At 72.2% G+C, this 56,573-nt stretch carries 51 protein-coding genes (2 of these 51 running past the window's edge); 29 read left to right on the plus strand and 22 right to left on the minus strand.

Features of this window, described 5'->3' with window-relative positions; all coding sequences use genetic code 11:
- The 3 genes in view from ACIBVL_RS27335 to ACIBVL_RS27345 are tightly spaced (at most 60 nt apart) and all read left to right on the plus strand, a layout consistent with a single transcriptional unit that may run on beyond the window.
- A protein-coding gene (locus ACIBVL_RS27335) for a DUF742 domain-containing protein (protein ID WP_399100811.1) crosses the window boundary here: on the plus strand, positions 1–135 show its 3' end. It extends 276 nt beyond the left edge of the window; the window shows 135 of its 411 coding nt (coding positions 277–411); its start codon lies off the left edge, out of view; its stop codon occupies positions 133–135.
- Positions 116–736, plus strand: coding sequence for a GTP-binding protein (locus ACIBVL_RS27340; RefSeq protein ID WP_399100813.1), 621 nt, complete (start codon positions 116–118; stop codon positions 734–736). Before ACIBVL_RS27335 ends, ACIBVL_RS27340 begins: the two co-directional genes overlap by 20 nt.
- Positions 737–796: 60 nt before the next feature.
- A complete protein-coding gene (locus tag ACIBVL_RS27345) occupies positions 797–2,269 on the plus strand; it encodes a cytochrome P450 (RefSeq protein WP_399100815.1) in 1,473 nt (490 codons plus the stop codon).
- 34 nt (positions 2,270–2,303) lie between these two features.
- Here ACIBVL_RS27345 and ACIBVL_RS27350 read toward each other — a convergent pair whose 3' ends face one another.
- Positions 2,304–3,251 carry an RluA family pseudouridine synthase gene (locus ACIBVL_RS27350; protein ID WP_399100818.1) on the minus strand — a complete coding sequence of 316 codons (948 nt, stop codon included), beginning with the start codon at positions 3,249–3,251 and terminating at the stop codon, positions 2,304–2,306.
- Positions 3,252–3,318: 67 nt separating this feature from the next.
- Here ACIBVL_RS27350 and ACIBVL_RS27355 point away from each other — a divergent pair, with 67 nt between their 5' ends.
- A complete protein-coding gene (locus ACIBVL_RS27355) occupies positions 3,319–3,900 on the plus strand; it encodes a GNAT family N-acetyltransferase (protein WP_399100820.1) in 582 nt (193 codons plus the stop codon).
- A 102-nt stretch (positions 3,901–4,002) separates the two neighbouring features.
- Here ACIBVL_RS27355 and ACIBVL_RS27360 read toward each other — a convergent pair whose 3' ends face one another.
- Together ACIBVL_RS27360 and ACIBVL_RS27365 are read right to left on the minus strand one after the other, a co-directional pair.
- Positions 4,003–5,562 (minus strand): amino acid permease, encoded by a 1,560-nt coding sequence (locus ACIBVL_RS27360; protein ID WP_399100822.1) that lies wholly within the window; start codon positions 5,560–5,562, stop codon positions 4,003–4,005.
- Positions 5,563–5,761: 199 nt separating this feature from the next.
- Positions 5,762–6,037: a helix-turn-helix domain-containing protein gene (locus tag ACIBVL_RS27365; RefSeq protein ID WP_399100824.1), complete on the minus strand. Its 276-nt coding sequence runs from the start codon at positions 6,035–6,037 to the stop codon at positions 5,762–5,764.
- 60 nt (positions 6,038–6,097) lie between these two features.
- Here ACIBVL_RS27365 and map point away from each other — a divergent pair, with 60 nt between their 5' ends.
- On the plus strand, positions 6,098–6,865 hold the full coding sequence (gene map / locus ACIBVL_RS27370; RefSeq protein ID WP_399100827.1) for a type I methionyl aminopeptidase: 768 nt from the start codon (positions 6,098–6,100) through the stop codon (positions 6,863–6,865).
- Positions 6,866–6,935: 70 nt separating this feature from the next.
- Here map and ACIBVL_RS27375 read toward each other — a convergent pair whose 3' ends face one another.
- Positions 6,936–7,781 carry a siderophore-interacting protein gene (locus ACIBVL_RS27375; RefSeq protein WP_399100829.1) on the minus strand — a complete coding sequence of 282 codons (846 nt, stop codon included), beginning with the start codon at positions 7,779–7,781 and terminating at the stop codon, positions 6,936–6,938.
- 90 nt (positions 7,782–7,871) lie between these two features.
- Complete coding sequence (locus tag ACIBVL_RS27380) at positions 7,872–8,822, minus strand: 5'-3' exonuclease H3TH domain-containing protein (protein WP_399101243.1); 951 nt, start codon at positions 8,820–8,822, stop codon at positions 7,872–7,874.
- A 606-nt stretch (positions 8,823–9,428) separates the two neighbouring features.
- Here ACIBVL_RS27380 and ACIBVL_RS27385 point away from each other — a divergent pair.
- Genes ACIBVL_RS27385 through ACIBVL_RS27395 form a run of 3 tightly spaced genes read left to right on the plus strand, consistent with a single transcriptional unit; the run spans position 9,429 to position 11,689 of the window.
- Entirely contained in the window at positions 9,429–9,998 is a 570-nt protein-coding gene (locus ACIBVL_RS27385) for a helix-turn-helix domain-containing protein (RefSeq protein ID WP_399100831.1), read from the plus strand.
- Positions 9,999–10,011: 13 nt separating this feature from the next.
- Positions 10,012–10,743, plus strand: a complete 732-nt coding sequence (locus ACIBVL_RS27390; protein ID WP_399100833.1) for a helical backbone metal receptor — start codon at positions 10,012–10,014, stop codon at positions 10,741–10,743.
- 4 nt (positions 10,744–10,747) lie between these two features.
- Entirely contained in the window at positions 10,748–11,689 is a 942-nt protein-coding gene (locus ACIBVL_RS27395; protein ID WP_399100835.1) for a LysR family transcriptional regulator, read from the plus strand.
- Positions 11,690–11,825: 136 nt separating this feature from the next.
- Here ACIBVL_RS27395 and ACIBVL_RS27400 read toward each other — a convergent pair whose 3' ends face one another.
- Positions 11,826–12,533 carry a gamma-glutamyl-gamma-aminobutyrate hydrolase family protein gene (locus tag ACIBVL_RS27400; RefSeq protein ID WP_399100837.1) on the minus strand — a complete coding sequence of 236 codons (708 nt, stop codon included), beginning with the start codon at positions 12,531–12,533 and terminating at the stop codon, positions 11,826–11,828.
- Between the two features lie 46 nt (positions 12,534–12,579).
- The gene (locus tag ACIBVL_RS27405) at positions 12,580–13,314 is read right to left on the minus strand and encodes a FadR/GntR family transcriptional regulator (protein WP_399100839.1); all 735 of its coding nucleotides are present in this window, start codon (positions 13,312–13,314) and stop codon (positions 12,580–12,582) included.
- 96 nt (positions 13,315–13,410) lie between these two features.
- Between ACIBVL_RS27405 and ACIBVL_RS27410 the strand changes: the two genes are divergently transcribed.
- From ACIBVL_RS27410 to ACIBVL_RS27420, 3 genes are read left to right on the plus strand one after another with little or no spacing between them, the layout of a single operon-like run.
- The gene (locus tag ACIBVL_RS27410; RefSeq protein ID WP_399100841.1) at positions 13,411–14,775 is read left to right on the plus strand and encodes a glutamine synthetase family protein; all 1,365 of its coding nucleotides are present in this window, start codon (positions 13,411–13,413) and stop codon (positions 14,773–14,775) included.
- Positions 14,776–14,786: 11 nt separating this feature from the next.
- Complete coding sequence (locus ACIBVL_RS27415; RefSeq protein WP_399100843.1) at positions 14,787–16,175, plus strand: aldehyde dehydrogenase family protein; 1,389 nt, start codon at positions 14,787–14,789, stop codon at positions 16,173–16,175.
- 17 nt (positions 16,176–16,192) lie between these two features.
- Entirely contained in the window at positions 16,193–16,963 is a 771-nt protein-coding gene (locus tag ACIBVL_RS27420) for a 3-oxoacyl-ACP reductase (protein ID WP_399101245.1), read from the plus strand.
- Between the two features lie 57 nt (positions 16,964–17,020).
- Here the strand turns inward: ACIBVL_RS27420 and ACIBVL_RS27425 are convergent, their stop codons facing one another.
- On the minus strand, positions 17,021–18,223 hold the full coding sequence (locus ACIBVL_RS27425; RefSeq protein WP_399100845.1) for an amino acid deaminase/aldolase: 1,203 nt from the start codon (positions 18,221–18,223) through the stop codon (positions 17,021–17,023).
- Between the two features lie 1,838 nt (positions 18,224–20,061).
- On the opposite strand from ACIBVL_RS27425, the gene ACIBVL_RS27430 reads away from it, so the two are divergent.
- A complete protein-coding gene (locus ACIBVL_RS27430) occupies positions 20,062–20,778 on the plus strand; it encodes a hypothetical protein (RefSeq protein WP_399100847.1) in 717 nt (238 codons plus the stop codon).
- Entirely contained in the window at positions 20,775–21,980 is a 1,206-nt protein-coding gene (mycP, locus tag ACIBVL_RS27435) for a type VII secretion-associated serine protease mycosin (RefSeq protein WP_399100849.1), read from the plus strand. The genes ACIBVL_RS27430 and mycP overlap by 4 nt, the downstream gene beginning before the upstream one ends.
- Here the strand turns inward: mycP and ACIBVL_RS27440 are convergent.
- Positions 21,974–22,984, minus strand: coding sequence for a serine hydrolase (locus ACIBVL_RS27440; protein ID WP_399100851.1), 1,011 nt, complete (start codon positions 22,982–22,984; stop codon positions 21,974–21,976). The genes mycP and ACIBVL_RS27440 overlap by 7 nt on opposite strands.
- 150 nt (positions 22,985–23,134) lie before the next feature.
- Here ACIBVL_RS27440 and ACIBVL_RS27445 point away from each other — a divergent pair, with 150 nt between their 5' ends.
- Complete coding sequence (locus ACIBVL_RS27445; RefSeq protein ID WP_399100853.1) at positions 23,135–23,866, plus strand: SseB family protein; 732 nt, start codon at positions 23,135–23,137, stop codon at positions 23,864–23,866.
- A gap of 158 nt (positions 23,867–24,024) precedes the next feature.
- Here ACIBVL_RS27445 and ACIBVL_RS27450 read toward each other — a convergent pair whose 3' ends face one another.
- Positions 24,025–24,402, minus strand: coding sequence for a DUF1844 domain-containing protein (locus ACIBVL_RS27450; RefSeq protein ID WP_399100855.1), 378 nt, complete (start codon positions 24,400–24,402; stop codon positions 24,025–24,027).
- A gap of 394 nt (positions 24,403–24,796) precedes the next feature.
- Here ACIBVL_RS27450 and infC point away from each other — a divergent pair, with 394 nt between their 5' ends.
- From infC to ACIBVL_RS27495, 9 genes are all read left to right on the plus strand, one after another.
- On the plus strand, positions 24,797–25,471 hold the full coding sequence (gene infC / locus ACIBVL_RS27455; protein WP_399101247.1) for a translation initiation factor IF-3: 675 nt from the start codon (positions 24,797–24,799) through the stop codon (positions 25,469–25,471).
- A 109-nt stretch (positions 25,472–25,580) separates the two neighbouring features.
- Positions 25,581–25,775, plus strand: coding sequence for a 50S ribosomal protein L35 (rpmI, locus tag ACIBVL_RS27460; RefSeq protein ID WP_004933563.1), 195 nt, complete (start codon positions 25,581–25,583; stop codon positions 25,773–25,775).
- Positions 25,776–25,873: 98 nt separating this feature from the next.
- Complete coding sequence (rplT, locus tag ACIBVL_RS27465) at positions 25,874–26,257, plus strand: 50S ribosomal protein L20 (RefSeq protein WP_004002577.1); 384 nt, start codon at positions 25,874–25,876, stop codon at positions 26,255–26,257.
- A gap of 225 nt (positions 26,258–26,482) precedes the next feature.
- Positions 26,483–27,334: a TrmH family RNA methyltransferase gene (locus ACIBVL_RS27470; RefSeq protein ID WP_399100857.1), complete on the plus strand. Its 852-nt coding sequence runs from the start codon at positions 26,483–26,485 to the stop codon at positions 27,332–27,334.
- Between the two features lie 54 nt (positions 27,335–27,388).
- Positions 27,389–28,504, plus strand: coding sequence for an ATP-binding protein (locus ACIBVL_RS27475; RefSeq protein WP_399100859.1), 1,116 nt, complete (start codon positions 27,389–27,391; stop codon positions 28,502–28,504).
- Positions 28,505–28,653: 149 nt separating this feature from the next.
- Complete coding sequence (pheS, locus tag ACIBVL_RS27480; protein ID WP_399100861.1) at positions 28,654–29,775, plus strand: phenylalanine--tRNA ligase subunit alpha; 1,122 nt, start codon at positions 28,654–28,656, stop codon at positions 29,773–29,775.
- A complete protein-coding gene (locus ACIBVL_RS27485) occupies positions 29,775–32,333 on the plus strand; it encodes a phenylalanine--tRNA ligase subunit beta (protein WP_399100863.1) in 2,559 nt (852 codons plus the stop codon). The genes pheS and ACIBVL_RS27485 overlap by 1 nt, the downstream gene beginning before the upstream one ends.
- A gap of 280 nt (positions 32,334–32,613) precedes the next feature.
- Positions 32,614–33,954 carry a transcriptional regulator gene (locus ACIBVL_RS27490; protein WP_399100866.1) on the plus strand — a complete coding sequence of 447 codons (1,341 nt, stop codon included), beginning with the start codon at positions 32,614–32,616 and terminating at the stop codon, positions 33,952–33,954.
- Between the two features lie 88 nt (positions 33,955–34,042).
- Positions 34,043–34,579 carry an NUDIX hydrolase gene (locus ACIBVL_RS27495; protein ID WP_399100868.1) on the plus strand — a complete coding sequence of 179 codons (537 nt, stop codon included), beginning with the start codon at positions 34,043–34,045 and terminating at the stop codon, positions 34,577–34,579.
- Between the two features lie 8 nt (positions 34,580–34,587).
- Here ACIBVL_RS27495 and ACIBVL_RS27500 read toward each other — a convergent pair whose 3' ends face one another.
- Entirely contained in the window at positions 34,588–34,845 is a 258-nt protein-coding gene (locus ACIBVL_RS27500; RefSeq protein ID WP_399100870.1) for a hypothetical protein, read from the minus strand.
- 192 nt (positions 34,846–35,037) lie between these two features.
- Positions 35,038–35,895 (minus strand): 3-hydroxybutyryl-CoA dehydrogenase, encoded by an 858-nt coding sequence (locus tag ACIBVL_RS27505; RefSeq protein ID WP_399100872.1) that lies wholly within the window; start codon positions 35,893–35,895, stop codon positions 35,038–35,040.
- 187 nt (positions 35,896–36,082) lie between these two features.
- On the opposite strand from ACIBVL_RS27505, the gene ACIBVL_RS27510 reads away from it, so the two are divergent.
- The gene (locus ACIBVL_RS27510; protein WP_399100875.1) at positions 36,083–37,306 is read left to right on the plus strand and encodes a glycoside hydrolase family 10 protein; all 1,224 of its coding nucleotides are present in this window, start codon (positions 36,083–36,085) and stop codon (positions 37,304–37,306) included.
- Between the two features lies 1 nt (position 37,307).
- On the opposite strand, the gene ACIBVL_RS27515 is transcribed toward ACIBVL_RS27510, so the two are convergent.
- Together ACIBVL_RS27515 and ACIBVL_RS27520 are read right to left on the minus strand one after the other, a co-directional pair.
- Positions 37,308–37,511 (minus strand): DUF1918 domain-containing protein, encoded by a 204-nt coding sequence (locus ACIBVL_RS27515; protein ID WP_399100877.1) that lies wholly within the window; start codon positions 37,509–37,511, stop codon positions 37,308–37,310.
- Between the two features lie 59 nt (positions 37,512–37,570).
- The gene (locus ACIBVL_RS27520) at positions 37,571–38,512 is read right to left on the minus strand and encodes a DMT family transporter (RefSeq protein WP_399100879.1); all 942 of its coding nucleotides are present in this window, start codon (positions 38,510–38,512) and stop codon (positions 37,571–37,573) included.
- On the opposite strand from ACIBVL_RS27520, the gene ACIBVL_RS27525 reads away from it, so the two are divergent.
- From ACIBVL_RS27525 to ACIBVL_RS27545, 5 genes are all read left to right on the plus strand, one after another.
- Positions 38,511–39,965, plus strand: a complete 1,455-nt coding sequence (locus ACIBVL_RS27525; RefSeq protein ID WP_399100881.1) for a PLP-dependent aminotransferase family protein — start codon at positions 38,511–38,513, stop codon at positions 39,963–39,965. The two genes, ACIBVL_RS27520 and ACIBVL_RS27525, sit on opposite strands and share 2 nt — an antisense overlap.
- 24 nt (positions 39,966–39,989) lie before the next feature.
- The gene (locus ACIBVL_RS27530; RefSeq protein ID WP_399100883.1) at positions 39,990–40,427 is read left to right on the plus strand and encodes a GNAT family N-acetyltransferase; all 438 of its coding nucleotides are present in this window, start codon (positions 39,990–39,992) and stop codon (positions 40,425–40,427) included.
- A gap of 94 nt (positions 40,428–40,521) precedes the next feature.
- The gene (locus tag ACIBVL_RS27535) at positions 40,522–41,115 is read left to right on the plus strand and encodes a histidine phosphatase family protein (protein WP_399100885.1); all 594 of its coding nucleotides are present in this window, start codon (positions 40,522–40,524) and stop codon (positions 41,113–41,115) included.
- A gap of 147 nt (positions 41,116–41,262) precedes the next feature.
- A complete protein-coding gene (locus tag ACIBVL_RS27540; RefSeq protein WP_399100887.1) occupies positions 41,263–43,746 on the plus strand; it encodes an alpha-L-arabinofuranosidase C-terminal domain-containing protein in 2,484 nt (827 codons plus the stop codon).
- 152 nt (positions 43,747–43,898) lie between these two features.
- On the plus strand, positions 43,899–46,586 hold the full coding sequence (locus ACIBVL_RS27545) for a YfhO family protein (RefSeq protein WP_399100889.1): 2,688 nt from the start codon (positions 43,899–43,901) through the stop codon (positions 46,584–46,586).
- Positions 46,587–46,945: 359 nt separating this feature from the next.
- On the opposite strand, the gene ACIBVL_RS27550 is transcribed toward ACIBVL_RS27545, so the two are convergent.
- The 8 genes from ACIBVL_RS27550 to ACIBVL_RS27585 form a co-directional block, all read right to left on the minus strand.
- A complete protein-coding gene (locus tag ACIBVL_RS27550) occupies positions 46,946–48,574 on the minus strand; it encodes an FAD-dependent monooxygenase (protein ID WP_399100890.1) in 1,629 nt (542 codons plus the stop codon).
- Between the two features lie 44 nt (positions 48,575–48,618).
- Positions 48,619–49,446, minus strand: coding sequence for an ABC transporter permease (locus tag ACIBVL_RS27555; protein WP_399100892.1), 828 nt, complete (start codon positions 49,444–49,446; stop codon positions 48,619–48,621).
- Entirely contained in the window at positions 49,415–50,446 is a 1,032-nt protein-coding gene (locus ACIBVL_RS27560) for an ABC transporter substrate-binding protein (RefSeq protein WP_399100894.1), read from the minus strand. The genes ACIBVL_RS27555 and ACIBVL_RS27560 overlap by 32 nt, the downstream gene beginning before the upstream one ends.
- Before the next feature lie 18 nt (positions 50,447–50,464).
- A complete protein-coding gene (locus ACIBVL_RS27565) occupies positions 50,465–51,226 on the minus strand; it encodes an ABC transporter ATP-binding protein (RefSeq protein ID WP_399100896.1) in 762 nt (253 codons plus the stop codon).
- A 165-nt stretch (positions 51,227–51,391) separates the two neighbouring features.
- Positions 51,392–52,624, minus strand: coding sequence for a beta-ketoacyl-[acyl-carrier-protein] synthase family protein (locus ACIBVL_RS27570; protein WP_399100898.1), 1,233 nt, complete (start codon positions 52,622–52,624; stop codon positions 51,392–51,394).
- Positions 52,621–52,881 carry an acyl carrier protein gene (gene acpP / locus ACIBVL_RS27575; RefSeq protein ID WP_399100900.1) on the minus strand — a complete coding sequence of 87 codons (261 nt, stop codon included), beginning with the start codon at positions 52,879–52,881 and terminating at the stop codon, positions 52,621–52,623. Before acpP ends, ACIBVL_RS27570 begins: the two co-directional genes overlap by 4 nt.
- Before the next feature lie 107 nt (positions 52,882–52,988).
- Positions 52,989–55,586, minus strand: a complete 2,598-nt coding sequence (locus ACIBVL_RS27580; RefSeq protein ID WP_399100902.1) for an aminotransferase class III-fold pyridoxal phosphate-dependent enzyme — start codon at positions 55,584–55,586, stop codon at positions 52,989–52,991.
- 74 nt (positions 55,587–55,660) lie between these two features.
- On the minus strand, positions 55,661–56,573 hold the final stretch of the coding sequence (locus ACIBVL_RS27585) for a hypothetical protein (protein WP_399100903.1). 1,502 nt of this gene lie beyond the right edge of the window; the window shows 913 of its 2,415 coding nt (coding positions 1,503–2,415); the start codon falls outside the window, past its right edge — the gene reads right to left on this strand; its stop codon occupies positions 55,661–55,663.

The raw sequence follows: 56,573 nt of genomic DNA on the forward strand, positions 1-56,573 counted from the left end.
TTCAGCGTCGTCACCGTGCTGCTCACGGAGATGCTGGCGGCCGAGCTCGTCCAGGCGCGCGCCCCGATCGTGCGTCAGGCGCTCCCCGACCGTTCCCTCCTCGAAACGGTGATGCATGGACTTCAAAGGCTCTGACACGCTCCCCGGCCCACGCGCCGAGGACCAGCTCCCGCAGACCACCACGGCCGCGGCGAAGATCGTCATCGTGGGCGGCTTCGGCGTCGGCAAGACGACCATGGTCGGCTCCGTCAGCGAGATCAAACCGCTGACCACCGAGGAGACCATGACCCAGGCCGGCATCGGGATCGACGACGACTACGGCTCCGAGACCAAGACCGCCACCACCGTGGCCATGGACTTCGGCCGCATCCGCATCACCGACCAGGTGGTGCTCTACCTCTTCGGCACGCCCGGCCAGGAGCGCTTCTGGTTCCTGTGGAACGGACTCTTCGAAGGCGCCCTGGGCGCGGTCGTCCTGGTCGACACCCGCCGCATCGAGGTCAGCTTCGAGGTCATGGGCCGGCTGGAGGAGTGCGGTGTGCCCTTCGTGGTCGCCGTCAACACCTTCCCCGGCGGTCCCCGTTATCCCCTGGAGGACCTGCGTTCCGCCCTCGATCTGCCCCCCGAGGTGCCGATCATGGAGTGCGACGCCCGCCGCCGGGCCTCCAGCCGCGACGTCCTGATGACCCTGATGCGCTTCCTGCACGCCCTGTCGCTGAGCGGCGCCCTCACCTGATCCACCCCCGTCACCCGCACCCCCCTGCACCCGATACCCCCGTTTTCCGGAGCGACCCCTGTGACGCCTGAACACCCCACCACGACCGGACCGCACGATCTCGCACTGGATCCGCCGCCCGGCTGCCCCGCCCACAGCCGCGGCCCCGGCGGAGTGCGACGGCTCTACGGCCCCGGCTCGGACGACCTGGGCGCGCTGTACGAGCAACTCCGCGACCAGTACGGACCCGTGGCGCCGGTGCTGCTCCAGGACGACCTGCCGATGTGGATGGTCCTCGGACACGCCGAGAACCTGCACATGCTGCGCACGCCCTCGCAGTTCACCAAGGACAGCCGCAACTGGTCGCCACTGCGGGACGGCAGGGTCAGGCCCGACCACCCCCTCATGCCGCACTTCGCCTGGCAGCCCATGTGCGCCCACGCCGAGGGCGACGAGCACAAGCGACTGCGGGGCGCGGTCACCTCGGCCATGGCGACCCTCGACGCGCGCAGCGTGCGCCGGTACATCTACCGATCCACACAGGTCCTGGTCAACCGCTTCTGCGAGGAGGGCCGGGCCGAACTGGTGAGCCAGTTCGCCGAGCACCTCCCGATGGCGGTGATGTGCCAGCTTCTCGGCATGCCCGAGGAGTACGACGACCGGATGGTCACCTCCGCCCGGGACGCCCTCAAGGGCAGTGACACCGCCCTCGAGAGCCACGAGTACGTCGTGGCAGCGCTGGTCCGGCTCACCGCCCGCCGCCGCGCCGAGCCCGCCGACGACTTCGCCAGCCACCTCATCGCCCACCCGGCGGGACTGACCGACGACGAGGTCCGCGAGCACCTGCGCCTGGTGCTCTTCGCCGCCTACGAGGCCACGGTCAACCTGCTGTCCAACGCGCTGCGCATGGTCCTCACCGACCCCCGCTTCCACGCCCGGCTCAACGGCGGCGAGATGACGGTGGCGGAGGCGGTGGAGCAGACCCTGTGGGACGAACCGCCGTTCAGCACGATCTTCGGCTACTTCGCCAAGCAGGACACCGAGCTGGGCGGCCAGCGCATCCGCAAGGGCGACGGCCTCTTCTTCGCACCCGCCCCCGGCAACGTCGACCCCCGGCTGCGCCCCGACCTCTCCGCCCACATGCGGGGCAACCGCTCCCACCTCGCCTTCGGCAGCGGCCCGCACGAGTGCCCCGGCCAGGACATCGGCCGCGCCATCGCCGACGTCGGCATCGACGCGCTGCTGTCGCGGCTGCCGGACCTCCAGCTCGACTGCGACGAGGACGACCTGCGCTGGACGACGTCGATCGCCTCCCGGCACCTGGTGGCGCTGCCGGTCCACTTCGAGCCGAAGCCCCAGCAGGACGTCAAGATCAGGCCCAGCCACGCCCCCGTCCCACCGCAGCGCGCCCTCCCCCTCCCGACCATCGACGAGAAGCCCGCCCCGCCCACCCCCGAGCCGACGACCACCCCCCGGCCCGAGCCCGCCGCCCCGCGACCGACCCGCCGGCCGAATGCCTGGCGGCGCTTCCTGGCGTGGTGCCGCGGATACTGACCGGGCGGGCGCGTCTTCGTCGGGCGTGCGCCGTTCACCCGGTCCAGCGGGCGTACGACGCCCAGGCCTGCAGCGCCCTGCCGCTGCGCAGGCGGTGCGCCGTCCCCGTGATCGGGTCGGTGAACTCCAGCTCATTCGCCAGGAGTTGCAGCGGACGACGGAAGTCGTCGGCCGGTACGGGGGCGGTCACCTCCGGGTAGAGGGGATCACCGAGGATCGGCAGGCCCAACGCCGTCATATGGACCCGGAGTTGGTGGGTCTGTCCGGTCCGGGGGACCAGCCGGTAACGGGCCAGGCCGTCCGCCCGGTGCTCCATCGGCTCGATGTCACTGACCGCGTTCGCCTCGCCCGGCACCTCACGGGCGGTGAGCGTGCCGCGCTCCTTCACGATCCGGCTGCGCACGGTCACCGGCCACGCGCGCGCCGGATCGTACGGGGCGACGGCCTCGTACACCTTGCGTACGCGCCGGTCGCGGAACAGCGTCTGGTAGGCGCCACGCTCCTCCGGCCGGACCGTGAACAGCACCAGCCCGGCGGTGAGCCGGTCCAGGCGGTGCGCGGCGCCGAGCGTGGGGATGCCCAGCTCCCGCCGCAGCCGGGCCAGCGCGGTCTCCCTGACATGGCCGCCGCGCGGGGTGGTGGCCAGGAAGTGCGGCTTGTCCACGACGACGATGTGCTCGTCGCGGTACACGACCTCCAGCGGGAACGGCACCGGCACCTCGGCGGGCAGATCCCGGTGGAACCACACGAACATCCCCGGCACGTACGGAGCGTCCGGCGCCACCGCCGTCCCGTCGGCGCCGACCACGAGCCCGGCCCGCAGCATCCCGTCGACGACCCCGTCGCCCGCCCCGCTGAGCCGCTCCACCAGATGGTCCCGAACGGTGGCCCAGTCCCCCTCGCCCGGCAGCCGCACCCGCACCGGGTCGATCCCGTCGCGCTGCGGCAGGGGGGAGGGCGGGGGAGGGGTACGGCGTCTCATCGGGGTCAAGGGTACGAGGCCGGAAAACCGGTTGGCCGGGCCGTGCCCCGTCGGCATGATGCGGATCATGCCTTTCACCGCCGACTTCGTGCTGCCCGCCGGAACACTCGCCGATGCCGCGCAGCCGGTGCTCACCACTGGCGACGGGCTCCTCCTGCGCCCCTGGCGGGCCGAGGACGCCCCCGCCGTCTACACGGCCTTCCAGGACCCGCTCATGCACCAGTGGCACATCAGATCGGCCGATTCCGAGGAGGAGGTCGCCGGCTGGATCGCGGAGTGGCAGCAGAGCTGGGGCACCGAACGCAGCGCCCAGTGGGCCGTCGTCGACGAGGACACCCACCTCCTGGTGGGGCGGGTGGCCCTGCGCACCATCCTGCTCAGTGAAGGCACCGCCGAGGTCGCCTACTGGACGACCAGGGCGGCCCGTGGCCGGGGCGTCGCCGTCCGGGCCACGGCCGCGCTGACCCGCTGGGCCCTGGACGAGATCGGCTTCCACCGTCTGGAGCTGTCGCACGCCACCGCCAACGAGGCCTCCTGCCGGGTCGCCGTCAAGGCCGGCTTCACCCTGGAGGGCACCCTGCGCAGCGCCGTCCTCCACCAGGACGGCTGGCACGACATGCACCTGCACGCGCGCGTACAGGGCGACTGACCCCCGGCGACCGAGGGCAAGCCGCCCCGCGCGGCATGCCTCCAGGGCGTGTTGTGAAAGTCCCGCCCGCCCGGCGGTGCCTGGCACGCAAAACAACACGCCCTAGGCGGCGGCCGTCTCCGGTACGGCGGCGGCCGGAACCGTCGCCCGCCTGCGGTACGCCCGGTAGGCCACCCCCGCCACGAGCGTCGCGGCGAGGAACAGCACGGTGAACCACTGGAAGTACCAGTGCCCGCCCGCCGGGTCGTACACCGCTGCCCGGGGCCAGGCCAGGTTGACCGTCATCAGCAGGCCGTAGAGCAGGGCGAGGGCGTTGACGGGGACGCCCCAGCGGCCCAGCGAGAACAGCGGGGCGCCGGTCTCGTCCGCGCCGGCCGAGGAGAACTCGCCGCGCAGGCGGCGGACCAGCAGGGGGCCGGTGACCATCGCGTAGGCCAGGTACAGCATCACGATGCAGGTGGTGCCGATGGCCAGGAAGGCGTCCGGCGAGGCGAAGTTGAGCAGGAGGAGGGCCGCCGCGAGGACGCCGACGACCAGGGCGGGGGCGCTCGGCATGCCGGTGCGCGGGTTCACGCGCGCGAGGCGGGCGGAGAACGGGAGTTGTCCGTCGCGGGCCATGGAGAAGAGCATCCGGCAGGCCGCCGTCTGGATGGCGAGGGTGGCCACCGCGATCGCGACCACCACGTCCGCGAGCAGCACCTTGCCGACGCCGTCGCCGAGGCTGCTGGTGAGGACGTAGCTGAGCCCGTCGACGCCGAGGTGCCCGTCGGTGAGGCTGGGGGCGGCGAGCAGTCCGCCGAGCACGATCAGCCCGCCGAGCAGACCGGCCGCGCCGAGCGCGGTGAGGATCGTGCGGGGCGCGGTGCGGCGGGGGTTGTGGGTCTCCTCGCTCATCTCGCCCGCGCTGTCGAAGCCGATCATCACGTAGGCGGCGGTGAACGAGCCCACCGCCAGCGCCCCGAACAGACCCGACTGGGCCGCGCCCGTGGTGTGGAAGGTGATGCCGGGCGTGCGCTCGGAGTGGGTGAGCAGCAGGACGACGATGAGGACGGCGCCGATGATCTCGGCGGTCACGCCGACCCGGTTGATGACGGACATCACGCGGTTGTCCACGACGTTCACGAGGGTCGTGAGCACCAGAAGGACCACGCCGAGCAGGGCCGCGTTGGCCGCGCCGTCGGGGGAGACGGGCGAAGGGTCGGTGCCGATCAGCTGGAAGCCGGACCAGATCGCCGGCAGCACCATCTGCAGCGCCAGCGCGGCCGCCGCGACCACCACGATCTGCCCGATCACCATGATCCAGCCGGCGAACCAGCCGAACGACGGCGTCGACAGCCGTGACGACCACTGGTAGATCGCTCCCGAGATCGGATAGCGCGCCGCCAGTTCCGCGAAGCACGCGGCCACCAGCAGTTGCCCGACCAGCACCGCCGGCCAGGCCCAGAAGAAGACCGGGCCGCCGAAGGCGTACCCGAAGGCGAAGAACTGGAAGACGGTCGTCAGGACGGAGATGAAGGAGAACCCGGCGGCGAACGAGGCGTACCGGCCCAGGCTGCGGTGGAGTTCCTGGCGGTAGCCGAACTCGGCGAGGGCACCGTCGTCGGACGTGGGGGAATGCGGCGGGTCGGGTCGTACATCGGACGGAGGAGAGGTGGTCGTCACGGCGGCACCTGCCTTGGGGCGCGAATTCCTGTCGGGCGACAGAAATTAGGCACGGCCTGTTTCGGCGGCGTCACGCTGTCGTGTCCGGTGCGGGCCCAAGTTCTCACGGCTTGCCGCCCTCGGCTCGATCGCGTTATGTCGCATCCGATGGCGGCCGGCGGTGCCTGCTTTGCCGGACCGGCTCGGCGCCGCCACGTTCTCAGGCCGTCAGGGCCGGTTCCTGCCGATCCGGGTCGTGCGCGCACGCGGTCGCCAGCTCGTCCAGGGACATGTGCAGCGCCGAGGTCAGGGCCGCGATGGTGAAGAAGGCCGGGGTCGGGGCCCGGCCGGTTTCGATCTTGCGCAGGGTCTCGGCGGAGACCCCTGCCGCGGCGGCGACCGCCGCCATGCTCCGGCTGCCGCGTGCCTGACGCAGCAGCGAGCCCAGCCGCTCGCCGCGTTCCCGTTCCCGTGGAGTCAAGGGAGTTCTCACCATGACCGTGATACTAATACCGGTATAAGTATTGGATCCGATGGGAGCGGGGAGCCGCAGCACATGGTGGAGATCAAGACCGATGCCGCGATGGACGCGATGCGGGAAGCCGGGCGCGTGGTGGCTCGCGCCCTGGCCGCGGTGCGGGAAGCGGCCGGCGTAGGGGTGTCCTTGCGGGAACTCGACGAGGTGGCCCGAGCGGTACTGGCCGAGGCGGGGGCCGGTTCCCCGTTCCTCGGGTACCAGCCGTCCTTCGCCCCGGTCCCCTTCCCCGCCGTGATCTGCACCTCGGTCAACGACGCCGTGTCGCACGGCATCCCCACCGGATACCGGCTGCGCGACGGCGACCTGCTGAGCGTCGACTGTGGCGCCCAGCTCGACGGCTGGGCCGGTGACGCGGCCATCACGTTCGCCGTCGGAACTCCGCGCCCCACGGACCTCGACCTGATCGACGCCACTCAACAGGCCCTCGACGCCGGCATCGCCGCCGCTCAGGTCGGCAACCGCCTCGGCGACATCTCCCACGCCATCGACACCGTCGCCCGCAAGGCGGGCTGCGGCATGCCCGCGGACTTCGGCGGGCACGGCATCGGCCGCCGTATGCATGAAGACCCTCATGTCCCCAACCGCGGCCGCCCGGGCCGTGGTTTCCCCCTCCGCCACGGCCTGGTCCTCGCCCTCGAGCCCATGCTCATGGCCGGCGGGCGGAACACCTACCGCACCGGTGCCGACGGCTGGACCCTGCGCACCACCGACGGCAGTCGGGCCGCCCACATCGAGCACACCGTCGCCATCACCGACCAGGGCCCGCGCATTCTGACCCTGCCTTGACCTTCGGCAGGAGCGGCTCGGGGGAGGCCGGGGTGGCCCACGCCACGAGTGCGGGCCGCTCACCCCCGCCTCACGCCGCCGGCGTCGTGCCCTCCTGTTCCGCCTCCACACGTGCGTTCCACTCCCGCTTCGAGGCCTGCCAGCCGTCCTCGTCGTGGCCGAGCCGCCAGTAGCCGGAGATCGACAGGTCCTCGCGGGGCACCCGCAGTTCGACGCGGAACAGCCGGCGCAGCTCCTTCACGGCCGCGGCCTCGCCGTGCACGAAGGCGTGCACGCGCCCCTCCGGGAACTCCAGCGTGCGGACGGCCTCGACGAGCTTCTCGCCGACGGGCCGGTCGCCGCGGTGCAGCCAGGTGACCTCCACGTCGGAGTCGATCTTCTGCTCCTCCTCGGGGCCGCGGACCTCGATGAAGGCGTGCGCCACGGCACCGGAGGGCAGGGATTCCAGGGCGGCCGCGATCGCGGGCAGGGCGCTCTCGTCGCCGGCGAGCAGATGCCAGTCGGCGTCGGTGTCGGGGGCGTAGGCGCCGCCGGGGCCCATGAAGCGGACGGTCCCGCCCGGCTGGACGCGCGCCGCCCACGGCCCGGCCAGGCCCTCGTCGCCGTGGATCACGAAGTCCAGGGTCAGCTCACCGTGTTCGGCGTCCCAGTTGCGCACGGTGTACGTCCGGGTCACGGGCCACTGCTCGCGCGGGAACTCGGCGCGAATGCGCTCCAGGTCGAAGGGTTCCGGGTAGCTCACGCCCTCGGGCCCGAAGAGCAGTTTCACGTAGTGGTCCGTGCAGCTGCCCGCGGAGAACTCGGCCAGCCCCTCGCCGCCGAGCACCACGCGCTGCATGTGCGGGGTGAGCCGTTCGGTGCGGACGACCTGCGCGGAGTGGGGTGTCCGCGGCTTCCGTGCCGGACGTTCTGCCATGACGGCCTCCCATGGTTCAATGGTTAGGTTTACCTAAGTTAGCACCCCTCCCCCGGGTGATGCCCAGCGTCCGCGGTCGCATCGCCCCCGCTAGGACGCGCCGCCCACTGCGGAGGTGCTCAAGGTGAGCAGCAGCCGGTGGAGCGACCCGCCGAGCCCCCAGCGTTCCGCCAGCGCCTCCAGTGTCGCCCCGTCACGCGGCGCCTGGGGCAAAGTCGTGTCCATGTCGGGCAGGGGCACGTCGTCGGCGACCTTGACGACCTTCGGCGCGACGGCGAGGTACGGCCGGGCCTCGTCCAGCCGCTTGCGCTGCGACGGGGTGAGCTTCGCCCTCGGGTCGTCGACCGCCGCCATGATCCCGGCCAGGTCGCCGAACTCGGCCAGCAGCTTGGCCGCCGTCTTCTCCCCGATGCCCGGCACCCCGGGCAGGCCGTCGCTCGGGTCACCGCGCAGCAGCGCCAGATCGGCGTACCCGCGTCCGTCGACTCCGTACTTCTCGCGCAGCCACGCCTCGTCGGTCGTCTGCAGGGTGGCCACGCCTTTAAGCGGGTACAGCACCCGCACCCCGCGCGCGTCGTCCACGAGCTGGTAGAGGTCGCGGTCGCCGGTGACGATGTCGACCGGGCCCTTCGACCGCGCGGTGAACGTGCCGATCACGTCGTCCGCCTCGTACCCGGCGACGCCGACGCGCGCGATGCCGAGCGCGTCCAGCACGGCCTCGATGACCGGCACCTGGGGCGAGAGCGTGTCGGGCACCTCCTCCTCGTCCGGGCCCACCGCGTGCTCCTCGGCGACCCGGTGCGCCTTGTAGGAGGGGATCAGATCGACGCGCCACTTCGGGCGCCAGTCGGCGTCCATGCAGGCGACCAGTTCGTGGGGCCGGTGGTCCCTGACCAGGCGGTCGATGAAGTCGAGCAGTCCGCGCACGGCGTTCACCGGCGTGCCGTCCGGGGCCTTCACGGAGTCCGGAACGCCGAAGTAGGCGCGGAAGTAGAGCGAGGCGGTGTCGAGGAGCATCAGTCGTCCGGTCACGCCTCGCATCATGCCGCACGGGTGCCCCGGTGACCGGCGGGTAGTCACTCCCGTGGCAGGCGTGAACGGCCTTTGCTCTTCCTGTGAACTGAGCCACTCGCGCGTTTTGCTCGCACGGGCCCAGGGCAGGCGCGGCCTCGGAGCGGCGAGATGGTGCGTGTTCAGCCGGGCGGCCGGGTGACCTGACAGCCCCGTCACCGCCTGGCGAGGGGCGGGTACCGACGCACGACGCGACGTGTGCGGCGGGGCCCGCCCCTCGTGCTGTCGCCACATGCAGCGCATGCCGTCGCCACGGTAAGGATCCGGCCAACCACGCAGAGCCACGGCCTGCCCCAAGCCGAGAGCGTGGTGGAGGCCCGGACGAGCGGGAACACTCGGGGCCGTTCCCGCATTGAACCGGAAAAGCCATCGGCGGATCCGTCCCCGCCACCTCCCGGGGCCCCATCCGCTGGCGCGAACTGTGAGGGCGCGCGTCACCTCGCGTGTCCTCGATGTGACGGCCACATGAAACGGTTTGCCGAACATGCGTAGGGTGCAGAGAACTCATCAGAGAACTCGTGAGAGAACTCGAGGGAGCACCAACGGTTCCGACGAGCGAAGGAGGGAGCCGGAGCGATGGGCGACCACAAAGAACAGCCCCCGCGGGTCGGCGCGGCCGTGCGGCGGCGACGCCGGTCCCTGGACCTCACCCTCGCCGTCGTGGCCGAGCGCAGCGGCCTGTCGGTCCCGTTCCTGAGCCAGATCGAGAACGACCGCGCACGGCCCAGCACCGGCTCCCTGGAGAAGCTCGCCGACGCCCTGCGCACCACGGCCGTCGAACTCCTCGCGGCCGCCGACCCGGCGTGCAGCGTCGACGTCGTACGCGCCGAGGACACCGAGCCGCCGGGGCTCGAGCCGCGCCTGCGCTCCCTGGTGCGCGGTCACCACCAGATGCACGCCACGGAGTTCACCGGCGACCACGACGCCGGCCGTGAACTGCAGTTCCGGAACGACCGGTTGCTGTACGTGGCCGACGGCGCCGTGGAGATGGAGGCGGAGGGCCGCGCCTACCGCCTGGGCCGCGGCGACACCCTCTATCTGACCGGTGGGGTCCGCCACCGCTGGCGGGCGACCGTTCCGGACACCCGGGTGGTCGTCGTCGCCGTCGCGGAGCACATCGAGGCCGTCCGGAACCGGAAGCGGTAGGGCGGTCCCCGAGGTGCGGGTCGTCTCCCTGGTGCCCTCCCTGACCGAGGCGGTGGCCGTCACCGTGCCCGGCGCGCTCGTCGGCGCCACCGACTGGTGCACCCATCCGGCGGACCTGGACGTCACCCGGATCGGCGGCACCAAGAACCCGGCCGTCGAACGGATCGCCGCGCTCGCCCCCGACCTGGTGATCGCCAACGAGGAGGAGAACCGCGAGCCGGACCTGACCGGCCTGCGGGCCGTCGGCATCGAGGTGCTGGTCACGGAGGTACGGAACGTCCCACAGGCCCTCAGGGAGCTGGGGCGGGTGCTGGCGGCGTGCGGGGCGCGGTCCCGCCCGCGCTGGCTGGACGAGGCGGAGGCGGCATGGGCGGAGCCGAAAGCCCTCGACAGGCGCGTGACGGCCGTCGTACCGGTCTGGCGCCGCCCCTGGATGGTGCTGGGCCGCGACACCTTCGCCGGGGACGTGCTGGCCCGCCTGGGCGTCGACCACCTGTACGCGGCCCACGAGGAGCGCTACCCGAAGGTCCCCCTGGAAGAACTGCGGGCGGCCGCCCCCGACCTCGTCGTCCTGCCCGACGAGCCCTACCGCTTCACCTCCGACGACGGCCCGGAGGCCTTCCCCGGCCTGCCCTGCGCCCTGGTCGGCGGACGGCACCTGACCTGGTACGGCCCGTCGCTCGCCGAAGCGCCCAGAGTGCTGGCCGAGGCCCTGCGGGCAGCGCGTCGCCATCCCATAAACTGACCTTATGGGCAGGGACGGTACGGCGGGCACGGCTCACGCACAGCCCGGGGCCACCGGTCCCCTCGCACACCGCGTCCCGGATCTCGGGGCGCTGGAGCTGTTGCTGGCCGTGGCGCGGCTGGGCAGTCTCGGTGCGGCCGCGCGCGAGCTGGGCATCACCCAGCCGGCCGCGAGCAGCCGGATCCGCTCCATGGAACGGCAGCTGGGCGTGGCCCTGGTGGACCGTTCGCCGCGAGGTTCCCGGCTCACCGACGCCGGGGCGCTGGTGACGGACTGGGCGCGGCGGATCGTGGAGGCGGCCCAGGCCTTCGACGCCGGGGCGCAGGCGCTGCGGGACCGGCGCGACTCGCGGCTGCGGGTGGCGGCGAGCATGACGATCGCGGAGTACCTCCTGCCGGGGTGGCTGGTCGCGCTGCGCGCCGGCCGGCCGGACACGGCGGTCTCGCTGCACGCGGGCAACTCGGCGGCGGTCGCGGAGCGGCTGCTGTCGGGGGAGGCCGATCTGGGGTTCGTGGAAGGGCTGACGGTGCCCGCGGGGCTGGACTCCGCGGTCATCGCCAACGACCACCTGATCGTCGTGGTCGCGCCGGGTCACGTCTGGGCCCGGCGCCGCCGCGCGCTGGCCGCGGCAGAGCTGGCGTCGACGCCGCTGATCCTCCGCGAGAAGGGCTCCGGTACCCGGCAGGTCCTGGACACGGCCCTGGGAGGCCTGGCCCGTCCCCTGATCGAACTCTCCTCCACGACGGCCGTGAAGGCGGCGGCGGTGAGCGGAGCCGGCCCGGCGGTACTGAGCGAACTGGCGGTCGGCGAGGAGCTGGCCCTGCGGCGCCTGGTCGCCATACCGGTGGAGGGCGTCTCCCTGGCCCGGGACCTGCGCGCGGTCTGGCCGACGGGCCACCGTCCCACGGGCCCGGCACGCGAGCTGCTCTCCCTGACGCAGGGGTGACCGTCCCGGGCGGAGAGGTGAGGAAAGCCGTGGCGGTGCCCGACCGGCTGCCCGCACCATCCCCTCATGCCACCCCACCCGCCGAAGGCACCCGCATCCCCCGGGCAGCGTCCCGGAGAGGCGGCCCTCGCCCGGTTCAGCGCGCGGCTGAAGCGGTGGCCGCCTCGACCAGGGCCCGCATCACCCGTACGTCCTCGCCCATCTCCGGATGCCACTGCACACCCAGCACCCAGCCGGCCTCGGACGGCAGCTCCACGGCCTCCACCGTCCCGTCCGCCGCGTACGCGCTCGGGAGCAGGCCGGTGCCGAGGCGGTCGACGGCCTGGTGGTGATACGTCGGTACGGCGCTCTCCTCCGGCACGGCGGCGGCGTACCGCGTGCCCGGGACCGGTTTCACCGGGTGGCGGCCGAAGACGCCGACGACCTCCGCGTGGCCGTCGATGTGCTGGGTCAGTGTCCCGCCGAGGGCCACGTTCAGCAGTTGCATGCCCCGGCAGATGCCCAGCAGTGGGAGACCCGCCGCCAGCGCCGCCTCGACGAGGGCGAGTTCCCACGCGTCCCGCTCCCGCGCCGGCGGCCCGGTCCGGGGGTCGGGCTCGGCGCCGTAGCGGACCGGCTCGACGTCCGGGCCCCCGGCGATGACCAGACCGTCGAGGCGGGCGACCGTCGCCGCCGCGTGTTCCGGGGCGTCCGGCGGCAGCATCGCGGCCAGTCCGCCGGCCCGCTGCACCAGCCGGGGATAGCCGGCCGGCAGCAGTGCCGCCTCCAGTTGCCACACGCCCCAGCGCGTCCCGGCCTCCAGATATGTACTGACGCCGATCAGCGGCCGACCGCCCTGCGTCATATGACCTCCTGGCCCCGCAATGGAATGACTCCAGACCAATAGCATGTCAGGTGAGGAAGCCCCTGAGTAGGGCCGCCGTCCCCGCGCAGTGCTCGCGCATCATCTCCCGAGCCCCGTCCGCGTCCCCGTCCAGCACCGCCTCGACCAGCGCGGTGTGCTGCCGCTGGGAGTGCTCCAGGTTGCGCACCAGCAGCGGGATGCAGTCGAGCAGGTCGTTCACCGTCGCCCGTACGGCCGCGTACTGCGCCGTCAGGGAGGGTGAGCCGCACAGCTCGGCCAGGGTGAGATGGAGCAGGGTGTCCAGGCGGCGGTAGTCGGCCAGCGGGGCGTCCTCGGTCCGGGCGAGGGCGTCCCGCAACCGCTTCGCCCGCTCGTCGCTCAGCCCGTGCGCCGCGCACAGGCCCGCCGCGCCGACCTCCAGCACCTCACGGAAGCGCAGCACGTCCTCGATGTCGGTCTCGGCGATCCGGCGCCGCAGCTCGTCCTCGCCGCCGGCGTCCGTACGCGGCAGCACAAACGTTCCGCCGTACCGGCCCCGCCGGGACTCCACCAGCCCCTGGTCCTGGAGCACCTTCAGTACCTCGCGCAGCGTCACCCGGCTTACCCCGAGCCGCTCCGCCAGGTCCCGCTCGGCCGGCAGCCGCTCGCCCCCCGGCACCAGACCCAGCCGTACGACCTGCAGGATCTGCTCCAGCGCCTCCTCGAAGCCGTTCCCCGCCCGCACCGGCCTCAGCACCGGTGTGAGCCGGTCGTCCGGTCCGCCGCCCATGTCCACCGACATCCGGCCGCGCCCCCTTCCCAAGCAATGGTTCTCGGCAATACCTTATGGCTCCCGGCCGCCCTTACCAGCCGAGGAAGCCCCGAAGGAGGCCCTCCCGTGGCAGACCGCACACCCCCGCTCCATGTCGAGGAACTGCACGCCCTCGTCGCGAGCGGTGAGATCGACACTGTCGTCCTGGCCTTCCCCGACATGCAAGGTCGTCTCCAGGGCAAACGGTTCGCCGCCAGATTCTTCCTCGACGAGGTCCTCGCCCACGGCACCGAGGGCTGCAACTACCTCCTCGCCGTCGACACCGAGATGAACACCGTCGACGGATACGCCATGTCCTCCTGGGACCGCGGCTACGGCGACTTCGCCATGCACCCCGACCTGTCCACCCTGCGCCGCGTCCCCTGGAACGCCGGAACGGCGATGCTCGTCGCCGACCTCGCCTGGAACGACGGCTCGCCCGTGGTCGCCGCCCCGCGCCAAATCCTCCGCCGCCAGCTGGAGCGCCTCGCCGAGCACGGATTCACCGCCCAGGTCGGCACCGAGCTGGAGTTCATCGTCTTCAAGGACAGCTACGAGCAGGCCTGGGACGCCAACTACCGGAACCTCACCCCGGCCAACCAGTACAACATCGACTACTCGGTCCTCGGGACGGGACGGATCGAGCCGCTCCTGCGCCGCATCCGCAACGAGATGGCCGGCGCCGGCCTCACCGTCGAGTCCGCCAAGGGCGAGTGCAACCCCGGCCAGCACGAGATCGCCTTCCGCTACGACGAGGCCCTGGTCACCTGCGACCAGCACGCGATCTACAAGACCGGCGCCAAGGAGATCGCCGCGCAGGAGGGCGTCTCGCTGACCTTCATGGCGAAGTACAACGAGCGCGAGGGCAACTCCTGCCACATCCACCTCTCGCTCACCGACGCCGACGGAACCAACGTCATGGCCGGAGACCGCGACGGCGGGATGTCCGACGTCATGCGGCACTTCCTCGCCGGGCAGCTCGCCGCACTCCGCGACTTCTCGCTCCTCTACGCCCCCAACATCAACTCCTACAAGCGGTTCCAGCCGGGCTCCTTCGCCCCGACCGCCGTCGCCTGGGGCCACGACAACCGCACCTGCGCCCTGCGGGTCGTGGGCCACGGCCGCTCGATGCGCTTCGAGAACCGGCTGCCCGGCGGCGACGTCAACCCCCACCTCGCGGTGGCCGGGCTGGTCGCGGCGGGCCTGTACGGCATCGAACAGAAGCTGGAGCTGCCCGAGGCCTGCCCCGGCAACGCCTACACCGCCGACTACGCGCACGTCCCCACCACCCTCCGCGAGGCCGCCGAGCTCTGGGCGAACAGCCCGATCGCCCTGGCCGCCTTCGGCGAGGAGGTCGTCGCGCACTACCGCAACATGGCACGCGTCGAGCTGGAGGCCTTCGACGCCGCGGTCACCGACTGGGAGCTGCGCCGCTCCTTCGAACGCCTGTGAAAGGTCCTTCCTTGTCCGACCCGCACGAGCACTCCCCGCACGAGCTGATCGTCCTCAACCCGGCCACCGAGGAGGTCATCGCCACCGTCCCGGCCGCCGACGCGGCCGACGTGGACCGCGCGGTCGCCCGCGCGAGCGCCGCACAGAGCGCCTGGGCGGCCGCCGCTCCCGCCGACCGGGCCCGGCTGCTGCGCCGCTTCGCCGACGTCGTCGACAGCCGCCTCGAAGAGCTGGCGCACCTCGAGGTGCGCGAGGCCGGCCACCTCCTCGGCAACGCCCGCTGGGAGGCCGGCAACGCCCGCGACCTGCTCCTCTACGCCGCCGGCGGCGTGGAACGGCTGCTGGGCAAGCAGATCCCCGTTCCCGGCGGCTGGGACGTCACCTTCCACGAACCGCTCGGCGTGGTCGGCGTGATCGCCCCGTGGAACTTCCCGATGCCGATCGCCGGCTGGGGCTCCTTCCCGGCCCTCGCCGCCGGCAACGCGGTCCTCCTCAAGCCCGCCGAGACCACCCCGCTCACCGCCCTGCGCCTGGCCGAACTCGCCCTCGAGGCGGGCCTGCCCGAGCATCTCTTCCAGGTCCTCCCAGGCTACGGCGCGGTCGCCGGACGCGCGCTCGTCGACCACCCGGGCGTCGCGAAGATCGTGTTCACGGGCTCCACCCGCACCGGCCGCGAGGTCATGGAGCGCTGCGCCCGCCAGGTCAAACCGGTCACCCTGGAACTCGGCGGCAAGAGCCCGAACGTCGTCTTCGCGGACGCCGACCTGAAGGCCGCCGTCGACCCGTTCTCCTTCCTGGACAACTCCGGCCAGGACTGCTGCGCCCGCACCCGGATCCTCGTCCAGGAGTCGGTGTACGACGAGGTCGCCGGCCTTCTCGCACGGGAACTGTCCGCCGTGGTGGTCGGCGACCCGGCCGACGAGGCCACCCAGATGGGCCCGCTGATCTCCCGTCAACAGGTGGACCGCGTCCGGTCGTTCGTGCCGGACGACGCCCAGGCGCTGCGCGGCACCGCCCCCAAAGGACCGGGCTTCTGGTTCCCGCCGACCGTCCTCACGGGTGCCGCACCCGACTCCGACGCCGCCCGCGAGGAGATCTTCGGCCCGGTCGCGGTCCTGCTCCCGTTCACCGACGAGGCGGACGCGATCCGGCTCGCCAACGACACCCCCTACGGCCTGTCCGGCTCCATCTGGACCCGCGACGTCGGCCGCGCCCTGCGCGTCTCACAGGCCGTGCGCGCCGGGAACCTGTCCGTCAACTCCCACTCCAGCGTCCGCTACTGGACCCCGTTCGGCGGCTACAAGCAGTCCGGCGTCGGCCGCGAGCTGGGCCCGGACGCCCTGACCGCCTTCACCGAGACCAAGAACGTCTTCATCAGCACGGAGGGCCCCGCACAGTGACCGAAACCACCGCAGACATGGTTTGCAGGCGTCTCGTCGGCCGTACCGCCGTCATCACCGGGGCCGGCAGCGGCATCGGCCTCGCCACCGCGCGCCGGCTCGCCTCCGAGGGCGCGCACGTCGTCTGCGGCGACGTCGACGAGGCCCGCGGCAAGGCCGTCGCCGACGAGATCGGCGGGATCTTCGTGAAGGTCGACGTCACCGATCCGGACCAGGTCGAGGCGCTGTTCAGGACGGCGTACGACACCTACGGCAGCGTCGACGTCGCCTTCAACAACGCGGGCATCTCGCCGCCGGACGACGACTCCATCCTGGAGACCGGCCTGGAGGCCTGGAAGCGCGTCCAGGAGGTCAACCTGACCTCCGTCTACCTGTGCTGCAAGGCCGCGATTCCCTACATGCGGCGCCAGGGCAAGGGCTCCATCATCAACACGGCGTCGTTCGTGGCGCGGATGGGCGCGGCCACGTCCCAGATCTCGTACACGGCCTCCAAGGGCGGTGTGCTCGCCATGTCCCGTGAACTGGGGGTGCAGTTCGCCCGCGAGGGCATCCGCGTGAACGCCCTGTGCCCAGGGCCGGTCAACACCCCGCTGCTGCAGGAGCTCTTCGCGAAGGACCCGGAACGGGCCGCCCGCCGCCTGGTCCACATCCCCGTGGGCCGCTTCGCCGAGGCCGAGGAGATCGCCGCCGCCGTCGCCTTCCTGGCCAGCGACGACTCCTCGTTCGTCAACGCCACCGACTTCCTGGTGGACGGCGGGATCGCGGGGGCGTACGTCACCCCGCTCTAGGGCGCGTGGTGAAAGTAGCGGGCAGGCGGGACTTTCCCAACACGCCCTGGTGCCGCCTCAGAGGAACGTCTGCCCCTCGCCCCGGTAGGTGGGCACGGTGGCCGTCACCGTGTCCCCCTCGACGAGGTGCAGCACCTCGAACCGCTCGCACAGCTCACCGGCCTTCGCGTGCCGGAACCACACCTTGTCGCCGATCAGCAGATCGTCGGCGGGGGAGCCGATGAGCGGCGTCTGCACCTCGCCGGGGCCCTCCTGGGGGTCGTAGCGCAGCCCCTCCGGGAGGTACGGCACCGGGAGCCGGTCGGGCCCGGGGGCACCGGAGGCCGGGTAGCCGCCACCGAGCACGGTCACCACCCCCACCCCCGGCCGCCGTACGACGGGCTGGGCGAAGAGGGCGGCCGGACGCCCGGTGAACGACGTGTAGTTGTCGAAGAGACGCGGGACGTACAGGCCCGACCCGGCGGCGATCTCCGTGACCGCGTCCTCGGCGGCGGTGTACTGGACACTGCCGGTGCCGCCGCCGTTGACGTACTCCAGATCCGGTGCGACGGCCCGCACCGCGCGCACCACGGCGGCGCGGCGTTCGGCGAGTTCGCGGCGGGCGGTGGCCTGCATCAGCCGGATCGCCCGGGAGCGGAACGGGCGCCCGGCGACGGCGTCGCCGACCCCGGCGATGTGACCCTCGTACGCCATGATCCCCACGAGCGTGAACCCCGGCCGCCGGGCCACCGCTCGCGCCACCTCGGCGACCTGGGCGGGGGAGTGGAGGGGGGAACGCAGCGCGCCGACCCGGAACCGGCCGCCGAGCAGCTTCAGCGAGGTGTCCAACTCCAGGCAGACGCGTATGACCTCGGTTCCGCCGGCGCGTGCCGCGTCGATGAGCTCCAGCTGGGCGACGTCGTCGACCATGACGGTGACGGCGGCGGCGAGCTTGGGATCGGCGGCGAGTTCGGCGAAGGCGGCGCGGTCGGCGGAGGGGTAGGCGAGCAGGATGTCGTCGAAGCCGGAGCGGGCGAGCCACAGGGACTCGGCGAGGGTGAAGGACATGATGCCCGCGAAGCCGTCCTTGGCGAGGACGCGTTCCAGCAGGGTCCGGCAGCGCACGGACTTGCTGGCGACACGGATCGGCTTGCCGCCGGCACGGCGGACCAGATCCTCCGCGTTGGCGTCGAAGGCGTCCAGGTCCACGATCGCGAGTGGGGCGTCGAGGTGCTCGGTGGCCCGGTCGTAACGGGCCCGGTCGGCGGCGCGCGCAGTCATGAACGAAGCCTGCCAGACAGGATTACCGCAGGGTAGGGGGACGTTCCGGGCAGATGCCCCGCAGGTCGCGGACTGGTTCCCGTTCGCCCCGCGACAAGACGTAGAGTGACGCGCACGCACGGAGGACGGCTCCGGCCGGAGATCCGCGCCGGGATGCCGGTCCGTCCGCGCGGGTATGCGTGCCCTGGACGGACCACCGTGTCCGCACCGGGCCGCCGGGCACACGCTGGACGGCCCGCGTACGACAACGACGGCCCGGGCACGAGGAAACGGGGGGGTGCATGAGTACGGACGCACGCCGCGCCCCGATCCCCCCACGCCCCGGCGTCCCGCCCCGCCCCGCCGTACCCCCACGCCCCACCCGGGCACCGGTGGAGACCGCAGAGCCGGAAACCCCCCTCGAACCGACGAAGCCGAACGCCGGACACACACCGGCCCCCTCCGACGGCCCGGCGGACGGCGCCCCCCGGGATGCCTCCGAGGCCGGTGCGGACAGCAGGTCGGGGCAGTCCGGAGACGGTGCGCCGAGCACCCCGGGGGCGTCCGGGGCCGGTGCCGAGAGCGCGTCGCGGGCGTCCGGGGCAGGCACGGAGAGAGCGTCGGGTGCCGTGGGCTCGTCCGGCGCCTCGCGGACCCCTCCGAAGGCTCCCAGGGACACTTCGTCCTGGTTCCGGCCGTACGCGCCTGCGCCCGATCCGCGTGCCTCCCGCACCTCGGACACGGCGCCCCCGGCACCCCGTGTGCCGTCGTCCACCCACCCCACGGACGCCATGACCCCGCCCCCGCCGCCCGCGTCGGCACGCTTCCCGGACATCCCGCCCCAGACGGGCCACCCGGCCGCACGACGCGACGAGGCGACACCGCGGGGCGACACCCGCCCCCAGACACCACCGGTCCCCGACCGCACCCCACCACGCGGCCCGGCCCCGTCGCGCCCCACCGCCCCCCGCGCCACGGACCCGGCGACCCCACAGCGCCCGCCCGCCTTCCGCCCCGGCACCCCGACCGGCTCACGCTCCGCGGCTCCGGCCGAACCCGGCGCGCGCCCCGAGGGCCCGGCCTCCTCAGGCTCCACGACTTCGGCCGGTTCCCGCCCCCAGGGCCCGTCCGCCCCCGGCTCCCGCTCAGCGGGATCCGCCGGTACGGCCGGTCCACGTCCCGCTGCGGAGTCCGACCACGACAGCGCCTGGAGCCCCCTGCCCCGCAGTTGGGTGCCCGCCCCGAGCCGCGCTGTCCGGACGGACCCGGACCAGGGCTCCGTCCCCGCCGCCCCGCCCCACCGCCCTTCCGCCCCCGCGCAGCGCGCTCCTGCCTCCGAGCGCCCCCCCGCCGGGCCCCAGGGCTCCGCCCCTGCCGCCCCCACGCACCGCCCCGCCGCGCCTCGAGGCTCCGCCCCCGCTGCCCCCGACTCCCGCCCGGGTGCCCCCGAGCGGCGCCCAGTCGGCGGCCCGCGGCGCCCTTCCGCTCCCGCTCCCCAGCCCCCCGCGGACCTCGACGCGCAGCCCGCCTGGAGTCCTGCCTCTCCTGTCCGGCATCCCGACTTCGACGTGACGTCGGCGGATCCGAAGACCACCGAGCGGCCGCCGGCTCCTGCCGTGCCGCCGTCCCGCCCCGGGGCCGTTCCCACCCCGCCCCCCGTGGCGCCCACGGCGGCCCCCGGGTCCGTGGCCGGCGGGGTCACGCCCGACCCGGCTCTCTCCTGGAGCGCGCCCATGGCACCCGGTGGTGCCGCCGGGGCCACGCGGCCCGTTGTCACCTTCGCGCGGCCCGAGGGGTTCGGGGACGGGCCCCGGGGGCTCGGCCGACGGACTCGTACCCTGGCCGCCGCCGCATGTTTCGTGTTCGGGCTGGGGCTCGTCGGCGGTGCCGTCACCGGGAGTTGGCTCATCGGGGACGCGGAAGGCAGTGGTGAGCGGGGCACGTACGCCGTGGCCGGCGGCCTGTGGCACAACGTTCCCGTGGACGAGCTGTTCCCGCGGACCGTCGAGGGGCGGGGAGCGGGCCCCGGCGGAGCCGACCGGACCTGGACGCGGGTGGCCGTGGCCCCGGACAGCGGCTGCGCCGACGCCTTCGACCCACTGCTGCGCCAGGCCCTCGCCCCGGTCGGCTGCCGGCGGCTCCTGCGCGCCACCTACACCGACGCCACCCAGAGCTACGTCACCACCGTCGGCCTGCTCTTCACCACCGCCGACGCGACCGCCATGCGCTCACTGGACACCCGGTTCGCGAAGGAGGGCCTGGCGAAGCGGACCGACCTGCTGCCCCGGCCGTACGCGGCGAAGGACACCGCCGCGGCCTCCTTCGGCGACAAGCAACGCGCCTCCTGGACGATCTCCGTCCTCACCGACGCGCCCGTCGTCGTCTACGCCGTCTCCGGCTGGGCCGACGGCCGTACCGTCGACACCCCGCAGCCCGCCCAGCAGGCCACCGCCTCCGGCGCCACCACGGCCCCCGCCCAGGCCGGCCTCGGCAACGAGGCCCGGGGCCTCGCCGACCGCATCGAGCGAAGCCTGCGCAAGACCGCCGTCACGCCGCCCTCGGAGCAGCCCTCATGAGCCGCCGGACGACCACCGCCCGCCGAAGGACCACCCGCCGCGCGGGCCTTCTGTGCTGCCTCCTCGCCGGCTCCGTCGCCCTGCTGCCCGCCGCCCCGGCGTACGCCGACAGCATCCGAGCCCAGCAGTGGGCCCTGGACGCGCTGCACGCACAGGAGGCCTGGCAGACCACCAAGGGCGAGGGCATCACCGTCGCCGTCCTGGACACCGGCGTCGAGGCCGACCACCCCGACCTCGAAGGGAACGTCCTCCCGGGCAAGGACATGGTCGGTTTCGGAGCCGAGGAGGGGGACTGGGCCTGGGCCCGGCACGGGACGGCCATGGCCGGCATCATCGCCGGGCACGGCCACGGCTACGCGGACGCCGACGGCGTCATGGGCATCGCCCCGGAGGCCAAGATCCTGCCGGTCCGCGTGATCCTCGAGGACAAGGACCCACAGCGCACAAAGGCCCGCAACACCCGCGGCAACGCCCTCGCCGAGGGCATCCGCTGGGCCGCCGACCAGGGCGCCGACGTCATCAACCTCTCCCTCGGCGACGACTCCGCCTCCGCCCACCCCGAGCCGGCCGAGGACGAGGCCGTGCAGTACGCCCTGAAGAAGGGGGTGGTCGTCGTCGCCTCGGCCGGCAACGGCGGCGAAAAGGGCGACCACATCTCCTACCCGGCGGCCTACCCGGGCGTCATCGTCGCGACCGCCGTCGACCGCTACGGCACCCGCTCCTCCTTCTCCACCCGCCGCTGGTACGCCACGGTCAGCGCCCCCGGCGAGAAAGTGGTCATCGCCGAGCCCGACCACAAGTACTACGAGGGCTGGGGGACCAGCGCGGCCTCGGCGTTCGTGTCGGGAGCCGTGGCGCTCATCGAGGCCGCCCATCCGGGGCTCACCCCGGCGCAGATCAAGAAGCTCCTCGAGGACACCGCCCGCAACGCCCCCGTCGGCGGCCGCGACGACTCCCGCGGCTTCGGCTTCATCGACCCGGCCGCCGCGATCAGAGCCGCCGCCGGTCTCAGGCCGGAGGGCCTGAAGTCCGCCTCCTACGGCAAGAAGTACTTCGGCTCGGGCCCCGAAGCCGCCCCCTCCGAGGACGACACCTCAAGCTGGACCGCCCCGCTCGCGGGCGGCGCCGGGGTGGTGCTGCTGGTCGGCGCGGTCCTCCTGTGGCGCGGCCGCCGGGAACCGGACGAGCTAGAGATCTACTGACGCCCGGCTACCCGGCCGGCCGATGTGGCCGTCGCCGACGCGCTGTCGTCCGCGAACGCCGACACCGCCGCCTTCGCCGCCGCCTCCACCAGCGAGATGCCCTTCGCCTGCGTCGCGTTGCCCTTCGACAGCACCGCCACCAGGTACGCACGGTCGTCGGACGTCACCCGCCCGATGCTGTTGATGTCCCACAGCCCGGTGGTGCTCCTGGGCAGCCAGCCGTTCTTCAGCGCCCACGACGAGCCGTCGGCGGCCGCCGACACCCCCCAGTGCTGGCCGACGGCTATCTGCCCCATCAGCCCCCGCAGATACGTCCGTGAGGCCTCGCTCAGCTCCGAGTCGTCCCCGAAGACCTGCCGGAGCAGGGTGAGCTGGTCGGCGGCCGTGGTCTGGGTCAGCCCCCACAGCGCCCCGTCGCCGCCCTCGGTGTCCGTGAGCCCGAACCGCTCGTTCGCCGCGTCGAGCCCCCCGGCCTGCCCGATGGCGTCCCACAGCGCCGACGCCGAGGTGTTGTCGCTGTTCTCGATCATCGCCGTGGCGTACGACTTCTCACTCGCGGTGAGATGCCGTCCCGAGTCCTGCGCCTGGAGCAACAGCGTCGCCAGGATGTCCACCTTGACGATGCTCGCGGTGTCGAACGCCGCGTCGCCGTAGGTGGCGCTGTCCCCGGACTCCACGTCGAGCACGGCCACGGACACGTCCGCGTCGCCCGGCACGGTCACCGACTTCATCGCCGCCGCCAGCAGCGCGTCGTGGTCCACCTCGGGCACGGCCACCGGCTCCACGGACGCCTCCTGGGTCGACTCCGACTCCGACTCCGACGCGGACGGCGCCGGAGAGGACGACGATACGGCTCCCCCGCCGGAGTGCGCCTGTGCCTTCACGTACGCGGTCCCGCCCGCGGTGGCGCCCAGGACGGCCACGGTGGCGAGCGCGGTGTAGAGGAGGGGACGGCGCCGGGACAGCCGAGCGCGACGGCTGCGACGTGCTCTGGAAGACTCCATGACCGAGATGGTGGAGGCGCCGACTGTGCGGGCCGTTAGACGGACGTAAGAGGTACGTCAGCGGAGGCTGAGAAACCTGTGAAAGTCGTCACCACCGCGTTTCCGGCCCCGCACAAGCCCAGCAGCATCCCCCCGATAAGGTCGGGGACCGTGGCGAACAAGAACATTCCCGACCCCGGCTTCTCCGACGACGACGGCTCCGCCGATCCCCGGCTGAGCGCGGCTCTCGCCGCCTGGGCCGAGGACCGCACCGCCGTGGGACCCGTTCTGGAGGCGCTGAGGGGCGCCCGGCTCCTGGTCCCCGTGGTGGCCGTGCTCGGCGAGGTCGAGGAGGGCGAGAACGGACTGCGCCGTGAGAAGACCAGCGACATGGCAGTCCCGACCTTGAAAGCGGGCGCCCGCACGGCCCTGCCGGCCTTCACGTCCACCGACTCCCTCGCCCGCTGGGACCCGGCGGCCCGGCCCGTCGCCGTACCCCTTCACCAGGCCCTGCAGGCCGCCGCGCACGAGAAGGCGGACACCGTCGTCCTCGACCTGGCCGGGCCGGTGGCGTTCGAACTGACGGGACCGGCGCTGCTGGCGCTCGCCGAGGGCCGTACGACCACCGATCCGCTCGCCGATCCGGCGGTGCGGGAGGCGGTGCGGGCCGCGGTCGCCTCGGAGTCCGCGGTCGTCAGCGCCCACCTCGGGCCGGGAGCGGCCGACGGCACCCTCGCCCTCGTCCTCGACCCGGCCGCCGCCCCCGCCGAGGCGGCCCGGGCCGTCGCCCAGCGCCTCGCCGCCGACGACACACTGAGGGCCCGCCTGGTGCGCGGCCTCGACCTGGCACTGCTGCCGGCCGGGACGACGCCTCCGGGCGAGCCCCTGTACGTACGCGGGTGAACCAGGGCGTGCGCCCCCTGTGCCGCGCCTCTCGCCGCGTTGTCGGGATCGCCCGCGTACGCCCAGTACGCGGACGACCCTCCGCCTTGCGATGCACCGCACCAGACGCCGCGGGCCCCGCGCCCTCCGGGCGGACGACGCTACTTTCGAAACACGCCCTAGCCGTAAACGGGCCCCGTGTACTTCTCGCCCGGCCCCTGGCCCGGCTCGTCGGGGACGATCGACGCCTCGCGGAACGCCAGCTGCAGCGACTTCAGGCCGTCGCGCAGCGGGGCCGCGTGGAAGGAGCTGATCTCGGTCGCGCTCGCGTCCAGCAGGCCGGCGAGGGCCGTGACGAGCTTGCGGGCCTCGTCCAGGTCCTTGTACTTGTCGCCCTCCTCGGTCAGCCCGAGCTTCACGGCCGCGGCGCTCATCAGGTTCACGGCGACCGTCACGATCACCTCGACGGCCGGGACCTCGGCGATGTCGCGGGTCATCTCGTCGAAGTCGGCGGCGCCGGGGTTCTCGCCGGAACCGGCGGGGGAGGTCTCACTCATGCCCCACACGATAGGCGCAGGCCCGTCGGCCCCTCGTGTCGAGGCTCGATTCGCCGTTCCTGGCGCTGGCTGGTAATCTCGTGTAACGACCGGTCGGACACGCGTGCCACCCAGCAGGCGGGCCCGGCCCACAAGTGGAGGCTCCGAACTCCCACCCGACCACCCTCAGGGCGGCGGGTCACCCCGGTCAGGCGGCCACCATCGTTCCGTACGGACGATGGAGTCGCCCGGTAGTGCGCCCCGCGATCCCCGCGAAGGTGCTCCGGAAGTGTTGGAGCCCCGCATGTGATCGTTCGGGGCATTTTTTGTGCTTCGGCGTGGTTATAGGCCTAACGAACACAGACGTTACGCGGCCGTCCGCCAGACCGCCGCGTGGTGCTACCGAGGAGGATCCATCAGCGCCGAGCCCCGCATCAACGACCGGATTCGCGTTCCCGAGGTGCGACTTGTCGGTCCCAGTGGCGAGCAGGTGGGCATCGTCCCCCTGGCCAAGGCACTGGAGCTTGCGCAGGAGTACGACCTGGACCTGGTCGAGGTCGCGGCGAACGCCCGCCCGCCGGTCTGCAAGCTCATGGACTACGGGAAGTTCAAGTACGAGTCGGCCATGAAGGCCCGTGAGGCGCGCAAGAACCAGGCGCACACGGTCATCAAGGAGATGAAGCTCCGGCCGAAGATCGACCCGCACGACTACGACACCAAGAAGGGTCACGTCGTCCGGTTCCTCAAGCAGGGCGACAAGGTCAAGATCACGATCATGTTCCGCGGTCGTGAGCAGTCCCGTCCCGAACTGGGATACCGACTGCTGCAGCGTCTCGCGGAGGATGTCCAGGACCTCGGGTTCGTCGAGTCGAACCCGAAGCAGGACGGCCGCAACATGATCATGGTCCTCGGTCCGCACAAGAAGAAGACCGAGGCGATGGCCGAGGCCCGTCAGGCGCAGGAGGCCCGCAAGGCCGAAGCGAAGGCCAACCCCGGCCGCTCGCAGAACCCCGCGGACGCCGAGGATGCCGAGGGCGCCGAGGTCACCGAGACCGCTGAGGCCCCTGCCGAGGCTTCCGCCGAGGCGTGATCCACCGGGACACACGTCCCATGGATGTAACCGATACAAGCGACGCTCCTACCGTGCCCGGTTTCACGACCGGGCACCGGAGCGCCACCGACGAGGAGAGAACGGCGCTATGCCGAAGAACAAGTCGCACAGCGGTGCCAGCAAGCGCTTCAAGGTCACCGGCTCCGGCAAGGTGCTCCGTGAGCGCGCCGGCAAGCGCCACCTGCTCGAGCACAAGTCGTCCCGAGTGACGCGTCGCCTCACCGGCAACGCCGAGATGGCCCCGGGCGACGCCGCGAAGATCAAGAAGCTTCTCGGCAAGTGAGGCCGGGCGCACAGCGCCTGACCCACCGACGAAACCGGGACCCAATCGATTCCGGGCCGTGTGACGACACCCACGGCCCCGCTACAAGGAGTTAACAAGTGGCACGCGTCAAGCGGGCAGTCAACGCCCACAAGAAGCGCCGGGCGATCCTCGAGCAGGCCTCCGGCTACCGCGGTCAGCGTTCGCGCCTGTACCGCAAGGCCAAGGAGCAGGTCACCCACTCGCTGGTCTACAACTACAACGACCGCAAGAAGCGCAAGGGCGACTTCCGTCAGCTGTGGATCCAGCGCATCAACGCCGCTGCCCGCGCCAACGGCATCACGTACAACCGCTTCATCCAGGGCCTGAAGGCCGCGAACGTCGAGGTCGACCGCAAGATCCTGGCCGAGCTCGCCGTGAACGACGCGGGCGCGTTCGCCGCGCTCGTCGAGGTCGCCCAGAAGGCGCTGCCGAGCGACGTCAACGCCCCGAAGGCCGCGTGACGCTGCGCCGGCTTCGACCGACGTGACGGGTGGACCCGCAGGTTTCCAGGCCTGCGGGTCCTGCTGTCTGCGCAGCCGCGGGCAGCCGTTCGGACGCGGGCCGGTGGCGGCCTTGAGGGCTCAACGGGCTGTTCGCGCATTTCCCCGCGCCCCTGGGGGTGCGGTCGCACCACCCGATTCGCCCCGCGGACAAGAACCACCGAGCTTTCGAAGGTGAACCAGAACATGGCCTCCGCCAGCCCCGAACTGATCTCCCCCCGTTCCACCCGGGTCTCCGCCGCCCGGCGGCTCGCGCGGCGGAACTTCCGGGGGAAGGAGCGGCTGTTCCTCGCGGAGGGGCCGCAGGCCGTGCGGGAGGCGGCTGCGTACGGCGGGAACACGCTGGTCGAGCTGTTCGCCACCGTCGAGGCCGCGGAGCGGTATGCCGACATCATCGGAGAGGTCCGGGGCACCGGGGCCCGCGTCCACCTCGCCGACGAGCAGGTCATCGCGGATATTTCCACCACCGTCACCCCGCAGGGGCTCGTCGGGATCTGCCGGTTCGTCGACACCCCCTTCGAGGAGATCCTCGCCGCCCGGCCCAAGCTGGTCGCCGTACTGGCGCATGTGCGCGACCCCGGGAACGCCGGCACCGTCCTGCGCTGCGCCGACGCCGCCGGCGCCGAGGCCGTCGTACTGACCGACGCCTCCGTCGACCTGTACAACCCGAAGGCCGTACGCGCCTCCGTCGGGTCGCTGTTCCATCTGCCCGTCGCCGTCGGGGTGCCCGTCGAGCAGGCCGTGGCCGGGCTCAAGGCCGCCGGGGTGCGGATCCTGGCCGCCGACGGGGCGGGGGAGGACGACCTCGACGACGAGCTCGACAACGGCACCATGGGCGGGGCCACGGCGTGGGTTTTCGGGAACGAGGCCTGGGGACTCCCCGAGGAGACCCGCGCGCTCGCGGACGCCGTCGTGCGCGTGCCGATCCACGGAAAGGCGGAGAGCCTGAACCTGGCGACCGCCGCCGCCGTATGTCTCTACGCATCGGCCCGTGCACAGCGCGCCTCCGGAGGGTGCCGCTCCGTCACCGAGAGCTAGTAGGGTGGCGAGCTCGGGGGCCTCGTCCGGATGGATGGGAGGTGGGGTACGGGGATGAGTGTCGGCACGAGCAGCGCACCGGGAGCGGCCCGCCCCGCCGGTGACCTCGCCGAACTCGGCATCGACCCCGACGACCTGCCCGACGGGCTCGTCGTCGCCGACGAGCACGGGAACGTGATCTGCTTCAACGCCGCCGCCGCCCGCATCACGGCCGTCGCGGCCGAGGACGCCCTCGGACAGCGGCTCGACAAGGCCCTGCCGTTAGAGGACCTCGAAGGCCGCCGCTGGTGGCAGCTCACCGACCCCTACGGCGGCCTCGCCATCCGCGTCGGCCAGCCCGAGCGCAACCTGCTCCTGCCCGGCGGACGAGAGGTCCTGGTCTCGGTCCGGTACGTCCGTACCGCGCCCACCGGCGCCGTCCGCCGCGTCGTGGTCTCCCTCCGCGACACCGAGGCCCGCCGCCGCACCGAGCGCAGCCACGCCGAGCTGATCGCCACCGTCGCCCACGAACTGCGCTCCCCGCTCACCTCCGTCAAGGGCTTCACCGCCACGCTGCTCGCCAAATGGGCCCGCTTCACCGATGACCAGAAGCGGCTGATGCTGGAGACCGTCGACGCCGACGCCGACCGCGTCACCCGGCTCATCGCCGAACTCCTGGACATCTCGCGGATCGACTCCGGGCGGCTCGAGGTGCGCCGGCAGCCGGTCGACATAGGCGCCGCCGTAGGACGGCACATCCAGGCCTACGTCGCCGCGGGGCAGCCCGCCGACCGGTTCCTGCTCCGGATCGAACAGCCGCTGCCCGCCCTGTGGGCCGACCCCGACAAGGTCGACCAGGTCCTCAGCAACCTCATCGAAAATGCGGTGCGCCACGGAGAGGGAACCGTCACGATTGACATCACGCCCGCCGCTTCCCCCCGGGAGGGGGAGGACACCGGCACATCGGTCACCGTGAGCGACGAGGGCGCCGGCATCCCGGAGGAGTCCATGAACCGCGTCTTCACCCGCTTCTGGCGGGGCAGCAAGCGCGGCGGCACGGGCCTCGGGCTGTACATCGTCAAGGGCATCGTCGAGGCCCACGGCGGCACCATCACGGTCGGCCGCGCCCCCGGCGGCGGCGCGGAGTTCCGATTTACGTTGCCCGTGGGGGCCCCGGCGTATCTCGCCTGAGATCGCCCGAGCCGCCCGCGGGCGCATTCGTATACCTCCACCCCGTTAGACTCGGCCTTTGGCACCTTTGTGTCCCAGGGACGGCCCTCCGAGCTCTTGCGAGTCGGTGACGGGGACCTTCAGCCAGCCAATCGGAAGCACGGGAAGAGATGTCGGCACCGAATAAGTCGTACGACCCGGTAGAGGTCGAGGCGTTGAAACCGGAAGAGATCGAGCGCATGCGGGACGAGGCGCTCGCCGCCTTCGCCGCCGCGGACTCCCTCGACGCGCTCCAGGAGGCCAAGGTCGCCCACACCGGCGGCACCTCCCCGCTGGCCCTCGCCAACCGCGAGATCGGCGCCCTGCCCCCGCACGCCAAGGCCGCCGCCGGCAAGCTCGTCGGCCAGGCCCGCGGCGCGGTGAACAAGGGGCTCGCCGCCCGCCAGGAGGAGCTGGAGGCAGAGCGCGACGCGCGCGTGCTGGTCGAGGAGGCGGTGGACGTCACGCTGCCGTACGACCGCGTACCGGCCGGCGCCCGCCACCCGCTCACCACGCTCTCGGAGCGCATCGAGGACGTCTTCGTGGCCATGGGCTACGAGGTCGCCGAGGGCCCCCAGGTCGAGGCCGAGTGGTTCAACTTCGACGCCCTGAACATCGGACCGGACCACCCGGCCCGCGGCGAGCAGGACACCTTCTTCGTCGAGGGCCCCGACGGCGGCACCGAGTCCGGTGTGGTGCTGCGCACCCACACCTCGCCCGTGCAGATCCGCTCCCTGCTCGACCGCGAGCTGCCGGTCTACGTGATCTGCCCCGGCCGCGTGTACCGCACCGACGAGCTGGACGCCACGCACACCCCGGTCTTCCACCAGGTCGAGCTGCTCGCCGTCGACGAGGGCCTGACCATGGCCGACCTCAAGGGCACCCTGGACCACATGGTGCAGTCGCTGTTCGGCGAGGGCATGAAGACCCGGCTGCGGCCGAACTTCTTCCCGTTCACCGAGCCGTCCGCCGAGATGGACATGGTGTGCTACGTCTGCCGGGGCGAGTCCGTCGGGAACCCCGACCGCCCCTGCCGCACCTGCTCCAGCGAGGGCTGGATCGAGCTGGGCGGCTGCGGCATGGTCAACCCCAAGGTGCTGGCCGCCTGCGGCGTCGACCCGGAGAAGTACAGCGGATTCGCCTTCGGGTTCGGCATCGAGCGGATGCTGATGTTCCGCCACAACGTCGAAGACATGCGAGACATGGTCGAGGGTGACATCCGGTTCACTCGGCCCTTCGGGATGGAGATCTGATGCGGGTCCCGCTTTCCTGGCTGCGGGAGTACGTCGACCTGCCGGCCACCGAGACCGGTCGTGACGTGCAGGCCAAGCTCGTGTCGGCGGGCCTCGAGGTCGAGACCGTCGAACACCTCGGAGCCGACCTCAAGGGCCCCCTCGTCGTGGGCCAGGTGCTCACCATCGAGGAGCTCGAGGGCTTCAAGAAGCCGATCCGCTTCTGCACCGTCGACGTCGGCACCGCCAACGGCACCGGCGAGCCGCAGGAGATCGTCTGCGGCGCCCGCAACTTCGCCGTCGGCGACAAGGTCGTCGTGGTCCTCCCGGGCGCGGTCCTCCCCGGCGGCTTCGCCATCGCCGCGCGCAAGACGTACGGCAAGACCTCCCACGGCATGATCTGCTCCAGCGACGAGCTGGGCATGGGCGACGACGGCACCAAGGGCATCATCGTGCTGCCGCCGGAGACCGAGGTCGGCAAGGACGCCATCGAACTGCTCGAGCTGGTCGACGAGGTCCTGGACATCGCCGTCACCGCCAACCGCGGCGACTGCCTGTCCATCCGCGGCGTCGCCCGCGAGGCCGCCATCGCGTACGGCCTGCCCCTGCGCGACCCCGCCCTGATCGACGTACCGGCCCCGAACGCCTTCGGCTACGCGGTACAGGTCTCCGACCCGATGGGCTGCGACCGCTTCACCGCGCGTACCGTCACCGGTCTGAGCCCCGAGGCCCGCTCCCCGATCTGGCTGAAGCGCCGCCTGCAGAAGGTCGGCATGCGCCCGATCTCGCTCGCCGTCGACATCACCAACTACGTGATGATGGAGCTCGGCCAGCCGCTGCACGCCTACGACCGTTCGCTGGTCCAGGGCACCATCGGCGTCCGCCGGGCCGGGGAGGGCGAGCAGATCGTCACCCTCGACGGGGTCACCCGCAAGCTGCACGCCGAGGACCTCGTCATCACCGACGACCGCGGCCCGATCGGCCTCGCGGGTGTCATGGGCGGCGCCAACACCGAGATCGCCGACGTCCCCCAGTCCGGGCTTCACTCGACCGGGGAGACCCCGCTCGCCGTCGAGAACGGCGGGAACTCCACGACCGACGTGATCATCGAGGCCGCCCACTTCGACGCGGTGGCGATCGCGCGCACGGCCCGCCGTCACAAGCTGTCCTCCGAGGCGTCCCGGCGCTTCGAGCGCGGTGTCGACCCGGCCGCCGCCGCGGCCGCCGCCCAGCGCACGGTCGACCTGCTGGTCCTCCTCGCCGGCGGCACGGCGGACGCGGGCGTCACGCAGATCATCGCCCCGTCCGCCCCGCACACCATCACCGTCCCGGCGAACCACCCCGACAAGGTCGCGGGCGTCGAGTACGGCCGCGAGACCGTCGTACGCCGTCTGCAGGAGATCGGCTGCGACGTCTACGGGCAGGACGAGCTGATCGTCACCGTCCCGTCCTGGCGGCCCGACCTCGTCGAGGCCAACGACCTGGCGGAGGAGGTCATCCGCCTGGAGGGCTACGAGAACCTGCCCTCCACGCTGCCCAAGCTCCCCTCGGGCCGCGGCCTCACCCACCGCCAGCGGCTGCACCGCCGCGTCGGCCGCGCACTGGCCGGTGCCGGTTACGTCGAGGCGCCGAACTACCCGTTCATCAGCGAGCAGGTCTTCGACCAGCTCGGCCTGGACGCCGACGACCCGGCCCGCCGCGTCGTCAAGCTCACCAACCCGCTCAACGACGAGGAGCCCGCGCTCCGCACGTCGCTGCTGCCGGGCCTGCTGGGCGCCCTGCGGCGCAACGACGGGCGGGGCTCGCACGACCTGGCGCTGTTCGAGACCGGGCTGGTCTTCCAGCCGCGCGAGGAGGCCGGTGTCGCCGGTCACCTCCCGGTCGACCGGCGCCCCACCGACGAGGAGCTCGCCGCGCTGAACGCGGTGCTGCCCGAGCAGCCGCGCCATGTCGCAGCCGTCCTCGCGGGCGCCCGCGAGCAGGCCGGCTGGTGGGGCAAGGGCCGCCCGGCCGACTGGGCCGACGCGGTGGAGGCCGGTCGCGCGGTCGCGCGGGAAGCCGGTGCCGAGCTGATCGTCCGCAAGGGCCAGTACGGGCCGTGGCACCCCGGCCGGTGCGCCGAGTTCGTGGTGGTCGTCGACGGCGCGGAGCGGGTCGTCGGTCACGCGGGCGAACTGCACCCCCGCGTCCTGAAGGCGCTCGGACTGCCCGCGCGCACCTCCGCGATGGAGCTGGACCTCGACGTCCTGGAGTCGGTGGGCGACGACACCCCGCAGGCTCCGAGCATCTCCACGTTCCCCGTGGCGACGCAGGACGTCGCCCTCGTCGTCGACACGTTCGTGCCGCACGCCGAGGTCGAGGCCGCGCTGCGGGAGGGCGCCGGCGAGCTGCTTGAGGGGATCCGGCTGTTCGACGTGTACGTCAACGAAGAGCAGCTCGGTGACGGCAAGAAGTCGCTGGCGTACGCGCTGCGCTTCCGCGCGGGGGACCGGACGCTGACGGTCGATGAGGCCTCGGCCGCGCGGGACGCGGCGGTCGCCCTCGCGGGCGAGCGGACGGGAGCCGTTCTGCGGGGCTGATGCGTTCGCCGGGCGCGGGTGGACTGTGGCTGGTCGGGCAGTCCCCCGCGCCCTGGCGTTCGTGCGCCCACCCAGGGGGTGAAGGCCGCACGCAAACGCCGGACCGTCGCTTGTTGAGGGGGAGCCGACGGCCCGGCGAACCTCTTGCGAGGCATTTCAGTCAACCGGCTGGAAACTCTCCGCGACAGCGCGCGCACTGCGCGGATGCGCGCATTCGCTTCACACCCCGTGTGAACCCGGACCCACTACGCTGGCCGCACCGAGGCACCGGGGGGCACCCATGCAGCCCAACACTCTGCTCGACGCGATCCTGGACGAGGCGGGTATCTCGCACGCGGGCCTCGCCGCCCATGTGAACCAGGCCGGGCGGGCACGTGGACTCGCGTTGCGGTACGAGCACACGGCGGTCGCCCGCTGGCTGAAGGGCCAGCGCCCGCGCGGTCAGGTCCCCGACCTGATCTGCGAGGTCCTCGCGGAGCGCCTGCACCGGCCGGTCACCCTCGACGACATCGGCCTCGGGGTGCCGGGCGAGCCGTCCACCCCGCACGGCACCTCCCTCTCCGGCTTCGTCGAGCGGGCCACCGCCCTGTGGCGCTCCGACGAGCAGCAGCGCCCGCACCTCCTCGGCGCGCCCGCGGTGACGGGGACGCCCGCCGTGATGCCCGTATGGGAGTGGGAGAATCCGCCCGAGGACGTGGACGTCTCCCGGGGCGGCCGGCACCGGGTCACCTCCGCCGACATCGGCATGCTGCGCGCCGCCCGCACCCACTACGAGCAGATGTACCGCAAGGCCGGCGGTATCGCGACCCGCAGCCGTATCGTCGGCTTCCTCAACGCGGAGGCCGCCCCCTTGCTGAGGGGCAGTTACACCGACGAGACGGGACGTCAACTGCACCGCGCCACCGGGGGCCTGGTCGCGGTCGCGGGGATCTGCGCATACGACTCCGACGCACACGGTCTTGCCCAGCGCTACTTCCACCAGGCGCTGCGGCTCGCCAAGGCCAGCGGCGACCGGGGACTTGGGGCGTACGTCATCGCGCTCCTGGTCAACCAGTCGCTGTTCATGCGGGAGTACCGGCAGGCCGTCGCCTTCGCGGAGGCCGCGCTGCGCGCCGCCGGCAAGCACATCACCCCCGCCCTCGCCTCCGATCTGTACGCGATGCAGGCCAAGGCGTACGCCCACCTCGGCGACGGCACGAGCGCCCTGTCGTGCATCCGGCGGGCCGAGACGGCCGCCGCACGTATCAGGCGGGGGCACGAGCCCGACGAGACGGGCTATGTCCAGCCGGGTCTGGTCAACGTCCAGGTGGCGGAGGCGCTGCTCAGCCTCGGGGAGATCGCCGCGGCCGCCGAACACGCCCACGCCGCCGTCGACAACCCCGCACACGACCGGGGCCGGGTGCACCGGCTCGCCATGCTCAGCACGATCGAACTGCGCCAGGGACACGCGGACAAGGCGGTGGTCACCGCCGTGCAGATGGCCGAGCAGGCGAGAGGCATGGAGTCGCAGCGGCTGCGCGACAGACTCCGGGCGGTGCGCGAACACCTGGCGCGCAGCGGCTGTGCGGGCACGACCGAGGCCGCCGAACTCATCGACGGAGCACTGCGCGTACCGCTGTAGACCTTGGCGCACAGCGGGTACCTGAACACCGGCGAGGCACAGTCCCTGCTGCGATATTGCCACTCACCCGACGGAAGGTGGCAGAACCGTGCAGTGGACGAAACAGAACGAGCAAACTGTGTATGAAAACCGCTGGTTCAGCGTCAACCTGGCCGATGTGGAGCTGCCGGACGGCCGGCACCTCGACCACTTCCTCATACGGCTGCGGCCCGTTGCCGTGGCCACGGTGGTCAACGAGGCGAACGAGGTCCTGCTCCTGTGGCGCCACCGCTTCATCACCGACAGCTGGGGGTGGGAACTCGCGGCGGGTGTCGTGGAGGACGGCGAGGAGATCGCTCGTGCGGCCGCCAGGGAACTGGAGGAGGAGACCGGCTGGCGGCCGGGGCCCCTCCACCACCTCCTGAGCGTGGAACCGTCCAACGGTCTCACCGACGCCGTCCACCACATCTACTGGTCGGACCGGGGCGAGTACGTCGGACATCCGGTGGACGACTTCGAGTCGGACCGCCGGGAGTGGGTACCGCTCAAGCTCGTGCCCGACATGGTCGCCCGGGGGGAGGTCCCGGCCGCCAACATGGCGGCCGCTTTGATGCTGTTGCACCACCTCAGGCTCGCCGAAGCGTAGTCCGGACGTCAGTGGGCCAGCGCCTGCCAGACCGTCACGACCAGGGCTCCCAGGGCCGTGAGCGCCGCGAGAGAGGGCAGTGGCCAGCGCGCGTGTTCCAGCGAGATCATGCGGGTGTTCAGCTCGTCCACTTCCTTGGCGGTCTCCTCGGTGCGATGACTGAGCAGGGCCAGTCCTCCCTCGACACGGGCGTACGCCACATCGAGACGACGACGTAACTCTGCGAGTTCTCCATGGACCACGGGATGCTCCGGGTCGGCGGTCACGGTCCACTCCTTTCCGTAGTCGAACGTGGGGGTGTCGCATCCCTTGCATGCGCATGATGAGTCAACCCGCCTGGTGGGCCGGCGGGGAGCGTGTGCGCGCGGCATATGCGGGCCCGGTGTGCGCACGGTGTGTGAAACACGCGGGCCCGGCACTCCGCGGAGCGCCGGGCCCGTTCCGAACACGGTGAGTGATCAGTACGTGTAGAACCCCGAGCCGGTCTTGCGGCCCAGCCGGCCCGCGTCCACCATGCGCTGGAGCAGCGGGGGAGCGGCGTACAGCGGCTCCTTGTACTCCTCGTACATGCTCTGCGCGACCGAGGCGACGGTGTCCAGGCCGATCAGGTCCGACAGCTTCAACGGGCCCATCGGGTGGGCGCAGCCCATCTCCATGCCGTTGTCGATGTCCTCGCGGCTGGCGATGCCGGTCTCGAACATCCGGATCGCGGAGAGCAGATAGGGGATCAGCAGCGCGTTCACCACGAAGCCGGAGCGGTCCTGGGCCCGGATCGCGTGCTTGCCCAGCAGCTTCTCGGCGAACAGCTGCGCCCGGCTCAGCGTGCCCTCGGAGGTGGTCAGCGCCGGGATCAGCTCGACCAGCTTCTGCACCGGGGCCGGGTTGAAGAAGTGGATGCCGACGACCTGGTCGGGCCGCGAGGTGGCGACCGCCAGCTTCACCAGCGGGATGGAGGAGGTGTTGGACGCCAGGATCGCGTCAGGCCGGGTGACCACCTGGTCGAGGACCTGGAAGATCTCGGTCTTGACCTGCTCGTTCTCGACGACGGCCTCGATCACCAGGTCGCGGTCGGCGAACTCGCCGAGGTCCGTGGTGAAGCTCAGACGCGCCAGCGTCGCGTCCCGCTCCTCCTCGCTGATCTTGCCGCGCTCGGCGGCCTTGGCCAAGGAGTTGAAGAGCCGGGTACGGCCTATCTCCAGGGCTTCGCCAGTGGTCTCGGCGACCCTGACGTCGAGTCCGGCGCGGGCGCAGACCTCGGCGATGCCGGCGCCCATCTGGCCGCAGCCCACCACTCCGACGCGTTCGATGTCGGTCACATCGGTCCCCTTCGCTCCGCTGTCTTCTCCGAATGGGTGAGACAGGTCTGCCGGATCCCGGTCGGCCTGCTCCGATCGTGCACGTTACTAGCAGATATCGATGATCGATCGCCGGGGTGGGTGCATGCTGTGCGCGGAGACGATCCGTGACCGAACGGATCCATCGAGTGATGCGGGGATGGGTGCGATGGGGCGATTGACCCGGCGGGCGTTCGCGCTGGCGGCGCTGTCGGCGTTCACGACGACGGGCGCGGCGGCCGCTCGCCCACAGGGCGAGGGACGGGCGACGACGGAGATGCGGGGCATGTGGCTGGCGACGGTCGGCAACCGCGACTGGCCGTCACGGGCGGGCCTGACGGCCGCTCAGCAGCGGAGCGAGCTGCTCTCGTGGCTCGACACGGCGGTCCGCAACCGGCTCAACACGGTGATCTTCCAGGTGCGGCCCACGGCCGACGCGCTGTGGCCCTCGCCGTACGAACCCTGGTCACAGGTCCTCACCGGCACCCAGGGGAAGTCACCGGGCTGGGATCCGCTGGGCACGGCGGTCACCGAGGCGCACGCACGCGGTCTTCAGCTGCACGCCTGGTTCAACCCGTACCGGGTGGCCACCCACGCCGACCGCTCCAAGCTGGTCGCCTCCCATCCCGCCCGCAAGAACCCGGACTGGGCGGTGGAGTACGGCGGCAGGCTCTACTACCAGCCCGGTCTGCCGGAGGTCCGCGCCTTCGTGCAGAACGCGATGCTGGACGCGGTGAAGAAGTACCCGGTCGACGCCGTGCACTTCGACGACTACTTCTACCCGTACCCGGTGGCGGGCCAGACCTTCGACGACGACGCCGCCTACGACGCGCACGGCGGCGGCTTCGCCTCCCGCGCCGCCTGGCGGCGCGACAACGTCGACAAGCTGATCGTGGAGATGGCCGCCCGGATCAAGGCCGTACGTCCGGCCACCCAGTTCGGGATCAGCCCCTTCGGGGTGTGGCGCAACGCGTCCACCGACTCGCGCGGCTCGGACACCCGGGCGTTCCAGTCGTACGACGAGATCTACGCCGACAGCCGGAAGTGGGTGAAGAAGGGCTGGATCGACTACGTCGTCCCGCAGCTGTACTGGGAGATCGGCAACTCCGCCGCCGACTACGCCAAGCTCGTGCCCTGGTGGGCGGAGGTGGCCAAGGGCAGCCGCACCCGGCTGTACCTCGGCGAGGGCCTCTACAAGGCGGGCGCCTCCGGACAGCCGGCGGCCTGGGGGGACCGGGCCGAGCTGTCGAGGCACCTCACCCTCGCCAAGAAGCACCCGCAGGCGCGCGGGCACGTCTTCTTCGCGGCCAAGGACGTGGACGCGGACCGGATCGGGGCGATGGCGCGGGTGCTCGCCGACCACTACGGGCAGTCGGCGAAGCCCCCGCGCTGACCTAACGCTGTTCCTCGGTCGTGGTCCTGTGGCGGATTTCGGTGTCGGGCCCGGGGGAGCACAGCCCCTCGTGCCCGTCCTGGAAGCGGACCCGGAACGGCGGGTTGCCGTCCTGGCCCAGTACTTCGACGATCTCGCCGACCTTGTCGTGTTGGCCGACCACCCTGCCGTGCTGCACAAACTGGTCGCCCGCGGTTGCACGCATCTGCGGGGCCTCCTCACCGTGGGGGAGAGAGCGGTGGTCCCTGTCCGTGTGTGTCGATTTTAGCCGCGCGCCCGCTGCGTGACGGCGATGCAGACCAGCACGGCCGCGGCCGTCAGCGGAGCGGCGGGCGTGAGGTGCTCGCCCAGCAGCAGCACCGACCACACCAGTGTGAGCAGGGGCTGGGCCAACTGCAACTGGCTGGCCTTGGGGATGCCGATGGCCGCCATGCCCCGGTACCAGACGACCAGGCCGAGGAACTGCGAGCCCGCCGTGACCCACAGCAGCCCCGCCACGCTGTGCGCGGTCAGCCGGACGGGCTCGTACGCCACCGCGAGGGCGGCGGCGGGCACACCGATCGGCAGGCAGAGCACCAGCGCCCAGCCGATCACCTGCCAGCCCGGCATGACCCGGGCCAGCCGGCCGCCCTCGGTGTAGCCGGCCGCGCACACCAGCAGCGCGGCGAAGAGATAGAGGTCGGCGGTGGTCAGGGCGCCGCCGCTCTGCTGCACGGTGAACGCCACCACCGCGGCCGCCCCCGCCAGTGCCGCCGCCCAGAAGGTGCGGGAGGGGCGGGTGCCGACCCGCAGGGCCGACAGCAGGGCGGTGGTCAGCGGCAGCAGACCGACGACGACGGCGGCGTGCGCGGTGGTGGACGTCCGCAGCGCGAGCGTGGTGAGCAGCGGGAAGCCGACGACCACCCCGGCGGCCACGACCGCCAGCCCCGCCCAGTGCCGTCGGGCGGGCGGCGGGACCCGGAGGGCGAGGAGCGCCCCACCGGCGATCACCGCCGCCAGCACGCTGCGGACGGCGACCAGCGACCAGGGCCCGAAGCCCTGCAGACCCCACGCCGTGGCGGGGAAGGTGAGAGAGAAGGCGACGACGCCGAGAGCGGCCTGGAGGGTGCCGACGCCACGGGCCCGCGCGGCGGCGTCCGCACTGGCCTCGGTCGGGGTGGTGACCGCTATCGCGGCTGGGGCAGTAGCGCTACTCTCTGTCTTCATGCAAGAGCGTAGCAGTGTGGATGAACTGGCGGAACGGCTGCGACGGGAGCTCGACCGCTACTCTCCCGGTGGAAAGCTCCCATCGAGCCGGGCCCTGGTGGAGCGGTTCCGGGTGAGCCCGGTGACGGTCTCGCGGGCGCTGGCACAACTGGCCGCCGAGGGCCTGGTGGTGACCCGCCCCGGCGCCGGTGCGTTCCGCGCCCGGCCACGCGCCCTCGCCTCCCCCGCCGGGGACACGTCCTGGCAGGAGGTCGCCCTCAGCGCGGACGGCGCCGCCGATCTCGTCCCCCGCTCGGTGGACGCCTCCGGTGTCACGGTCTCGCTGGCCGCCCCGCCCCCCGGCGTGGTCGAGTTCAGCGGCGGCTATCTGCATCCCTCGCTGCAGCCCGAGCGCGCGATGTCCGCCGCCCTGGCCCGGGCCGGACGGCGGCCCGGCGCCTGGGGCCGGCCGCCGATGGAGGGCCTGCCCGAGCTGCGGGAGTGGTTCGCGCGCACCATCGGCGGGGCCGTGACCGCGGCCGAGGTACTGATCGGCGCGGGCGGTCAAGCGGCGCTCACCACCGCCCTGCGCGCCCTCGCCCCGCCAGGCGCGCCGGTGCTGGTCGAGTCGCCGACCTACCCCGGCATGCTCGCGATCGCCCGCTCGGCGGGACTGCGCCCCGTACCGGTCCCGGTCGACCCCGACGGGGTGAGGACCGAACTGCTCGCCGACGCCTTCCGGGCCACCGGCGCCCGCGTGTTCGTCTGCCAGCCGCTGTTCCAGAACCCGACCGGCGCCGTCCTCGCCCCCGGCCGACGCGGCGATGTGCTGCGCATCGCGAGGGACGCGGGCGCCTTCGTCGTGGAGGACGACTTCGTACGCCGGCTCGCGCACGAGGACGCCGGGCCGCTGCCGCGTCCGCTCGCCGCCGACGACCCCGACGGAGTCGTCGTCCACGTCGGCTCGCTCACCAAGGCCACCTCGCCCAGCTTCCGGGTCAGCGCCCTGGCCGCCCGCGGGCCCGTCCTGGAACGGCTGCGCGCCATCCAGGTCGTCGACACCTTCTTCGTGCCGCGCCCGCTCCAGGAGGCGGCCCTGGAACTCGTCGGCTCGCCCGCCTGGCCGCGCCATCTGCGGACCGTGGCCGCCGAGTTGCGGGCCCGGCGGGACGCGATGACCTCCGCGCTGCGGCTGCGCCTGCCGGAACTGGCCCTCCCGCACATCCCGTCCGGCGGCTACCACCTGTGGCTGAGGCTGCCCGACGGCATGGACGACATGGCGTTCACGGCCGCCGCGCTGCGCTCGGGCGTCGCTCTCACCCCCGGTCGCCCGTATTTCAGCGCCGAACCGCCGGCCGCTCACGTCCGGTCGAGCTTCGCGGCGGTCGCGGGGACGGAGGAGATCGCGGAAGGGGTACGACGGCTGCGGGCGGCCTGCGACGAGGTGCTGCCCGGAAACCGTTCGACGGGATGAGCGCCGGCCTGTGAGGATCCCGCCATGAACGACACCCCGCTCCTCGCCGAGGGCTACGAGATGTCCACCGACCCCGCCCGCATCGACGTCGAACGCGTCCACCGCTGGCTGTCCACCGACGCCTACTGGGCGATCGGACGCGAGCGCGGTCAGCAGGACCGGGCGATCGCCGGGTCGCTGAACTTCGGGGTCTACGACTCGGGGTCGGGGGAACAAGTCGCCTACGCGCGCGTGGTGACCGATCTCGCGACCTTCGCCTGGCTGTGCGACGTCTACGTCGACCCGGCGGTGCGCGGGAAGGGGCTCGGGACGGCGCTCGTCGCGGCCGTCCGGGACCACCTGCTGCCGTACCGACTGCGCCGCATACTGCTCGCCACCCAGGACGCGCACGGGGTGTACGAGAAGGTCGGCTTCGAGGCGCTGGCGGAACCCGACCGGTGGATGGCGCTCCTTTTCCGGTGACTTGTCCGGCAGGTCCTGACCCACCGGTAAGAATTCCTGTATCCGCCAACCAACACCTCTTGACCTGCGCACTTGTGCGGCTCACCATCTCCGCATGCCACTTCTGGTCACGTTCGTCGCCGCCGCGCGCAGCTCACCGCTGCTCGCGGAGCGCTTCGAGGACGACCGGCCGCTGGACCAGGCGGGCTGGGACGAGGTGCAGCGCGTGGCCGCGGACCTCGTGCCGCTCGCGGCCGCCGGGCTGCGCTACTGCTCACCCACCCCGCGCAGCCGCGCCACCGGCGACGCGCTCGGGTACGCCCCGCTCGTGCAGCTCGCTCTGCGGGACTGCGACATGGGCCGCTGGCGCGGTCTCACCCTCGGTGAGGCGATGGCCCGCGAGCCGGAGGCCGTGGACGCCTGGCTGGCCGACTCGCGGGCGACTCCGCACGGCGGTGAGTCGCTGCTGGAGTTCGTCTCCCGGGTGGGCGGCTGGCTCGACACCCGGCCGACCGGGGGCGGCGACCGGATCGTCGCCGTGGCCGAGCCCAGCGTGATCCGCGCCGCCCTGGTGTACGCGCTGAAGGCGCCGCCGGCGACGTACTGGAACATCGACGTCCGCCCCTTGTCGACGACCACGGTCACCGGCCGGGGCGGCCGCTGGAACCTCCGCCTCGAGGGGGCGTCGGCCCAGGCCACGCGCGCGTAGCCGTCGCCCCTCGACGTTCACTTGCGAAACTTCCGTTGCCGCACGCCCCATTGACGCCCCGCGGCCTCCTCCCTATGTTGCCGTTCGAAGTGCTGATCAAGGTCCGATATTTCGAACGTCTGTAATCCAGAGAGCCGCGGAGTATCCATGTCACGCAGCACCACCCGGCTGAGACTCGGCCTCGGGGCAAGCGCTTTCCTGCTGGCCGCAGGTCTGGTCCCAGCCCCCGCCCAAGCCGCCGACACCACCGATTACGCCCTCACCGTCGACCCCACCGCCAAGGGCGCGGCGATCGACGACACGATGTACGGCGTCTTCTTCGAGGACATCAACCGTGCCGCCGACGGCGGTCTGTACGCCGAACTCGTCCAGAACCGTTCCTTCGAGTACTCCACCATCGACAACGCGTCCTACACCCCGCTGACCTCCTGGACGGTCTCCGGCTCGGCGAACGTCGTGAGCGACGAGGGCCGGCTCAACGACCGCAATCGCGCCTACCTCTCCCTCGGTGAGGGTTCCTCCGTCACCAACGCCGGATACAACACCGGCATCCGGGTCGAACAGGGCGAGAAGTACGACTTCTCGGTGTGGGCCCGAGCCGGGAGCGGCACAACGCTGACGGTGTCGTTGCAGGACACCGACGGCACGCTCGCCACCGCCCGCCGGGTCGCCGTCCGCGCGGGCGGCTGGGCCAAGTACGAGGCCACCTTCACCGCCACCCGCACCAGCGGCGACGGCCGCCTGACCGTCGCCTCCTCCGCCGCGACCGCCCTCGACATGGTGTCCCTCTTCCCCCGCGACACCTACAAGCACGAGCCGAACGGCCTGCGCAAGGACCTCGCGGAGAAGATCGCCGCACTGAAACCGGGCTTCGTGCGCTTCCCCGGCGGCTGTCTGGTCAACACCGGCTCCATGCAGGACTACAGCGAGGCCTCCGGCTGGCAGCGCGCCCGCTCCTACCAGTGGAAGGACACCGTCGGCCCCGTCGAGGAGCGCGCGACCAACGCCAACTTCTGGGGCTACAACCAGAGCTACGGCCTCGGCTACTACGAGTACTTCCGCTTCGCCGAGGACATCGGGGCCATGCCGCTGCCCGTCGTCCCGGCCCTGGTCACCGGCTGCGGCCAGAACAAGGCCGTCGTCGACGACGCGCTGCTCAAGCGGCACATCCAGGACACCCTCGACCTGATCGAGTTCGCCAACGGCCCGGTGACGTCCACCTGGGGCAGGAAGCGCGCCCGGATGGGCCACCCCAAGCCCTTCCACCTCACCCACATCGAGGTCGGCAACGAGGAGAACCTCCCGAACGAGTTCTTCGCCCGCTTCAAGGAGTTCCGCGCCGCGATCGAGGCGAAGTACCCGTACATGACGGTGATCTCCAACTCGGGTCCGGACGACGCCGGTTCGACCTTCGACACGGCCTGGCAGCTCAACCGGGACGCCGACGTCGACATGGTCGACGAGCACTACTACAACAGCCCCCAGTGGTTCCTGCAGAACAACGACCGCTACGACTCCTACGACCGCAGCGGCCCGAAGGTCTTCCTCGGCGAGTACGCCTCCTGGGGCAACGCCTTCAAGAACGGCCTCGCCGAAGCCGCCTTCATGACCGGTCTGGAACGCAACGCCGACGTCGTCAAGCTCGCCTCCTACGCGCCGCTGTTCGCCAACGAGGACTACGTGCAGTGGAGCCCGGACCTGGTGTGGTTCAACAACCACGCCGCCTGGAACTCGGCCAACTACGAGGTCCAGAAACTGTTCATGACCAACGTCGGTGACCGGCTCGTCCCCTCGACGGCCACCGGGACGCCGTCCCTGCAGGGCCCGATCACCGGCGCCGTCGGCCTGTCGACCTGGGCGACCACTGCGGCGTACGACGACGTGAAGGTGACGGACGGGGACGGCGCGACGCTCTTGAGCGACGACTTCTCGGGTGACGCCTCGCAGTGGACGCACACCGGGGGCGGCAGCTGGTCGCTGCAGGACGGGCAGTACGTGCAGACCGACGCGGCCGCCGAGAACACCATGGTCGCGGCCGGCGACGCGAACTGGCACGACTACGACCTGCATGTGAAGGCCACCAAGAAGTCCGGCAAGGAGGGCTTCCTCGTCGCCTTCGGCGTCAAGGACACCGGCAACTACTACTGGTGGAACCTGGGCGGCTGGAACAACACCACCAGCGCCGTCGAGCAGGCCGTGGACGGCGGCAAGTCCACCCTGGTCTCCAAGGCCGGCACCATCGAGACGGGCCGCGCCTACGACATCGACATCAAGGTGCGCGGCCGCCAGGTCACCCTCTACCTCGACGGCCAGGAGTGGGGCGGCTTCACCGACGACAAGCCGGCCGAGCCGTTCCGCCAGGTCGTCACCGAGGACAAGAAGACCGGCGACCTGATCGTCAAGGTCGTCAACGCCCAGTCCGCCGACGCCCGGACGGCGATCGACCTCGGCGGCGCCAGGGTCGCCTCCAAGGCCCGTGTCACCACGCTGGCCGCCGCGCCGAACGCGGTCAACACGGAGACGGAGACCCCCGTCGCCCCGGTCACCTCCACCTTCACCGGGGTCGCCGACCGCTTCACGTACACCTTCCCGGCGAACTCGATCACCTTCCTGCGGATCAGACAGCGGTAGCCCGGTTCACCCGACGGACATGTCCTGTTCTCCCGGGGAAGCCCAACCAACCGGAGAAGCCGACCGTCTAAGTCGGCGGATCAAGCCGGTGCGGGGGGTGACCTCCCCGGGGGAGCACCGGCCCGTGTCGTTTCTCTGGGGGCCTGTCCGGCATGGATCGCTCGACCCTGCGCAAAGACGTCCCGCCGGACCAGGCTCCGGCGCCCTCGGCAGGGCGGGCGCCGTCGGCACGGTTACGCGGCCGGACCTCCTGGCTCCGGCTGCCCCGCCCGACGGGGCCGCTACGGGCCGCCCTTCTCGCGGCCCTGATCTGCGTCACCGTGCTCTGCGCCGCCGACGCCATGGCCCGCGGCTACCCCTTCGGCCCCCGCACCCGGAGCGTCAACGACCTGGGCAACCAGTACGTGCCCTTCCACGCCCACCTCTGGGACCTGCTGCACGGCAGGGCGGACGGCGGTCTGCTCGTCAACTGGCAGTCCGGGTTCGGCGCCGGTTTCCTCCCCGACCTCGGTACCTACCTCACCAGTCCGTTCGCCCTGCTCGTGGCGGTGTTCCCGCGGGACGGGATCGACCTCGCGGTGTATGTGATCACCCTGCTGAAGATCGCGTGCGCCGGTGCCGCCATGGCCTGGCTGCTGCCGCGTCTGCGTCCCGGCCGCTGGTGGGCGGCGGCGCTGCTGGGGGCGTCGTACGCCCTGTGCGGCTGGACCGTGGCGAGTGCCTCGTACAACCTGATGTGGCTCGACGGGCTCATCGCCCTGCCGCTGCTGTGCCTGGTCGGCGAGGGGGCCCTGCACGGACGGAGGCCGCTCCTCGGCGTGGTGGTCGTGGCGGCGGCCTGGATCGCCAACTTCTACACGGCGTACATGGCCACCCTCGCCGCCGGACTCGTCCTGCTGCTGCGGCTCTCGCTGTCCGGTCTCCCGCGCCGGCGGATCCTGGCGGCGCTGGGCCGCGCAGGTGCGACCGTCGCCCTCGGCATGGGGCTGGCGGCACCGGTGGTGTCGGTCGTCTACTTCGGCACCACGCACGCCTCCCCGGGCAGGTTCACGCAGTTCACCCCGGTGGCGACGGAGGACCTGCTGGCCCGTCTGCTGCCGACGACGTACAGCTTCGGCTCGCCGGCCCTCTACGTGGGCACCACCGCGCTGCTGCCGGCCCTCGCCCTGCCCTTCCACCGGGCGGCCCCCCGGCGGATACGCCTCGGATGGCCCCTGCTGGTGCTCTGCACGCTGCTGTCGATGCAGTGGGCGCCGACGCAGTTGTTCTGGCACGCCCTCACCCCACCGCAGGGAAGCTCCTACCGCGAGGCCTTCGTGCTGTGCGCGCTGCTGGTGATCGCGGCGTGGCACACCCTGTCGTACGGCCCTCCCGACCGGCGCGCGCTGGGTGCGGCGGGCGCGCTGTACGCACTGATCGTCGCCGTTGCGAGCCGGAGCGACCTGGTGCGCTCCTTCGCCTGGCCGGTGCTCCTGGTGGCCGCCGCGGGTGCGCTGGGCGGGCTGGCCCTGCTCGGCCGCGGGGACGGCGGACGCCCCGTCGGCGGAGGGCGCCGCGTGACACCGGCGGTGCTCGCGGTGGCGCTGCTGCTCGCCACACAACTCGGCGAGGCCACCGCCACCGCCGCCGTGGCCACCCGGATGCGGTTCGGGCACATGGACGACTACGCGCCCTGGGGGGAGCGGCAGCAGCGGCAGTCCGAGGCGATCGCGCGGGCCGACGGCTGGCCCCGCTACCGCACGGACCCGGGCCGGGAGCAGACCGTCGGCAACGACCCGCTGCTGGTGGGCGGCCAGGGCGCCCAGTACTACAGCAGCCACACCTCCGACGTGCTCTTCCGCACCCTCACCGCCCTCGGCGGCGGCTGGACCTCGGGAGGCCGGAGCCTGCAGAGCCTGGACAACGCCGTCACGGACGTGATCTTCTCCGTCGGCGCCCGGGTGCACTCCCCGCCCGACCCGCACCAGAACTGGTTCCCGCAGGACGGCAGCGGGGTGACGGTGTCCCGCCAGGACGTGCCGCCCCTGGTCACGCTGCGGCCGGCCGGTACTCCCACGCCCGCCTTCGGGCGGTCGCCGTACCGCAACCAGGAACTGCTGCTGGGCGCCCGCGTCTACACCGTGCCGCGTCTGACCGTACGCACCGGCGCCGGAAAGGCACCCGGCCGCAGCCGGGACGACCGGCCCGGCCTGCGACTCGACGCTCTCGGCCGCGCCGCCGAGGGGACACCGACGATCACCGCCGCGTGCCCGGCAGGCAGCGAGGTGTACCTGTGGGCGCCGCACTTCGCGGGCACCGCGCGGCTCACCGGCGCCGCCGGCGCGGCCCCGACCGGGCGGTTCCGGGCGGACCACCCCGTCACCAAGATCGCCGCCATGCAGCGGCTCGGCACGGTCCCGGCCTCCGGGCGCCTGCGGATCGAGCTGTCGCCGAACCGCCCGAGCACCGTCCCGGACCGTGCGGTCGGCTGCCTGGACACCGCCCGGCTGCGCGCCGCCACCGAACGGCTCGAGGCCACCGGCGCCACCGAGGTGACCGTGGACGACGGGACCATCCACGCCGAGCTCCCCGCCGGCAGTACGGGCACCGCCGTCGTCGCGGCCCCCCGGATCGCCGGGTGGCGCTGCGCCGCGGGCGACGCCGACGCCGTACCCGCCGAGGCGTACCACGGGCTGATCGCCGTACCCCTCGACGGCTCCGCGACCAGTGTCACCTGCACCTTCCACCCGCCGGGCCTGCGGCTGGGCACCGCTGTCGGAGGTGTGTCGCTCACGGCCGTGGTCCTGCTCGGCGCCCTCGCCGCCGTCCGCCGGCGGCGTGGCTGTGACCGAGAATTTTAGGTGGCGGATCATGTTTCGAGCCGTGCAGGTCAGCAGGGCGTCGAGAATTCCTGTGATGAGGAAGGTCGCCGTCGCGGTACCTGGTGGCGAGGAGTTCCCGCTCTGGGATGGCGCCACCGACGGTCTGGCCGTCACCGTGCTCACATGGCGCGTTGAGGACTTCTGCGAACTGGGCGGCTTTCTTGCCGCGGACGACCCACAGCGTCCTGCGGGGGTGCGGGATGATCGGCGGACCACGCCACTGCAGCCCCTGCTGGGCGCCGCGCCGTGCGTGGTCCTGCCGTCCTTGCGGACCTCTCTGCGGGACGTGACGCGAAGCGTGTGTTGGCAGCCCTTCCTGGCTGCGTCGATTGTCCTTGTCAGCCGCTCGTCCCGCGAACCGTCCTGCGCAGGATGCTTCGCAGGATCCGGTCGAGGGCTTCAACGGCTTGCTGCCCTGGGCGGACACCCGGTTCGCGCCAGGCCGTGTGGCCGTCGGGACGGACCAGAACGGCGCCGCCGGCGGTGATTCCGTAGAGGTCGGTCCAGGTCGGGGCGATCTCCTGAGGGGTGCGGCCGAGGACGTGTGCCTGGAGCGGGACGCGTAGGTTCGCGGAGACATGGGCGGCGGCCCGTGCCCACGTCTCGCCCTTCGGGCCCGTGAGCAGGGTCAGCCCCGTGCCGAAGAGGTCGAGGAGGGACGCTCGGTCAGTGGTGGGGCCCATGGGGTGGTGCGGGGCGCGGTGCCCGGGACGAGCTGTGGGCTCGTAGCGCGTGTAGGGGTCGGCTGCGGTCGGCAGCGCGGTGCCGTCGGGGACCACGGCGCCGCCCTCGTAGTGGAAGCCGAGGACCAGGCCGTCCTTGACCCGGCGTTTGGGCAGTTCCGTGCGCCAGCGGTCCCAGGTGCCGGTGCTGATGGCGTCGGCGTTGTTGGCGCGGTCCTCGAGCGCCGTCCATTCGGCCACCGGGCGGCGCTCGGCGTCGTAGCTGTCCAGGAGACCCGGCCCTGCCCACCCGCGCAGCACCGCCGTGAGTTTCCACGCGAGGTTGTGTGCGTCCTGGACCCCCAGGTTGAGGCCGGATCCGCTGAACGGCGTCACCAGATGCGCCGCGTCGCCCGCGAGGAGTACGCGGCCGACGGAGAGCCGTTCCGCGACCTCGCTGCGGCTGGTCCAGCTGCCCTCCTCAAGTACCTTCAACGGCACGTCGGTTCGGCCGATGACAGTCCGGACGACGACCTCTGCCGAGTGAGAGGGCCCGGTGGCGCCTTCCTCCAGAATGCGGTTGAAGGTCCAGCGGTTCGGCTGCCAGGCGGGCTGGAGGTAGCCGCGTACGCCGTCGGCGTGCAGGAAGGTGATGCTCGCTCGGCGGTCGCCCAGCAGGGGGCTGAGGTCGGCCTCGAACAAGATGTGCAGGTTCTCGGCGGTCGGACCGCCGCCACGCAGGGCCACCTCGGCCGCCTCCCGCACCGTACTGCGCGCGCCGTCGCACCCCACGACGTACCGGCATCGCAACCGATGCGATGTGCCGCCGGGGGTGGTGAGAATCGCGGTCACCTGCTCGTCGTCCTGTTCCAGGCCGGTGAGCGTGACGCCGTACCGGACGCGGCCGGACGGAATCCTCCGGCGGAGGATGTCCTCAACGACATCCTGGGGGCAGACCACCGTCGCCTCCGGGCTGTGTGCGGCCCGCCGCCCGGCGACCACGCTGCGGGCCAGCAGTGTGTCGGGCTCGTCGAGGGAGGTGAGCGTCCGCGCGAAGGCGAAGCGCAGGCCGGTTCTTTCCTGCCCCAGCGCGGCGCCCGCGACTTCGCCCGCGATGCCGAGCTGCCGGAAGATCTCCATGGTCCGGGTGTTCACGGCGCGGGCCTTCGGCAGCGTCGAGGGAGTTGTCCGCCGCTCGACCATGAGCGAGGTGATGCCGAACTGCTCCAGCAGCATGCTCAGGGTGAGTCCCGTCGGGCCGCCGCCGACGATCAGTACCGGAAGACAGGCGGTCTCGTCGCTCACGGAATCCGCAGGTACGTCGCCCACGGAACCGGTAGGCACAGGGTTCACCGGAATGTCCTCTCCAGCGCTTTGGGGGCGAGTCCGTCGTTCGTCGGCGCGTCCGTCCGGACGCTTTGCCACCTGCGGGCCCGGGAGCGCAGTGGTCCGACCAGCAGGTGCTCGACGAGCAGCGCGACCGCGACGGTAACGGCGGCCCAGGCGAACACCTCGTCCGTGGCGAGGTTGGTCCGGGCCTCCGCGATGCGCGCGCCCACGCCGTCGTGGGCCGCGAGGAGCTCGGCCATCACGGTCGTCCGCAGTGAGGTCGTACCGACCAGAGCGACGGATGCCAGCAGCGGGGCGGACAGCGCGGGCAGCACCAGGTGCCGTAGCCGTTGGAGCATACCGATCCGGAACGCGGTGGCCATCTCCATGAGGTCGGAGTCCAGGGACCGTACGGCCTCGGCGATGCCGACCGCGACGATCGGTACCGAGACGAGTGTGGCGACGAAGACCGGGACGCCGGCGCCGCTGCCCCACCAGACCATGCCCATGATGACGGGGATGATCGGCGGTACGCCGAGCAGGACGGCACGCAGAGGGCGGCCCAGCCCGTCGGCCAGTCGGCTCCAGCCGCTGACCAGGCCCCAGGCGACGCCGATCAGCAGGGCGAACACGGAACTGAGCACCGTACGCCCGAGGGTGCGCCCGATCTCGGTCAGCAGGAGACCTTCGTCCACGAGACGGCCGAGAGCCCGACCCGTCTCGTACGGCGAAGGCACCAGGACCGCCGGATGGGCGGCCGCCCACCACTGCCAGGCACCGAGCAGGACGGCGCCGCCGACGAGGACGAGGGCCGCGTCACGAGTCCGCCGTGGCGTAGATGCTCGCATCGGGAGCCCTCCCTCCGATCAGGTCTGGTGAGGTGGCGGCGAGTTCCTCGAAGAGTGCGGCGAGTTCGGTGCGGGCGGCGTCCGCGGTGCGGTAGCCCGGGGAGAGCCGGTTCAACAGCCGGGTGACCAGGGCCTGCGGCGCCCCGGTGCGCTCGGCGACCTGTGGTGCGACCTGGCCCGGTTCGGCGGTAGCGGTCCTGGCCGAGTCGGTGAGCGCCTGGTTTATCCTCTTCAGGAGGTCGGGATGGTCGTCCGCGAACGCGCCCCGTACGCCGATGGCGTAGGTGGGGAAGCCGGTCTGGCCGGTGGTGCGGCGCCACTGCTCACCGAGTTCCAGGACCTGCCGCTTTGGCGCCCCGGACTTGGCGGCGGCGGAGGCCGCGAGGCTGGCCTGATGCTCGGGCATCAGTGCGTACTCCGCTTTGCCGGAACCGACCGCGGTCAGCAGATCGGGCAGGGTGGCGTGATACGTGATGCTGAAGTCCTCGCCGGCCTTCAGCCCGTTCTCCTCGGCCAACCGGCGGAACAGCACGTCGTTCACGTCACCCTTGAAGGGGACATGGACCGTGGCACCGCGCAGCGCGGACCAGGAGGCGTCCGCCTTCTCGGGGCCGAGCAGCACGTCGGAAGGCCCGTCGACGACACCCAGGATGCGTACGTCGACGCCTCGGGTGTGCAGGTTGGCGGCGATGTTGCTGGGCAGGGTGAGGAGATCGACCGAGCCGCTGGTCAGTTGCGTGCGGATCTCGTCGGGGCCGCGCAGTCCGGCGAAGGTGACCGAACCGGCCTCCGACGCCAGGTCCTTGTCGGCGCGGAGTCCTGAAGTCGCGGCGTCGAGTACGACGTTGGGTGCCACCGCGACGCGCAGGCCGGGGGAGCCGGGGTGGGAATGGGTGCTTTCCTCACCACCGCCTGCGCACCCGGAGAGGGAGGCGGCGGCGAGCCACCCGGCTGCCACCAGGGGAAGAAGACGGCGTCGGCCGAGGCCAGGGGATGTCACGCGGGCTCTCCAAAGTGATCAGAGTTCAACTGCCGGATGGGCAAAGCTCGGTGAGGTGCCGGTCGATGAGGTGAGTGCTTCGGTGATCGCCCGCGCCGTCTGATCGATGTCCCTGGTGCCTCGGCGGCCTCGTGGGCTGAGCGGGACGAAGGCGTGCCGGGGCGACACGGTGGGGGTCAGCACAAGCACCTCGTCCGCGACCTGAGCCGCCTCGTAGGGATCGTGCGTGGCCCACAGGACGGTCGAGTCGGCCTCCCGCGCCAGCTCCAGCAGGCACTCCCGCACCTCTGCGCGTAGCCGCACGTCGAGCGCGGAGGTGGGTTCGTCGAGTACCAAGAGGGGGGCTCCCGGCATCAATGCCCTGGCCAGGGCCACCCGTTGGCGCATTCCCGTGGACAGTTCCGCCGGATACGCCCGGTCCGCCCTGTCCAGGCCCAGCCGCGCCAGCAATGCATGACCCTTCTCGAGGTCCGCCGGCTGGGCCGGGCGGCCGAGCGCGAACACGACGTTCTCCAGGGCGGTGCGCCAGGGCAGCAGCCGGGGTTCGGCGAACGCGTAGCCCACGTCGTCGGGAGCGCTGACCGTCCCGGCCGTCGGCTGTTGCAGTCCGGCGGCCATGCGCAGCAGCGTGCTCTTGCCCGCGCCGGAGGCGCCGAGCACCGCGAGGACGGATCCCGGCGCCACGTCGAGGTCGAAGCCCTCGAACACGGTGTTGCTGCCGAAGACATGACTGACGCCGCGGAAACCGACACCGCGGAAAGAGTCTCCCCCGCCCGGCATGCACACCCCCACATCGTGTGAACTTAGGTTAGCCTAACTATAGAGTGCCGCTATGGCCAGATCTCCGGCCGGTCACGGCCCTTTGTGGCCGGCCCTGGTAACACCGGTGCGCCCCCGCTCACCGAGCGGGGGCGCACCGAACGTGCCGTACTACGCGCGCAGGACTCAGGGCTGCCCGAAAGCGAGCACCACGTTGTGCCCGCCGAAGGCGAAGGAGTTGGACAGCACCGCCGAGACCCGGGTGTCCCGCGGCTCGCCCGTGACCAGGTCGAGGCCGAGTGCGGTGTCGGGAGCGTCGAGATTGGCGGTGGGCGGCAGCACCTGGTGGACGAGGGCCTGTACGGCGGCGACCGCCTCGACGGCGCCCGCCGCGCCGAGGGCGTGCCCGGTCATCGACTTGGTGGCCGTCACGGGGATGCGGGCAGCGGCCGGGCCGAGAGCCGCCGTCAGGGCGGCGGCCTCCGCGGCGTCGTTGAGGACGGTCCCCGTGCCGTGCGCGTTGACGTGGGAGACCTCCTCGGGAGTGAGTCCGGCAGAGCGCAGCGCGCCCACCACCGCCCGGGCAGCCGCAGCGCCGTCCGGGCGGGGCGCGACGACATGGTGTGCGTCGCTGGTACGGCCGTAACCGAGCAGCTCGGCCAGTGGCTCGGCCCCTCGGGCCCGCGCGTGATCCGAGTCCTCCAGCACGAGCACGGCGGCGCCCTCGCCGAGCACGAATCCGGTGCGGTCGACGCCGAACGGCCTGCTCGCCCGCTCGGGCTCGTCGTTGCGGGTGGACAGGGCTTTCATCTTGGCGAAGCCGGCCACCAGAAGGTCGGTGACCGGAGCCTCGGCACCGCCGGCGAGGACGACGTCCGCCTCGCCCGTGGCGATCATCTGGTGCCCTGTCGCCAGGGCGTCGGCCCCGCTGGCGCAGGCCGTCACGGTGGTGGTGACGGGGCCGCCGAGACCGTACCGGATGGCGATCCAGGAGGCGGTGCTGTTCGACATCGACATCGGTATGAACCGGGCACTGACCGACCCCGGGCCCTTCAGCGCCCGGGCCGCTCCGTTGCGGATGCTCTCCGCTCCGCCGCAGCCGGTGCCGAGAGCCACACCGATCCGGTTCCGGTCGGCCGAGTCGAGATCCAGGCCGGCGTCCTGGAGCGCCAGGGACGCCGCTGCCGCGGCCAGGTGGGTGACCCGGTCGGTGGCGAGCGCGTCACGCCGCTGCAGGCTGAGGTCGTCGGGCAGGTCGACCTCCGCAGCGATCCGGACCGGCAGCCCGGAGGCGTCGAACCGACTGATGGAGCGAACGGCGCTGCGTCCCTCCAACTGGCCCACGTGGAACGCCTTGGCGCCGACTCCCACCGAGGTCACCGGGCCGAGCCCGGTGACGACCACGCGGCGCCCCCTCATGCCGCCGACTCCGTGGTGGCGGCGCGCTGGGAGTCCACGTAGGCGACGACTTCACCCAGCGAGGTGAGGGCCGAGGCCACCTCGTCGGTCACCGTCACGCCGAGCTCGTCCTCCAGCGCCGAGACCAGTTCGACCATGTCCAGTGAGTCGAGCCCCAGATCGTCCTTGAAGCGGGCGGTGGGGGTGAGCTCCTCGGGCTGCAGACCCAGGCGGTCCACCATGACGTCGATCAAGCGCTGCTCGGTGGTGCTGTTCATGAGGGTGTCCTCCTGCGTTGTGTTCTCTGTCTCGGGTGTGTGCCGGACAGGGGCGCCCGGTACAGGGACGTGGAATGAAGAGGGCCAAGCCAGGTGTGGCCCGGAGATCACCTCCGCGGCCGGCGCCAGGCATCCAGGTCCGCGTGGAGGGCCAGCTCGGCACAGACCGCGGCCACACCGTCGACGAAACGGTCGGCCTCGGCGACGGAGAGGACCAGCGGGGGCTGGATACGCATCACCTGGGTCCGGTTCGCCGTGACGAAGGTGAGGATGCGGTGGTCGCGGGCGAGTGAGGCAACGAAGCGGAGGCACATCAGGTCGCCGAGGGTGGACTCCACGGCCTCGCCCGCGCGGGTCAGCGCCGCGCGCAGGTCGTCGGGCAGCCAGTCGGCGAGCGCGTGCAGATCGCCCGGGACACGGGTCAGCAGCTCGTCGGTGAGAGAGGAGACCGCCCCCGAGAAGTCGCCGTCGAACTCGATGGCCGTCATCAGCCCGATGCCGCGGATGTCCTTGATGAAGCCGTACGGCTCGCACACCTTCCGCAGGGACCCGCGCAGATACTCGCCCACCTCGCGGGCGTGCTCCGGCAGTTGCTCGGAGGTGAGCACGTCCAGGGTGGCCAGGCCCGCCGTCGCCGCGAAGTTGCCGCCGCCGAAGGTCGAGGAGTGCAGCAGGGCGCGGTTGGTGCTGCCGTACGCCGCATCCCACAGATCGGCTCGGCACAGCGTTGCCGCGATGGGCACCACTCCTCCGGAGAGCGACTTGGCCACGCACAGCACGTCGGGGTCGAGGTCGTCGTGCTCGGCGGCGAACAGACGTCCGGTGCGTCCGAGGCCGGTCTGGATCTCGTCGAGGACGAAGGCGGCCCCGGCGCGACGGCACAGTTCCCGCGCGGCCCTCAGATAACCCGGCGGCGGCAGGACGACCCCGCCCTCGCCCTGCACCGGCTCCACGATGAACGCCGCCGCCGCGTCGATGACCTCGGCCAGGGCATCCAGGTCCCCGTACGGGACGCCCACCGTGTCCGGCAGCAGCGGGCCGAAGGGACGGCGGTGCTGCTCCCGGCCGGTGACGGACAACGCGCCCAGCGTCTTGCCGTGGTAACTGTTGTCGGCGTACACGAGGCGGGTGCGTCCGGTGGCGGCGCGGGTCAGCTTCAGCGCGGCCTCGACCGCCTCGGTCCCGGAGTTGCTGAAGAAGACCCGCTCGGGCCGCCCGGGGGCGAGGGCGCTGAGCCGCTCGGCGAGTTCGGCGGCCTGCTCCGGCATCGACACGTACTGCACGAACGTCGGCGAACCCCGGTCGAGGAAGCTCCGCAGCCGCTCGGTCACCACCGGGTGGTTGTGGCCCAGGTTCAGGCATCCGTACCCGGCGACGAAGTCCAGGAAGTCGGTGCCGTCCTCGGTGGTCAGTGTGCACCCGCGACCGGTGATGAACACCCGGTCCAGGCCGTGTGCCCCGAAGAGCCGGGCCATCGGCGGATTGATCCGCTCCCGGAACCGCCGCTTGGTCGGCTCGGTGACGCCGGGATCCGTGGCGGTGCGGGACGGGCGGTGGTGGCGGGCCAGGCGCAGCACCTCCTCGTCGGCGACGGGTCGGCCGAAGGAGGCGAGCGGGACGGGCGTGAACCCGTGCCGGGCGGCCAACTCGCCGATCAGCCGAACCCGTTCGAGTCGCAGCTCACGCCCCAGCGAGAACGACTCCGCGCGTCCCTCCAGGGCGAGTATCAGCGTCTCCGCGAGACAGCCGTTGAGCTGCTGCGTGGGCCCGGGCAGCCCACCGTCCCCGAGGACGACGTCCGCGGATCCGCTCACCAGGCCGCCGTCGATGACGAGTACGTCGCTGGTGTCGCGCGGCGCCGAGGCCACATCGCGGGGCAGCGCCACGTCGACCACTACCGAGCCGGGCGGCAGCCGGTCGGGGTCCACCAGCCCGCCGACCGACGACGCGGTCACGAACAGCCGGGTTTCCGGGGAGCATTGGGCGACCTCGTCGACCAGTCGAACGCGGTCGTGGTCCTCGGGGGCGAGGTGGGTGAGCAGTGCCGAGGGCGCCCGGTTGCCGCGTCGGCACACCAGGTCCAGCTCGAAGCCGTCGGCCAGCAGCAGCTTCGCCACGGCCAGGCCGATCGAGCCGGGGTAGCCCACCACGGCCACCCGCGTCGCCTCCGGCTTCAGTTCCAACATCCGTACGACATGGAGGAGTTCCTGATGTGCGGCGTACACGGTCAGGGAGTTGCCGCTGGTCACCGCCGTACCGACCTGGTGTGCGGTCCACACCCCGCGATCCCCGACGATGGAGGTGGCGCCGCCGAGCCCGATCAGCCGGGCGCCCGCGTCGCGCAACCGGGCGGCCTCCGCCGCCACCATCTCGCGTGCGGTGGTCGGGCGGCGCAGCATCTGCTCCGCGGTGTACGGCAGATAGCGCACCTCACCCGCGCAGCGGACGCCGGTCGGAGAGGTGACCGAGGTGATCAGCGGCATGGGAACGCTGTGCCGTACGCCTGTCTCGCGCTCGATGCCGCGGTGCTCGTCCAGGAGCCGGCCGAACAGGTCGAGGGCGCGGACCTGGTTGCGGTGCCCCGAGCTGACGGGGTGGGCGAGGAAGCCGAAGGGGACAGGTGCGGCCGGGGAGCCGGCCTCGGACGCGGTCGGGGCAGAGGTGTTCGCCGTGGTCTGGGCAGGCGAAATCGCCGTACGGGACAAGACAGTGCCTCCGGAAAGGAAGAGCAAGCGAAGGACGAGCGAGTGGCGAGAGGGCGGGGATGAGGGCGCCGGATTCAGGCGCGGCCGCTCTCCGTCGTGGACCGGGCGGACCGGCGCGAGGGCACGGCGAGTGCCGAGAGTTCGTCGCGCTGCCAGCCCATGGACGACAGCAGGCTCAGCCCGTCGCCCTCGTTGTTGTGGGACAGGAGTACGGAGCAGACGGTGACGGTGGCCGGGCGGGTGAGCAAGTCACGAAGATCGGGCGCCGAGACGTCCTCGACGTGCCGATGCTGGACGGTCAGGCCGCCGAAGTTTCTCGTCCACTCCGGTTCCAGCAGGTGCACCACCTGGTTCTGGCGGCTCAGCCCGGAGCCCGCCCGGCCCTCGTGGTAAGAGCGGATCACCGAGTGCCCGCCGTCGATGAGCCGGAACACGGTCAGATTGCGGCGCAGCGGCTGCCCGTACAGACAGACCTGCTGCACCAGGGTGGGGACGATGTCGGGTACGAGGGCCGAGGCGCCGTCGCCGACGAAGGCGAGGACGTTGTCGTCCCGGGTGAGGGCCACGGCGGGCACCGACTGCAGCGCGTCGCCCATCAGCGCCCGTCCGTACCAGCCGGAGAAGCCCGGTCCGGTCCTGGGGAGGTTGCGGATCGCCGACAGGCCCCCGCGCCCGACGTCGAACACGCCGGTGTACGTGTAGTCCTCCTGACTGATCAACTGCTCCAGTACTCCGCCGACTTGGTGGAAGAAGTAGTTGGCGGACATGGGAAGCACGGGCAGGGCGTGCACCGCGTCGTCGGCGCTGTGCCGTGCCTCGGCGAGGGCGGCCCTGCGCCGGGAGAGGACCTCGGGGTTCACGTCGAGGCGTTCCCGCAGCGCGCGCAGGAAGCCACGGGCCTCGGCGTGCACCGGGTGGTCGGTGAACGGAGCCAGATGCGCGGCGTCGCGGGTGACCTGGACGACGTGCAGGTTCCGGGCGAGGGCC

This window comes from Streptomyces sp. NPDC049687, from assembly GCF_044465285.1.
In the GTDB taxonomy this organism is placed as follows: Bacteria; Actinomycetota; Actinomycetes; order Streptomycetales; family Streptomycetaceae; genus Streptomyces.

What these genes read in the sequence shown, in the direction of transcription:
- ACIBVL_RS27520 (WP_399100879.1), bottom strand. Translation starts at nt 38,512, where the DNA reads ATGAAGACAGAGAGTAGCGCTACTGCCCCAGCCGCGATAGCGGTCACC.
- mycP (WP_399100849.1), top strand. Translation starts at nt 20,775, where the DNA reads ATGAGCCGCCGGACGACCACCGCCCGCCGAAGGACCACCCGCCGCGCG.
- ACIBVL_RS27570 (WP_399100898.1), bottom strand. Translation starts at nt 52,624, where the DNA reads ATGAGGGGGCGCCGCGTGGTCGTCACCGGGCTCGGCCCGGTGACCTCG.
- ACIBVL_RS27395 (WP_399100835.1), top strand. Translation starts at nt 10,748, where the DNA reads ATGGGCAGGGACGGTACGGCGGGCACGGCTCACGCACAGCCCGGGGCC.
- acpP (WP_399100900.1), bottom strand. Translation starts at nt 52,881, where the DNA reads ATGAACAGCACCACCGAGCAGCGCTTGATCGACGTCATGGTGGACCGC.
- ACIBVL_RS27440 (WP_399100851.1), bottom strand. Translation starts at nt 22,984, where the DNA reads ATGGAGTCTTCCAGAGCACGTCGCAGCCGTCGCGCTCGGCTGTCCCGG.
- ACIBVL_RS27545 (WP_399100889.1), top strand. Translation starts at nt 43,899, where the DNA reads ATGGATCGCTCGACCCTGCGCAAAGACGTCCCGCCGGACCAGGCTCCG.
- ACIBVL_RS27540 (WP_399100887.1), top strand. Translation starts at nt 41,263, where the DNA reads ATGTCACGCAGCACCACCCGGCTGAGACTCGGCCTCGGGGCAAGCGCT.
- ACIBVL_RS27365 (WP_399100824.1), bottom strand. Translation starts at nt 6,037, where the DNA reads ATGGTGAGAACTCCCTTGACTCCACGGGAACGGGAACGCGGCGAGCGG.
- ACIBVL_RS27355 (WP_399100820.1), top strand. Translation starts at nt 3,319, where the DNA reads ATGCCTTTCACCGCCGACTTCGTGCTGCCCGCCGGAACACTCGCCGAT.
- ACIBVL_RS27475 (WP_399100859.1), top strand. Translation starts at nt 27,389, where the DNA reads ATGAGTGTCGGCACGAGCAGCGCACCGGGAGCGGCCCGCCCCGCCGGT.
- ACIBVL_RS27510 (WP_399100875.1), top strand. Translation starts at nt 36,083, where the DNA reads ATGGGGCGATTGACCCGGCGGGCGTTCGCGCTGGCGGCGCTGTCGGCG.
- pheS (WP_399100861.1), top strand. Translation starts at nt 28,654, where the DNA reads ATGTCGGCACCGAATAAGTCGTACGACCCGGTAGAGGTCGAGGCGTTG.
- ACIBVL_RS27485 (WP_399100863.1), top strand. Translation starts at nt 29,775, where the DNA reads ATGCGGGTCCCGCTTTCCTGGCTGCGGGAGTACGTCGACCTGCCGGCC.
- ACIBVL_RS27420 (WP_399101245.1), top strand. Translation starts at nt 16,193, where the DNA reads ATGGTTTGCAGGCGTCTCGTCGGCCGTACCGCCGTCATCACCGGGGCC.
- ACIBVL_RS27450 (WP_399100855.1), bottom strand. Translation starts at nt 24,402, where the DNA reads ATGAGTGAGACCTCCCCCGCCGGTTCCGGCGAGAACCCCGGCGCCGCC.
- ACIBVL_RS27535 (WP_399100885.1), top strand. Translation starts at nt 40,522, where the DNA reads ATGCCACTTCTGGTCACGTTCGTCGCCGCCGCGCGCAGCTCACCGCTG.
- rpmI (WP_004933563.1), top strand. Translation starts at nt 25,581, where the DNA reads ATGCCGAAGAACAAGTCGCACAGCGGTGCCAGCAAGCGCTTCAAGGTC.
- ACIBVL_RS27350 (WP_399100818.1), bottom strand. Translation starts at nt 3,251, where the DNA reads ATGAGACGCCGTACCCCTCCCCCGCCCTCCCCCCTGCCGCAGCGCGAC.
- ACIBVL_RS27470 (WP_399100857.1), top strand. Translation starts at nt 26,483, where the DNA reads ATGGCCTCCGCCAGCCCCGAACTGATCTCCCCCCGTTCCACCCGGGTC.
- ACIBVL_RS27515 (WP_399100877.1), bottom strand. Translation starts at nt 37,511, where the DNA reads ATGCGTGCAACCGCGGGCGACCAGTTTGTGCAGCACGGCAGGGTGGTC.
- ACIBVL_RS27530 (WP_399100883.1), top strand. Translation starts at nt 39,990, where the DNA reads ATGAACGACACCCCGCTCCTCGCCGAGGGCTACGAGATGTCCACCGAC.
- ACIBVL_RS27385 (WP_399100831.1), top strand. Translation starts at nt 9,429, where the DNA reads ATGGGCGACCACAAAGAACAGCCCCCGCGGGTCGGCGCGGCCGTGCGG.
- ACIBVL_RS27490 (WP_399100866.1), top strand. Translation starts at nt 32,614, where the DNA reads ATGCAGCCCAACACTCTGCTCGACGCGATCCTGGACGAGGCGGGTATC.
- ACIBVL_RS27565 (WP_399100896.1), bottom strand. Translation starts at nt 51,226, where the DNA reads ATGCCGGGCGGGGGAGACTCTTTCCGCGGTGTCGGTTTCCGCGGCGTC.
- ACIBVL_RS27555 (WP_399100892.1), bottom strand. Translation starts at nt 49,446, where the DNA reads ATGCGAGCATCTACGCCACGGCGGACTCGTGACGCGGCCCTCGTCCTC.
- ACIBVL_RS27380 (WP_399101243.1), bottom strand. Translation starts at nt 8,822, where the DNA reads ATGCGAGGCGTGACCGGACGACTGATGCTCCTCGACACCGCCTCGCTC.
- ACIBVL_RS27425 (WP_399100845.1), bottom strand. Translation starts at nt 18,223, where the DNA reads ATGACTGCGCGCGCCGCCGACCGGGCCCGTTACGACCGGGCCACCGAG.
- ACIBVL_RS27405 (WP_399100839.1), bottom strand. Translation starts at nt 13,314, where the DNA reads ATGTCGGTGGACATGGGCGGCGGACCGGACGACCGGCTCACACCGGTG.
- map (WP_399100827.1), top strand. Translation starts at nt 6,098, where the DNA reads ATGGTGGAGATCAAGACCGATGCCGCGATGGACGCGATGCGGGAAGCC.
- ACIBVL_RS27375 (WP_399100829.1), bottom strand. Translation starts at nt 7,781, where the DNA reads ATGGCAGAACGTCCGGCACGGAAGCCGCGGACACCCCACTCCGCGCAG.
- ACIBVL_RS27340 (WP_399100813.1), top strand. Translation starts at nt 116, where the DNA reads ATGGACTTCAAAGGCTCTGACACGCTCCCCGGCCCACGCGCCGAGGAC.
- ACIBVL_RS27400 (WP_399100837.1), bottom strand. Translation starts at nt 12,533, where the DNA reads ATGACGCAGGGCGGTCGGCCGCTGATCGGCGTCAGTACATATCTGGAG.
- ACIBVL_RS27525 (WP_399100881.1), top strand. Translation starts at nt 38,511, where the DNA reads ATGCAAGAGCGTAGCAGTGTGGATGAACTGGCGGAACGGCTGCGACGG.